The sequence below is a fragment of the Desulfuromonas sp. TF genome, assembly GCF_000472285.1.
Lineage (GTDB): Bacteria > Desulfobacterota > Desulfuromonadia > Desulfuromonadales > ATBO01 > ATBO01.
On the sequence record NZ_KI421417.1, the window covers coordinates 1 to 47029 of the forward strand.

General features: G+C 57.9%; 41 protein-coding genes. 13 read left to right on the plus strand and 28 right to left on the minus strand.

Annotation, left to right across the window (positions count from 1 at the left end; translation table 11 throughout):
- Positions 1-571: 50S ribosomal protein L11 methyltransferase (locus DTF_RS0107625; protein ID WP_027714842.1), on the minus strand; the 571-nt coding region annotated here is incomplete at its 3' end.
- Between the two features lie 230 nt (positions 572-801).
- Between DTF_RS0107625 and DTF_RS0107630 the strand changes: the two genes are divergently transcribed.
- From DTF_RS0107630 to DTF_RS0107645, 4 genes are all read left to right on the plus strand, one after another.
- Positions 802-1608, plus strand: coding sequence for a pyruvate, water dikinase regulatory protein (locus DTF_RS0107630; RefSeq protein ID WP_027714843.1), 807 nt, complete (start codon positions 802-804; stop codon positions 1606-1608).
- Between the two features lie 57 nt (positions 1609-1665).
- Complete coding sequence (locus DTF_RS0107635) at positions 1666-2337, plus strand: response regulator transcription factor (RefSeq protein ID WP_027714844.1); 672 nt, start codon at positions 1666-1668, stop codon at positions 2335-2337.
- Positions 2338-3798 carry a cell wall metabolism sensor histidine kinase WalK gene (locus DTF_RS22500; protein ID WP_051361116.1) on the plus strand — a complete coding sequence of 487 codons (1461 nt, stop codon included), beginning with the start codon at positions 2338-2340 and terminating at the stop codon, positions 3796-3798. It abuts the gene before it with no gap.
- 80 nt (positions 3799-3878) lie between these two features.
- Complete coding sequence (locus DTF_RS0107645) at positions 3879-4889, plus strand: hypothetical protein (protein WP_051361117.1); 1011 nt, start codon at positions 3879-3881, stop codon at positions 4887-4889.
- Positions 4890-4967: 78 nt separating this feature from the next.
- Here the strand turns inward: DTF_RS0107645 and DTF_RS22505 are convergent, their stop codons facing one another.
- Positions 4968-5627, minus strand: a complete 660-nt coding sequence (locus DTF_RS22505) for a superoxide dismutase family protein (protein ID WP_051361119.1) — start codon at positions 5625-5627, stop codon at positions 4968-4970.
- A 256-nt stretch (positions 5628-5883) separates the two neighbouring features.
- Between DTF_RS22505 and DTF_RS26025 the strand changes: the two genes are divergently transcribed.
- Positions 5884-6009 carry an entericidin A/B family lipoprotein gene (locus tag DTF_RS26025; protein ID WP_081702858.1) on the plus strand — a complete coding sequence of 42 codons (126 nt, stop codon included), beginning with the start codon at positions 5884-5886 and terminating at the stop codon, positions 6007-6009.
- A gap of 83 nt (positions 6010-6092) precedes the next feature.
- On the plus strand, positions 6093-6398 hold the full coding sequence (locus DTF_RS0107660) for a cupin domain-containing protein (RefSeq protein WP_027714846.1): 306 nt from the start codon (positions 6093-6095) through the stop codon (positions 6396-6398).
- A 15-nt stretch (positions 6399-6413) separates the two neighbouring features.
- Here the strand turns inward: DTF_RS0107660 and DTF_RS0107665 are convergent, their stop codons facing one another.
- Complete coding sequence (locus DTF_RS0107665) at positions 6414-6803, minus strand: response regulator (RefSeq protein WP_035056249.1); 390 nt, start codon at positions 6801-6803, stop codon at positions 6414-6416.
- A gap of 129 nt (positions 6804-6932) precedes the next feature.
- Here DTF_RS0107665 and DTF_RS0107670 point away from each other — a divergent pair, with 129 nt between their 5' ends.
- A complete protein-coding gene (locus DTF_RS0107670) occupies positions 6933-7985 on the plus strand; it encodes a 4Fe-4S binding protein (protein WP_081702859.1) in 1053 nt (350 codons plus the stop codon).
- Between the two features lie 329 nt (positions 7986-8314).
- On the opposite strand, the gene DTF_RS0107675 is transcribed toward DTF_RS0107670, so the two are convergent.
- Positions 8315-9238, minus strand: coding sequence for a sulfite exporter TauE/SafE family protein (locus DTF_RS0107675; RefSeq protein ID WP_226989218.1), 924 nt, complete (start codon positions 9236-9238; stop codon positions 8315-8317).
- A 210-nt stretch (positions 9239-9448) separates the two neighbouring features.
- Here DTF_RS0107675 and DTF_RS0107680 point away from each other — a divergent pair, with 210 nt between their 5' ends.
- The gene (locus DTF_RS0107680; RefSeq protein ID WP_027714850.1) at positions 9449-11011 is read left to right on the plus strand and encodes a sigma-54-dependent Fis family transcriptional regulator; all 1563 of its coding nucleotides are present in this window, start codon (positions 9449-9451) and stop codon (positions 11009-11011) included.
- A gap of 97 nt (positions 11012-11108) precedes the next feature.
- Here the strand turns inward: DTF_RS0107680 and DTF_RS0107685 are convergent, their stop codons facing one another.
- The 4 genes from DTF_RS0107685 to DTF_RS0107700 all read right to left on the minus strand — a co-directional run bounded on the left by DTF_RS0107685 (position 11109) and on the right by DTF_RS0107700 (position 16047).
- A complete protein-coding gene (locus DTF_RS0107685; RefSeq protein ID WP_027714851.1) occupies positions 11109-12026 on the minus strand; it encodes an electron transfer flavoprotein subunit alpha/FixB family protein in 918 nt (305 codons plus the stop codon).
- 9 nt (positions 12027-12035) lie between these two features.
- Positions 12036-12809: an electron transfer flavoprotein subunit beta/FixA family protein gene (locus DTF_RS0107690; protein ID WP_027714852.1), complete on the minus strand. Its 774-nt coding sequence runs from the start codon at positions 12807-12809 to the stop codon at positions 12036-12038.
- Between the two features lie 66 nt (positions 12810-12875).
- Entirely contained in the window at positions 12876-14855 is a 1980-nt protein-coding gene (locus DTF_RS0107695) for a heterodisulfide reductase-related iron-sulfur binding cluster (protein WP_027714853.1), read from the minus strand.
- Positions 14856-14898: 43 nt separating this feature from the next.
- The gene (locus tag DTF_RS0107700; RefSeq protein WP_027714854.1) at positions 14899-16047 is read right to left on the minus strand and encodes an acyl-CoA dehydrogenase; all 1149 of its coding nucleotides are present in this window, start codon (positions 16045-16047) and stop codon (positions 14899-14901) included.
- 201 nt (positions 16048-16248) lie between these two features.
- Here DTF_RS0107700 and DTF_RS0107705 point away from each other — a divergent pair, with 201 nt between their 5' ends.
- The gene (locus tag DTF_RS0107705; RefSeq protein ID WP_027714855.1) at positions 16249-16659 is read left to right on the plus strand and encodes a MerR family transcriptional regulator; all 411 of its coding nucleotides are present in this window, start codon (positions 16249-16251) and stop codon (positions 16657-16659) included.
- A gap of 30 nt (positions 16660-16689) precedes the next feature.
- Here the strand turns inward: DTF_RS0107705 and DTF_RS0107710 are convergent, their stop codons facing one another.
- From DTF_RS0107710 to DTF_RS0107755, 10 genes are all read right to left on the minus strand, one after another.
- Entirely contained in the window at positions 16690-17865 is a 1176-nt protein-coding gene (locus DTF_RS0107710) for a 4Fe-4S binding protein (RefSeq protein WP_027714856.1), read from the minus strand.
- Positions 17866-17902: 37 nt separating this feature from the next.
- Positions 17903-18688: an enoyl-CoA hydratase gene (locus tag DTF_RS0107715; protein WP_226989220.1), complete on the minus strand. Its 786-nt coding sequence runs from the start codon at positions 18686-18688 to the stop codon at positions 17903-17905.
- 62 nt (positions 18689-18750) lie between these two features.
- The gene (locus tag DTF_RS0107720; RefSeq protein ID WP_027714858.1) at positions 18751-19308 is read right to left on the minus strand and encodes a chalcone isomerase family protein; all 558 of its coding nucleotides are present in this window, start codon (positions 19306-19308) and stop codon (positions 18751-18753) included.
- A 126-nt stretch (positions 19309-19434) separates the two neighbouring features.
- Entirely contained in the window at positions 19435-21435 is a 2001-nt protein-coding gene (locus tag DTF_RS0107725; RefSeq protein WP_027714859.1) for an FAD-dependent oxidoreductase, read from the minus strand.
- Positions 21436-21497: 62 nt separating this feature from the next.
- A complete protein-coding gene (locus tag DTF_RS0107730) occupies positions 21498-22475 on the minus strand; it encodes an MBL fold metallo-hydrolase (protein ID WP_226989221.1) in 978 nt (325 codons plus the stop codon).
- A gap of 63 nt (positions 22476-22538) precedes the next feature.
- Entirely contained in the window at positions 22539-24317 is a 1779-nt protein-coding gene (locus DTF_RS0107735) for an acyl-CoA dehydrogenase family protein (RefSeq protein ID WP_027714861.1), read from the minus strand.
- Positions 24318-24509: 192 nt separating this feature from the next.
- Positions 24510-25682, minus strand: coding sequence for an acetyl-CoA C-acyltransferase (locus DTF_RS0107740; protein WP_027714862.1), 1173 nt, complete (start codon positions 25680-25682; stop codon positions 24510-24512).
- A gap of 80 nt (positions 25683-25762) precedes the next feature.
- Complete coding sequence (locus tag DTF_RS0107745; protein WP_027714863.1) at positions 25763-28150, minus strand: 3-hydroxyacyl-CoA dehydrogenase/enoyl-CoA hydratase family protein; 2388 nt, start codon at positions 28148-28150, stop codon at positions 25763-25765.
- 26 nt (positions 28151-28176) lie between these two features.
- Positions 28177-30003 carry a long-chain fatty acid--CoA ligase gene (locus DTF_RS0107750; RefSeq protein WP_027714864.1) on the minus strand — a complete coding sequence of 609 codons (1827 nt, stop codon included), beginning with the start codon at positions 30001-30003 and terminating at the stop codon, positions 28177-28179.
- Positions 30004-30260: 257 nt separating this feature from the next.
- Positions 30261-31622, minus strand: a complete 1362-nt coding sequence (locus DTF_RS0107755) for an OmpP1/FadL family transporter (protein ID WP_081702860.1) — start codon at positions 31620-31622, stop codon at positions 30261-30263.
- 572 nt (positions 31623-32194) lie between these two features.
- On the opposite strand from DTF_RS0107755, the gene DTF_RS22510 reads away from it, so the two are divergent.
- The 3 genes from DTF_RS22510 to ablB all read left to right on the plus strand — a co-directional run bounded on the left by DTF_RS22510 (position 32195) and on the right by ablB (position 35070).
- Entirely contained in the window at positions 32195-32812 is a 618-nt protein-coding gene (locus DTF_RS22510; RefSeq protein ID WP_226989222.1) for a MarR family winged helix-turn-helix transcriptional regulator, read from the plus strand.
- 85 nt (positions 32813-32897) lie between these two features.
- Positions 32898-34211 carry a lysine 2,3-aminomutase gene (gene ablA / locus DTF_RS0107765; RefSeq protein ID WP_027714866.1) on the plus strand — a complete coding sequence of 438 codons (1314 nt, stop codon included), beginning with the start codon at positions 32898-32900 and terminating at the stop codon, positions 34209-34211.
- Positions 34212-34236: 25 nt separating this feature from the next.
- Positions 34237-35070 carry a putative beta-lysine N-acetyltransferase gene (ablB, locus tag DTF_RS0107770; RefSeq protein WP_051361155.1) on the plus strand — a complete coding sequence of 278 codons (834 nt, stop codon included), beginning with the start codon at positions 34237-34239 and terminating at the stop codon, positions 35068-35070.
- Positions 35071-35078: 8 nt separating this feature from the next.
- Here ablB and DTF_RS0107775 read toward each other — a convergent pair whose 3' ends face one another.
- Both DTF_RS0107775 and DTF_RS0107780 read right to left on the minus strand, forming a co-directional pair.
- Complete coding sequence (locus DTF_RS0107775; protein WP_027714868.1) at positions 35079-36170, minus strand: dethiobiotin synthase; 1092 nt, start codon at positions 36168-36170, stop codon at positions 35079-35081.
- A 101-nt stretch (positions 36171-36271) separates the two neighbouring features.
- Positions 36272-36493, minus strand: a complete 222-nt coding sequence (locus DTF_RS0107780; protein WP_027714869.1) for a hypothetical protein — start codon at positions 36491-36493, stop codon at positions 36272-36274.
- A 161-nt stretch (positions 36494-36654) separates the two neighbouring features.
- Between DTF_RS0107780 and DTF_RS0107785 the strand changes: the two genes are divergently transcribed.
- Positions 36655-36867, plus strand: coding sequence for a hypothetical protein (locus DTF_RS0107785; protein WP_027714870.1), 213 nt, complete (start codon positions 36655-36657; stop codon positions 36865-36867).
- A gap of 658 nt (positions 36868-37525) precedes the next feature.
- Here DTF_RS0107785 and DTF_RS0107795 read toward each other — a convergent pair.
- From DTF_RS0107795 to DTF_RS0107830, 8 genes are all read right to left on the minus strand, one after another.
- Entirely contained in the window at positions 37526-39283 is a 1758-nt protein-coding gene (locus DTF_RS0107795) for a VCBS repeat-containing protein (RefSeq protein ID WP_027714871.1), read from the minus strand.
- Positions 39284-39559: 276 nt separating this feature from the next.
- Entirely contained in the window at positions 39560-40927 is a 1368-nt protein-coding gene (locus DTF_RS0107800) for an alginate export family protein (RefSeq protein ID WP_027714872.1), read from the minus strand.
- Between the two features lie 92 nt (positions 40928-41019).
- Positions 41020-41157, minus strand: coding sequence for a hypothetical protein (locus DTF_RS26450; RefSeq protein WP_155890750.1), 138 nt, complete (start codon positions 41155-41157; stop codon positions 41020-41022).
- Positions 41158-41625: 468 nt separating this feature from the next.
- Positions 41626-42132: a peroxiredoxin family protein gene (locus DTF_RS25355; RefSeq protein WP_027714873.1), complete on the minus strand. Its 507-nt coding sequence runs from the start codon at positions 42130-42132 to the stop codon at positions 41626-41628.
- A 265-nt stretch (positions 42133-42397) separates the two neighbouring features.
- Positions 42398-42802, minus strand: a complete 405-nt coding sequence (gene mce, locus DTF_RS0107815; RefSeq protein WP_369798558.1) for a methylmalonyl-CoA epimerase — start codon at positions 42800-42802, stop codon at positions 42398-42400.
- A gap of 58 nt (positions 42803-42860) precedes the next feature.
- Positions 42861-43835, minus strand: coding sequence for a methylmalonyl Co-A mutase-associated GTPase MeaB (meaB, locus tag DTF_RS0107820; RefSeq protein WP_027714875.1), 975 nt, complete (start codon positions 43833-43835; stop codon positions 42861-42863).
- Positions 43836-43868: 33 nt separating this feature from the next.
- The gene (gene scpA, locus DTF_RS0107825; protein ID WP_035056286.1) at positions 43869-46016 is read right to left on the minus strand and encodes a methylmalonyl-CoA mutase; all 2148 of its coding nucleotides are present in this window, start codon (positions 46014-46016) and stop codon (positions 43869-43871) included.
- 120 nt (positions 46017-46136) lie between these two features.
- Positions 46137-46697, minus strand: coding sequence for a helix-turn-helix domain-containing protein (locus tag DTF_RS0107830; RefSeq protein ID WP_027714877.1), 561 nt, complete (start codon positions 46695-46697; stop codon positions 46137-46139).
- Between the last annotated feature and the right edge of the window lie 332 nt (positions 46698-47029).

Below are 47029 nucleotides of genomic sequence, written 5' to 3' on the forward strand. Positions count from 1 at the left end.
GAGCGGCGGCGGCTATCGCCAGGATACCCGAGCCGGTCCCCACGTCCAGCACCCGTTTCGGTACGGGAGAATGTTCGAACAATCCGGCAAGCGCTTCCAGGCAGAGCCGGGTGGTCCCGTGGGTTCCCGTTCCGAAGGCCATGCCTGGATCCAGATTGACCACCACATCCCCCGATGCGGGGAGAAAATCCTCCCAGGACGGCTTGACCACCAGGCGCGGACCGAGGCGGACGGCCCGGAAATGCTGTTTCCATCCTTCCGCCCAGTCTTCCGTGCGTACTTCCCGGACTTCAGGCAGTGCCGGAATCAAGCCCGGTACGAAACCGGCCAACCATTCCAGCCGCTCTTTGATCAGGCGCCGAAGGGATTCCGATTCTCCCGAAACGGCATAATAAGCCTTGATGAAGTACTCCTCCGGAGGAGACTCGTCGGGGTCGGGCGGAATGAAGGTATCGAGTTGCCGTTCCTCGACCGTCACTCCGTCGCAGCCGAGTTCGGCAAGTTCGTGACATACCAGATCGACGGCCGTTGCAGGCACCCGTATGCGCATTTCAATCCAGATCTTTTCCATTTTTTCTGTTTAGCAGAGAAGGGGGACCAAAGGCAATAAAAAACCTTGACAAAAACAGATATCAATTCTAATCTATGGTATGCTTTAATGAGTTGGTACCCTAAATGGTATAATCTCATTCGTCAGCATGCCTCCCGTCTCTTCCGAAGCCAAAAAAAGAAAAAGAGCACGGAGCTTGCGTATGGAGGCAGCCCTGATAAACTCCTAATGGGTTTTTCATGAGGAGACATATGTCCGCCACCCAGCTCGTCTACCTCCTGTCCGATGCCACCGGGGAGACGGCCGAAGAAATTGTCATGGCGGCCCTCACCCAGTTCCGGGATAAAGCGGTGCGCCTCAAGCGAATCAGCAATGTCCGGACAAAAAACCAGGTTTATGAGGCGCTGGATGAGGCACTGCCGTTGGGTGCCCTCATTGTCTATACGATCGTGAACCGGGAGCTGGCTCAACTTGTCCATGACGAATGCGATTCGCTGGGGCTGTCCAGCATCGACCTGATCACTCCGCTCCTTCTGAAGTTAGCCGAATTTTTCGGTCATTCCCCTCAAGAGAAACCGGGGTTGCTTCACGGAGTGGATGAGGAGTATTTCCGCCGCATCGAAGCGGTCGAATTCACGGTCAAACACGACGACGGACAGGAAGTCCGCAATCTGCATAAAGCCGATATCGTCCTGGTCGGGGTTTCCCGGACCAGCAAAACCCCCCTGTCCATTTATCTTGCCCACAAAGGCTGGAAGGTGGCAAATGTCCCCCTGGTCGGCGGGATAGAGCCGCCGGCAGAACTTTTGCAAGTCGATCCCGGCCGGGTGGCGGGTCTGCTCATCGATCCCCAGCGGCTGGTGGAACTGCGGGCGGCGCGGCTCAGGAACCTGGGCCAGGACCCTCGCACCGCCTATGCCGACTATGACCGAATCGAGGAAGAACTGCAGTTTGCCAAGAGTCTTTTCCGTCGCCAGCCATGGGTCACGGTGAACGTCACCGGCAAAGCAGTGGAAGAGACCGCCAACGAGGTGCTCGTCAAACTCAAACTTAAGTAAGATGCCTATCCGTAAGCGGCGCACGTGACTGAAAAGAAGCAACAAAAGGAGAATATCATGCGAATTCTAGTGGTGGAAGACGAAAAAAAGGTGGCCAGCTTCATCAAGCGAGGTCTTGAGGAAGAAGGTTTTTCGGTAGACCTGGCTTATGATGGGGAAGAAGGTCTCTACATGGGGGAAACCAATCCTTACGACCTGATTCTGATGGACGTCATGCTGCCTAAAATGGACGGCCTGGCCGTCGTCAAGGAACTGCGCAAGAAGGAAATCACTTCTCCGGTTCTCTGCCTCACCGCCAAGGACAAGGTGGAGGATATCGTTGCCGGACTGGATTCCGGCAGTGACGATTACCTGACCAAGCCCTTTGCTTTTGCCGAGCTACTTGCCCGTGTCCGCGCCCTGTCGCGGCGTGGCGCCAAAGACCGGGGAGCCGAAATCCATTTCGCCGATCTGCGCCTCGATCCCGTGGCTCACAAGGTCTGGCGCGGCGACAAGGAGATCGACCTCACCGCAAAAGAATACGGCCTTTTGGAATACTTCATGCGCAATCCCAACCAGATCCTCACCCGGACGATGATCGCCGAGCATGTCTGGGATTATACCTTCGATTCCTTCACCAATATCATCGACGTATACGTCAATTATCTGCGGAAGAAGGTGGATCGGGACTACGACAAGAAACTCATTCATACGGTCCGGGGTGTGGGATACGTCTTGAAGGAGGAATAGTTGTTCTTCCGCTCTCTCCGCTTTCGCCTCACCCTGTGGTATACGCTTGCCCTGGCCGTCATTTTGGCGGCCAGCGGTTTATTCTGGCACATGTATCTCTCCCGCCAGTTGCACATTCTTGTTGACGAAAGAATTCAGCTCATTGCCGAAGAAGTAAGCTCCTTCCATTTTGCGGCCCATGACGGGTTTCCCGCGATGGAACCCCCCGGTGAGGAGCATTGTGAAAAGCTCGAAATCTTTATCAGGAGCCATAATTGGGGCTCCTTCGTACAGGTTGTCGACGGCCGCGGCAACATTGCCTGTTCTTCAAGCAATCTGAAGACTTTTCATCTCCCACTGGACAAGGCGGCCCTGCAAAAAGCCGCACAGGGAAGGCCCCACTTCGAGACCGTCAGGACCCTGACGCCGGCCCCCCTCCGATTATTGACTTTTCCGATCACCATGCAGGGCCGCGTCACCGATCTGGTCCAAGTCGGCGAAAGCCTCGAGCACGTGGAAGGTACGCTGGAGCATCTTCGCCTTATCCTTCTGACCTTCAGCCCCCTGGCGATTGCGGCCCTTTCTATCGGAGGCTGGTTCCTTGCCGGCCGCGCCCTTGCCCCCGTAGTTCGCATCAGCCGGGCCGCCCGGAAGATCAATGCTGAAAATCTTTATCAGCGCCTGCCGACTACCGGTACACAGGATGAGGTCGCCCAGTTGGCGGAGACGTTCAACTCCATGCTGGCCCGCCTTGAAAATTCATTTGACAAGGTCAGGCAATTCACAGGAGATGCCTCTCATGAGCTGCGGACACCGCTGGCGATTCTGAAGGGGGAAACCGAGGTGGCCCTGCGCTGGGCGAAAGAGCCCGAGGAGCTGCGCGGAACGCTGGAGTCCAACCTCGAAGAGATCAACCGCATGGATCGTATCCTGGAGGACCTCCTTGCCCTGGCTAGGAGCGAGGCGGGGGAGCTGCATCTGAACATCGTCGAATTCAGCCTCAGCGACATGCTTCAGGATCTTTATCTTCAAGGCGGAACCCTGGGAGCCCCGAAGAACATTTCCGTGTCTCTTAATCTGCAAGTGACCGAGGAGATCCGGCTCGAAGGGGATCAGCTGCAGTTGACCCGCATGTTTCTCAACCTTGTTACCAACGCGATCAAATATACGCCGGAGGGTGGGCAGGTCTCGATCTCCCTGGCAGTCCGGGGTCATGAAGCTGTTGTGGCCGTTGCCGATACCGGCATCGGCATTGCGCGGGAGCACCTGGCTCATATTTTCGACCGATTCTACCGCGTCGACGAAGCTCGCAACCGTCAGGTAGGCGGAACCGGCCTGGGTCTGGCCATCGTTAAATCGATTATCGATGCTCATGGCGGACGCATAGACGTGGAATCCGCGCCGGACCAAGGGAGCGAATTTACAGTCTATTTGCCGCTCGCGGGCCCGCACTCAGCTCTCGACGAGAAAGCTGGTCGATAGTTCAGGAAACTGGGAACATCTCATGGTGTCAATGAAGGTTCTCCGGAATTCTTCCGTGCCATGCCGCTTTTCGGGAGAAGATGAACATGAGATCCGTCTTCTATCCCAGACTCGTTAACGATGCCTTCGGCGACCCCGCTCTCTATGTCCGCCTGGCCCATCGCGGTGAAGCCCTGCTCTTCGACTGCGGCGACCTGCACCTCCTCACAACCAGGGAAACACTCAAGATCCGTGAGGTTTTCATCTCTCATGCCCATATCGACCATCTGATCGGTTTCGATGCCCTACTGCGCACGTTCCTCCACCAGGAAGGGCCACTCCGAATATACGGCCCCCCTGGGCTTGCGGATCGCATTGCCGGCCGGCTATCGGGATATACATGGAATCTCGTCGCCGGATATCCCCTCGTCCTGACAGTCAGTGAGTGGGGTCCGGACGGAGGCAGGCAGGTCGTATTTCGCGCCGCCCATTCCTTCAGGCCCGAGGAAGAAACACCCCTTGAAAAAGGGGAAGGCCTGCTGCGGCAAACCGACTATTACCGAGTGCGGGCCGTTCCTCTCGATCATGGCAATATCGTCTCACTGGCGTTTGTTCTGGAGGAACCCCTTCATGTAGCTATCCACAAGGATGCGCTGGTTCATCACGGCTACCGCCCCGGTCCGTGGCTCACCCGATTCAAGGATCGGATGCGCCAGGGGGTTGCGCCAGAGACCCCCGTACTTGTTCCGCTGGACCCAAAGGGCGAGATCGTCGTTCCCCTGGCCGAGTTGAGCCGGCAGATTGCTCATGTTGAAAGGGGAATGAAAATCAGCTATGTGACCGATGCGGCTCCGACCGAGAAGAATATGGAGAAGATTGCGGCTCTTGGTGCCGATTCCCATCTGATGGTGATTGAGGCCACGTTTGCGCACCGCGACCTCGAAAGGGCCATGCAGCGCAATCATCTCACCGCCCGGCTGGCCGGACAGATTGCCAGAAAAGCGCGGGCAGCCCGGCTGCTGGTTTTTCACCATTCCCCCCGATATCAGGAGAATCCCGAGCTGCTCGCCGATGAAGCCCGCGAAGCCTTTGCCGGAGAGAATTACGATTAGGGGAAATACGGCAAAGGGACGGGCGTCCGGCATCCAGCCATGGCGCCCGTTCCTTTATAGGTGCGGATCGATTTACAGCTATTCCCTGGCCTGAATGACCCCGCAGGCCAGACGAGGTCCTGCTCCGCCGGTCGGCTGGGTCTCCAGGTCGTCGGGCTGGGCATGCACGATGACGGCTTTGCCCACAATGGTATTCTCCCCCTCCATGGAGATGATCTGGTCTGTTCTCTCGTAATGGGCCTTTCCTTCTTCGTCCGCCTCCACATTTCCCAGATCGCCCACATGGCGCTGAGCTGCGGGATTGTCGGGGGTGCCGTGCGGTGAACCTTCCGGATTGAAATGGCCGCCCGCCGATTCGGCATCCGGAGCGCTGCAGTCGCCGTTTTCATGAATATGGAAGCCGTGCTTTCCCGGCTCCAGTCCCTCCAGATCCGCCACGATCTGCACGCCACCGTCCACGGAGGTGAACGTGACGGTTCCAGTCGCTTTGTTCCCCTCGGTCGGCTCCAGTTCGGCGGTCCCCTTCATGGTCTGAGCCGTTTTTTCCTGTTCGCCCGGGGCGGTCTGGGCCTGTTTTTCTTCAGTGATAGCAGGGACCTGTTGCTCCTGAGCAGTCGCGGGCGCCTGCTGCTCCTGGGTGGTCGCAGGAGTCTGGGGTTTTTCCCTCTCGCAGGCGGACAGAAGCGCCAGCGGCATTAGCAGCCAGGGGATAAGCCAGCGGTAGTTCACCTGAATCATCGAAGGTCTCCTTTCACACGGGTGACGGTAAGTCTCTGGAGTTTATTCTCCAAGATCAAACTATCTCCGATTCATCCGTTGTCAACAGGATTCAGCAGGAGTTATTTCATGGAACAACCGGTTTCCTTTTTGATGGAGAGAAGGATCAGGTGGCCCCGGGGGTCCCGGCACTCGCCGCCGTGACCTGGTCGGGTTGAAAACTTTTCCTTTTGCGATAAGTATTTAGTAGACAACAAATAGGAAAGGAGGAAATCTCATGAAACGGGCCATAGCCTGGTTTCTTCTCCTTCTCGCCCTTTTTTCCCTTCCGGCTTGTAACACCTTGAAAGGAGCCGGTCAGGATATAGAGCAGGCCGGAGAAGAACTGGATGAGGAAATCTAGAACGGACCACCTTGGTCCGCCAAGGAGCCCTTGCCATTTGCAAGGGCTCTTCTTCTTTGAAATTCCGATGGAAAGGTCAGAGAATGAAACATCTGCAGGTGCGTAGTGAGAAAGGATTCAAGGTGATTGCCGGCACGGATCGTTCGGAAGCGGCGACCATGGTGCTGCAGGCCGGCGAATCAACGGGTGGCCCGGACAACACCCATTCAGGAAGCGATCAGTGGCTGTTCGTTCTGGCCGGCAAGGGTCGGGGTACCGTGAACGGCCGGGAAGTCGCACTGCAGACGGGCACGCTTCTTCTCATCGAAGCCGGAGAGGCCCACCAGATCGACAATACGGGAGACGGGCCCCTGGAGACCTTAAACTTCTATGCCCCTCCGGAGTATTGAGGCGATGGTCGGAAGTCACTCCCTTGGTTTTTCCTTGCATTTTCTCTGTAGGGAATTGAAGATCATATCGAGCACCGCTTTCTGTCTGGCCTCGAATTTATTGAGCACCGCCAGACAGCTTCCCATGGGAAAGCGTTGGTGCAGGTAATCGGCATCCCGGCCTGAGAGGATAATGATTCTGTTTTTACTCAATCCCAAACCGGTGGCATAAGCGAGCACCTTGGCTCCGTCGATTCCGGGCATCTCCAGATCAATCAGCAGCAGATCAAGAGTATCGGTGATCGCCGCCAATCCCTTCACCGGATTGCTGCAGGTGGTCAGTTCCAGGTCAGGAAAGCTCTTCTGGGCATATTCCTTCAATAATGCTAGAAATGCGGTATCGTCATCAATAACAAGGACTTTCATTCCATGATCTCCGGTCGCAGACACAGGCGGCGGTGGGCATGATAACGTTTTTGCCGATCAATGAAAACCCCTCTTTTTCTTGCAATGACGACCTGCAAAATAGCGGCTGGGTAGTGGAAGAACAACAATATGAATGAAGTCGTACGGAACACCGGCGAGCCGGCGCCGATCACAACACCACCATCACAGCACCCGATGGCCTCAAAAAGGTTCCGCATCCCGCCTATGCTCCCCCGCTACCTGGTTCAAGGGGGTTTTCTTCTTTTCTACATCTGGGTCGCGGTCCGCTTCGTCCACTGGTCCGAGGCCCTGATGGCCGGTCGAATGCCTGAGGTGGCGAGACCGGCGGCCGTCGACGGGTTTCTCCCCATCAGCGGCCTGATGGGGCTGCGCCACTGGATGGAAAGAGGAGAAGTTTTTCCCGTCCATCCCGCCGCCGCTCTCATCCTTCTGGCGGCGCTGCTCACCGGTCTTCTCCTGAAACGAGGGTTCTGCTCCTGGGTCTGTCCCGTCTTTCCTCTCTCCGAGGGGTTGTGGCGGGTGGGGAAACGTCTCTTCGGTCGAAACTTCGCGCCCCCTTTCTGGTTGGATCTGCCCCTGCGCAGTCTGAAATACTTGATCCTCGTATTCTTTCTTTACCAGATTCTCTGGCTCATGCCCCTGCCCGGGCTCAGGGCCTTCATGGCTTCGCCTTATCACAAGATTGCCGATGTTCGGCTGCTGCAGTTTTTTCAGCACCCATCCGCCTTGGCCCTGACGGTGTTTGCGATCCTGACCCTGCTCTGTCTTTTCGTACAGATGGCCTGGTGCCGTTATCTCTGCCCCTACGGCGCCCTGCTGGGGCTGGTCTCCATCTTCTCCCTGAGCAAGATAAGGCGCAGTGAAAAACTCTGCATCCGCTGCGGACTGTGCTCGGCCCGCTGTCCCGCCTGGCTGCCGGTGATGCATAAAAAGACGGTTCGCTCCGCCGAGTGCTACGCCTGTTATCGCTGCGTTCACGGCTGTCCGTCCCCGGGGGCGGTGACCATGAAAGCAGCGGGGCGGATCCTGCTCCCCTCGGTCGTCTTCGCCCTCCTTCTGTTGACTCTCTTCATCGGCGCCGATCTCTACGGACGATCTGTCGACCGCTGGCAGAGCAGCCCGTCCGCCAGGGAAGTCTCCGGTATCCTCCGAAGTCGTTAGACGGTACACCTTCGGCGGTAAAACAACCGTTTCGCCTCGGCCCATCACGCCTTCATCTTCGAGAAAGTCCGTCTCGATGTCACGGATATAAAAAGTCCCCTCCCCATCCAGAAGATTATCAGCGCGCCATTACCTGGAAACGGGTATATCAAAAGAGTCCTTCAGGTTTCCCACAAAGGGGAAGATCCCGTCCAGGCCTGGAGAAGATTTCACCAAAAATGACATAGCCATTCTCGTGGAGATTTCCCGGGTCATCGCCGGGCAGCTCTGAAGCCCCCTTCGACGCAGACCTTTGCACCGTGCCGCAGAGACATTCCCCGACAGCCGATCTACAGCGTCCTGGCCAGAAGGAACATCCCCAGGAGGAGTGTTGCGCAGCCGACCCCCATTTTCATGGCCCGTTCCGAAACCCGCCGCACCGTCCAGGTCGACATCGGGACCGACAGCACCCCCCCCAAAGTCAGCGGCAGCGCCAGACTCGGATCCAGAGCGCCTTGGACCAGGAGATATCCGGTCAACCCCACCAGGCAGGTAAACGATTCGGCCAGCGAGGTAATGGCCACCGCCTGCTTCGGCGACAAACCCGAGACCACCTGCCCTGAAGTCGTCAAAGGTCCGTATCCTCCCCCGCTTACCCCCTTGTTGAAGGCGGCGACGGCTCCCAAAAGGAGGATAAAGCCCGGGCGATAGCGGAACCTCCGGCGGACAGAGGCGAGAATGGCCAGGCCGGCGGACAGGATAATGGCTGCGATAATCGAATTGAGCAAGGCTTTCGACACATTCACGGATAAGACGACCGCCCCGATGGCGCCAGCGAGGCTCAGCCCTGACAAAAGAATGGCCGTGTTCCGGGCATGGCGATCCTTGACGAAATCGACGTTCCCATCCCTCTGATGCATCACCCCTGCCGAGAGCCCGGTGACCAGCTCGCTCAACAATATGCAGGGGACCACCTGGAGCGGCTCGTAGCCGACCAGGAGAAGGATCGGTGTGAGAGTCGTCCCGTAGCCCATGCCGAGACTCGAGTCGACGTATTCGCAAAGATGCGCCGAAAGAAAGAGCAGCAGAAAGGACGCTGGGAGCTGGTCCCCAGGAAGGTCGGGAATAAACCGCCAGTCAGGGAAAACTGCCTTGAGGCCAACGAGAAGAAGCAGCCCCGAGATGGTCCAGCACCAGATCCGCATCCGGCGCTGACGAAAAATGCCTGGCGCCGCCAATTGAGAAGCCGATTTGAACTCTCCCATAGTCCCCATGCCGTCCTCCGCTTCTGAATAAATCCCTGACGTAAAAACCCCTGGAGATCTTTCCCTGAACATTTGTTTAGCAGGGGCCGTGCCGAAGCTCCTTCTCTCCGCCAGGCCCCATAAATCAGGCCCACCGATCGGTGTCTTGAACTCACCGCGGTATTTGATAGAGTTTCTATCGTATTTGACGGTTCCCCTATCTTCCGCCACGGTGATCTGATGCAGAGTTTTCAACTGACCGTCCTGGAGATCTGGCGCCTCGCCTGCAGCCATGCTGAATTCTCCGAAGCCGTCAGGCTGAGCGTTCCTGTGCTGGCCCGGCCGTTTCCGATCGATACGGTTCTGGTGCGCAGCATCGACCGGGCAGACTCCCGGATCGTGACGGCGGGTTCTGGAAGCCTCACCCTCAGCAGTCGAATCGCCCCTCTCAGATTCACCTGCAATCCTCAGCAGGTTGGGCATCTTCTGGACTGGGGCTCCAAAGCAATTCCCTGGGAAGCCGATGCCGGCGCGACCAGGAGCGGCCTGCCTGGAATCCTGCCCGATGATTTCAATGGAACGGTTCTAGCCGGCCCTCTCAACCACAATCGAGAGATGCTCGGCGCCCTGGTCCTTGCCTCCACTCTCTCCCAACCTTTCGAACCCCGGCACCACCGTATGCTGGAAGCCCTTCTCGAACCCTTTTCGATCGCACTTTTCAACAGCAGACACCTCCACGAACTGACAATGATCAGAGAGGCCGCCGAGGCCAGCAATCTCTCCCTGCTCTCGAAACTGGGACGCCAGGACATCAGCGATTCAATCATCGGCTCGGAAACGGGGCTTCGGAAGGTGGTCAAAGCCATCGAGCAGGTGAGCCGCTCGGATGCGCCGGTGCTCCTGCTCGGCGAAACAGGTTCCGGGAAAGAGGTGGCCGCCCGGGCCATCCATAATCACTCGCGGAGACGGGCGGGGCCATTTTTACGGGTGAACTGCGGGGCGATTCCATCCGAATTGGTCGACTCGCAGCTTTTTGGTCATGAGCGGGGCAGTTTTACCGGTGCGACGGGAAGTCACAAGGGATGGTTTGAACGAGCAGATGGGGGGACGCTTTTTCTGGATGAGATCGGAGAGCTGCCGCCGGCGGCCCAGGTGAGGCTGTTACGGATTCTTCAGGACGGGACCTTCGAACGGGTTGGTGGTCAGAAGCAGCTCAACGTCGACGTGCGGGTTGTGGCGGCCACTCACCTCGACCTGAGAGAGATGGTGAGACGAGGAGATTTCAGAGATGACCTCTGGTACCGCATCGCGGTCTTTCCGCTCGTGATTCCTCCCCTGCGCGAAAGAACTGAGGACATCCCCGCACTGGCAGCTCATTTTGCTCTGCGCGCGGCGAAACGCCTGGGAGCGCCCCCGCTGACACCCTCTGACAGCGACATCCGGCGCCTCGTGGCCTATCCCTGGCCGGGGAATATCCGAGAACTGGCCGCGGTCATCGAGCGGGCAGTCATCCTGGGGAATAAGAATGGCCTCGCGGTGGACCAGGCTCTGGGGATAGAAGGGTCCATGGGGCCACGGGACTTTCCTTCGTGTGCCGAGGCGGCGCCCTCCCGGCCGGGAACAAGACCATTTCCGAGCCTGGATGAGATCATGCGAAAACACATCGAAGCAGCCCTCATGCAATCAAGGGGTCGTGTTGAAGGCCCTGATGGCGCCGCTCGTCTCCTCGAGATCAATCCACACACCTTGCGGGCACGCATGCGCAAGCTCGGCATTCAATGGGCCGGCTTCCGGACGAAATGATCCTCTCTTCATCATGCCGACAGGCATCTCGATTGACATTCAAGCGAAAGGGGCCTGCCCTCATTCACTTGTTTTTTAGATTTCAGCCTTGTGGATCTCAAAGAGCCCTGATCCTATCCGTCAGCACAGGGACGAACTGGTTCAGGTCGGCCACCACCAGCACGTCGGCCACCTCGCCTATGGGAGCATCCCTGTCGGTGTTGATTGCCACCACGAACTCCGACTTCTTCATCCCGGCCAGGTGTTGAATCGCTCCGGAGATGCCGCAGGCCACGTACAGCTTCGGCGAGACGGCCTGGCCGGTGGAGCCGACCTGGCGGTTGTGTTCGGCCCATTCGGCATCGACAACGGGGCGGCTGGCGCCCATTTCCCCTCCCATCGCCTCGGCCAGGGCGGCGACGACGGTCAGATTGTCCTTCTTGCCGATCCCCCTTCCGGCGCTGACGATGATCTCCGATTTGGTCAGATCGACTCCGGTCTTCTCGGCCGCTTCGTAGCCGCCAAACTCCATGGGGGCCGCCCAGTCGGCATCGATCTTCACCACCGCCGGACTCCCCGAAGGCTCGGAGGAGGGGGAGAAGGCGCCGGACTGAAGGGTGAGCACGGAAACGGCCGTCCTCGACTTGACGCTGCGACGCAGCTTGGCGTTGCAGGCGGGAACGACGTAGGCGCCGTCGGCGACACCGACCACTTCGGAGACCTGCGCCGCCTGAAGAGCCAGGGCAAGCCGGGGGGCGAGGTCCCATCCGTAGGAGGAATGGACGAAAACCACGAGGTCGGGATTCTCCCTGGCCACCGCTTCGATCAACAGATGCTTGTGCGCGGTGGGGTTGAACTCCCCGTAGTTGCCGGCGTCGGCCAGATAGAGCGTGCCGCCGTACTTGGGCACCTCGCTTTCGCTGCCCACCAGGAACATGGCGCTTTCGGCGCCCGCCTTCTCAGCGAAGGCGATCAGTTCGTAGGTGGAGCCGAGCAGCCTGCCTTCCCTGTATTCGCCAACGAGTAATGCTTTCATGATCTCCTCCTATGCCAGTACGGCGGTTTTTTCTCTCAGAATACGGATGAGCTGGTCGGCCAGATCACCGACATCCCCTTCAAGCACCAGACCGCTCCCTTTACGCTCGGGAAAATACATCTTCTCGGTGTCGAGGCGTTCTTCGACCTTGAGCAGATCAGCGGCCTCGATACTCAGCAGTTCCTTCTTCTTGGCCTTCATGATGTTTGGCAGGGTCGGATATCGCGGTGTGTTGAGGCCGAGCTGACAGGTGACCAGCGCCGGCAGCGGCGCCTTCACCACCGCCTTGAGCCCCCCTTCGAGTTCGCGCCGTGCAGTAACAACTCCGGATGCGAAGGTGAAATCGACGATGGTGGTAATGGCGGGCACGCCAAGCATCTCAGCCACCAGCACCCCCACCTGTCCTGAGCCGCGGTCCTGGGACTGCATTCCGGTGAAGATCATGTCGAACCCCTTGTCTGCGGCGAATTCCGCTATGACCGAGGCGATCTCGAAGGAATCCTTCTTGAAACAGGCATCGTCCTTGACTTGCACACCCCGGTCGCACCCCATGGCCAGGGCTTTCTTCATCGCCTCTTTGACCCGGTCGGGGCCGATGGACAGGACGGTGAGATCGGCCTCACCGACCTGTTCCCTGAGCCGGACCGCCTGCTCCACCGCGTACTCGTCGTACTCGTTCATCCGCCAGGCGAGATCGGTCTCCTCATACCAGTTTCCCTCGCCGCTGATGCGGAACCGCGATTCCATGTCCGGAACCTGCTTGATGCAAACCAGGATTTTCATTTGGCTACCTCCTGTATTCGGGGTTTTTGTTGGTCCCATGGGTCTCATAGGTCCTATTGGACCTATCTAAAGCCTCTCCGCCAGGATCTCGGCGATGTCCCTTGGCGCCAAAGCCTCTTCCAGGTCCGCCCCCTTCACCCCGTCCTCGAACATGGTCAGGCAGAAAGGACAATTGGAGACAAGGGTTGGCGCATGGGTTTCGGCTGCCATACCGACTCTCTTGACGCTGATGCGGCTGCCGAGCTGCTCCTCGGCCAGGATCCGGCCCCCGCCGGCGCCGCAGCAGAAGTTCTCCTTTTCGCTCTTCGCCATTTCGGCTATGATGCCGCCCGCCGCTCGGATGAGGTTGCGCGGGGCCGCAAAGATGTTGTTGTAGCGGCCGATATAGCAGGAGTCATGGTAGGTGCATGCGAAGCTCTCCGAGTTGACGGCAAGCCTGCCTTTTTTGAGCAGCCGCTCGATAAATACCGTGTAGTGCTCCACCTCTGGCTCGAAGCCCAGGTCCCGATAGTCCTTGGCCAGGGTATTGAAACAGTGCGGGCAGGTCGTGACGACTTTCGTCACCCCATATCCCTTGATCAGCTCTATGTTTTCGGCGGCCAGTGTCTGGTAAAGATACTCGTTGCCGAGCTTGCGCAGCGGCTCGCCGCAGCATTTCTCTTCCTTTCCGAGGATGCCAACCTTTACCCCCGCGGCATCGCAGAGCTTGATGAAGCTTTTGGCCACGGCGATGTTGCGCTTGTCGAAGGAGGCGTAGCAGCCGACGAAATAGAGGACATCGAACTCGGTATCCTCGGCAAGGGACTTGACGCCGAGTTCCTGTGCCCAATCGCTGCGGGAAGCGTATCCCATCCCCAGTGGATTGCCGTTGACCTCGGTATGATCGACGGAGCTCATAACCTCCTGGCCAGGGAACTCCCCTCCCATGAGCACCAGGTTGCGGCGCATCTCGAGAATCTTGTTCACATGCTCGATGGATGCCGGACAGATCTCCTGGCAGGCGCGGCAGGTGGTGCAGGACCACAGGGCATCTTTCGAGACGGTCTCGATCAGGCTCCCTTCGGGATCGGAGAAAGCCGTCTCTCCGATCTGGTTCACCACCTTCATGGGGGAGAGGGGCTTGTCTGTGGCATGGGCGGGACAGCGGTCCTGGCAGCGTTTGCACTCGATGCAGGCGTCGGCGTCGAAAATATCCTTCCATGTGAGATCCGCCACCTGTGCGGCGCCGAAGCTCTCGGCCTCCTCGTCTTCGAGGTCGATGGTCGCCATCGCCCCCTTGGGACCCCGGTCGGCAAAGAAGTAATTGGCGCTGGTGGTGAAGATATGTCGGAACTTGGTGAAGGGGATGGCGACGATGAAGCCGATCACCAGGGCGAAGTGCCCCCACCAGGTCAGCGTATGGAGGGTCCGCAGGGACGGCTCGCCTATCCCGGAGAGGGCCTTGGCGAAGACGAGACCAACGGGCGACCAGGCGGCCAGCGGCGTGCCCAGTTCGGTGACGGCCATGCGTGCTCCTTCGAGGACGAAGCCGCTCATGAGGATGGCGAAGAGCAGGCCGTGCATGAGGGCATCGTCCTTCTTCGTCTCCAGCCCCGCCGGGCGCACCAGATAGCGGCGCACGAAAAGCCCGAGCATCATCACCAGGGCGAGCAGGCCGGCCAAGTCGAGGACGACGGAGAAGAGTTTGTAGAAGCTGCCTTTGAGGAATCTCACGCCGAAGATCGGATCGGCGAAGTCGGCCTGGACGACGATCAGGCAGGTGCCGATGAACAGGAGAAAGAAGCTCCAGAAGAAGAGGCTGTGCAAGCTTCCGGGTCCCTTGCCCCGAAGCACCTTTACCTGCCCCAGGGCATTCCTGACCAGCTCGACGGTGCGCGACCCGGGATCGTCGATGCGACTTAAGGGCTGGCCCTGCCTGTAGACCTTGATGCGCAGCCAGAAGCCCCGGACAAATACGGCGACCGCCATGATGGTCAGCAGGTACATGGGGACAAGTGTTCCCGCCCCGCCTCCGATGTTCCAGTAGATTTCCCGTGTGAATTCCATCCTGCACCTCTACTCCTGCGTAAGTCGGGGGCGTCCCCGGAGATCAGCCCCTGACCACGGCGGCGCCGATGACGATCCGCTGCACTTCGCTTGTTCCTTCGTAGATCTCGGTGATCTTGGCATCGCGCATCATCCGCTCCACCGGATAATCGCGGGTGTATCCGTAACCGCCGTGGATCTGCACCGCCTGGGTGGCGACCCTCATCGCCGTTTCCGAGGCGATCAGCTTGGCCATCGCCGATTCTGTGGAGTAGGAAAGCCCCGCACTGGCCCGAAAGGCGGCCTGATAAACCATCAGACGGGCCGCCTCGATTTGCGTCGTCATATCGGCAAGCATGAACTGGATTGCCTGGAAACCGGCGATCGGCTGGTCGAACTGCTTGCGCTCGCGGGCATAGGCGACGGCGGCATCCAGTGCCCCCTGGGCGATCCCCAGCGCCTGGGCGGCAATGCCGATGCGGCCTCCGTCCAGAGTTTTCATGGCGATCTTGAATCCCTTCCCTTCTTCTCCGAGGAGGTTCTCCCGGGGGATGCGGCAGTTCTCGAAAACCAGCTCCATGGTCGGTGATGAGCGGATACCCATCTTGGCCTCCTTCTTGCCGAAGGTGAAACCGGGAGCGTCCTTTTCAACGATGAAGGCGCTGATGCCGTAGTGCTTCTCGGCATTTTTGTCGGTTCGGGCGAAAACGATATAGGTTTCCGCTTCGCCGCCGTTGGTGATGAAAATCTTGGAGCCGTTCAGGACCCAGTGCTCCCCCTCCGGAACCGCCGTGGTTCGGGTGCCGCCGGCGTCGGAACCCGCGGACGGCTCGGTCAGTCCGAAGGCGCCCATCTTGCTCCCCTCAGCCAGAGGGATCAAATACTTTTGCTTCTGTTCCTCCGTGCCAAAGAGATAGATCGGGTTGGCGCCCAGAGAAAGATGCGCCGAGAGGGTCACCCCCGTGGAGGCGCAGACCCGGGAGAGTTCTTCGACGGCAATGGCGTAGCTGATGTAATCGCCCCCGGCGCCGCCGTACTCTTCGGGGAAGACGATGCCGGTCAGCCCCAGTTCGGCAAGCTTGTCGAACATCAGGGCACGGTCGAAGCGCTCCTGCTCATCGCGCTCCGCCGCCGAAGGGAGAACCTCCTTTTCGGCGAAGCCGCGCACCGTCTCACGAATCAGGTTCTGCTCTTCGGTCAATTGGAAATGCATCGCACCCTCCGCCATGTGTTGAATCTGTTTTCTTAACCCGTGCGAATCTTATATACACTTTACGTAAAAGTCAATCAGATTATAAGGATATTTAATCTTTTAACTGCATGTACGGATCAAGGGGCTTTATACATCTGGTCTCTTGACACGGAAGGGTCTTGATGGTAGGTTCGAATCAAAAAATAACGTAAAGGTAATCACATGAAAGTCAAACAGCACGAAGCCATCCAGATCGGCGAACTGGCCGAATCGCTCGGGATCACGACCCGAACCATCCGCTATTACGAGGAAATCGGCCTCATGTCCCCTCCCCAGAGGCTCGAAGGGGGTGTTCGCGTCTACAAAAAAGACGACATCACAAGACTGAAATTCATCCTCAAGCTAAAGGATCTCGGCATCACCCTCAAAGAAATGCATGAACTCGCCGACATTTACAAAGCCTACCAGGATCCTGACAAAATGATGCCGAAGCTCCTGAACATTCTTGACATGCACATCAACAACATCGATGAGAAAATCTCCAACCTCTCTTCATTGCGCAAGGAGATCGTCAATTACCGGATGAGGGTCCTGGACGTTCTTAACGAGCGAATGGCCGGACAGGAAGGATGAAATGCCCAAGGATGCCATTCAAAACTACCCTTATCCCTTTCTACCGAACACCCGGCGCACCTTCTTCTTCATCCCGCAGACAATATAGGGAGCAAGGCGTCCTTTTTCCTTGAGTATCCTCCTGAAGAGCTCTTTCCTGCTCTCCGGCGGAAGAGGCCTGGTTCTGCGTTCTGACAGGAACAGGGCTCCCCTCCTGCAGGCCGGAACGCAGGCGCCGCAGCCGAGACAGAGAGGTTCGGAGACGATGCATCCTTCGTCATTATCGGCTCCGACCGGGCCGATCGCACCGACATTACAGGCGGCAAAGCAGAGCCCGCAGCCATTGCAGAACTCCCTGTCAATCACGGCCAGGAAGGGGGTCCTGGCAACCCCCTCCGGATATCCCATCCGCATCCCCGCCAGAAGCTCGCAGCAGCACGAGCAGCAATTGCAGATGAAGGAAGGGTTTTGCCGGATATTGTCGGTGATGTGCGTCAAGTTCTTCTCTCGGGCCCGGGCGAGGACGGCCAGCAACTCCTCGGCATCCTTCTGCTCGGCGAATCCCCTGCGGACCATGAACTTCGCCGCCGTCCCCAGAGAGATGCAGATTCCATACAATGGCGCCCCTTTGCGGCAGCTGTCTCCAAGATGCTCCTTTTTGTGGCGGCAATAGCACATCCCCACCGCTCCGTAACCGGCCTGACGGATGATCTCCCTGGCACTCTCATAAGTGGTGATCTCCGAGGTCACCGGGATCTGCTCCTCATGGACCAGCGAGCGCGTCAATGGAGTCCGACTGCCGAAAAACTCCTTCGCCATCCCCTCCCGGGGATTCTCGTGCATGTACTCCTGCATCAGTTGAGCGACTTCTTTTATCGGAAGATCGGTGCGGCTCTTCATGAAGGTGAACTCGAAGAATCCGATCAGGCCTGGCATCAGAAGATAATAAGTCGCTCCCCCATAGGGGAGATCCATCACCAGTCCCTTGTCGGCCATTCGCTCGAGGATCGGCCGGAGCTGCGCATCCTCTATCTTCGTCCGGCGGGAAAGTTCGGGGAGGGTCGCCTCCTCCAGGGGAAAACGCGAGGCGACGAAAGCTTCCTCCTTGTCGAAGAGCAGGGTGAGAATCTCCCGCAGCTTCTCGCTGTCGACGAGACCGACGGGATACTTGTTCAGCCGATCGATGAGCGGAACGATGCTGCTTTTTGAGCCGATGTGATGTCCCATTTTGTCCTCCGTACTCTCTCCTCTGCCAGAAGACTTTTCAGCTGAAGCGGCTGAAATCAGGCCTTCTTCGCTCGAAAAAGGCGGCAAATGCCTCTTTCGCTTCCGGAGACGATAGCCTCTGCAGGAAGTGCCGCCCTTCCTCCGCCATAGTTTCGGCCACGGCGCGGCGGCACGCCTTCTTCAGCAGGTCCTTGGTCAGACGCACCGCAGCTGGCGGCCTCTGCGCGAGCTTCCGCGCCAGGGCGTAGGCCTGGTCGAACAGCTCTCCATCGGGAAATACCGCATTGACCAGACCGATCTCCTTCGCCCGTTCGGCCCCGAAGGGTTCGCCGAGAAGCAGCAGTTCGGCCGCTCGCTGGTACCCTGCAAGGTGCGGCAGCAGCAGACTGCAGGCCGCCTCGGGACAGAGCCCCAGGTTGACGAAGGGAAGTTCGAACCGAGCTCCTTCGCCGGCACAGACCAGGTCGCAGTGCAGCAGCATCGTGGTGCCGACTCCGACAGCAGGGCCAGAGACGGCGGCAATAATAGGTTTCTGCGCTCTGCTGATCGTCTGGAGAAAGTGAAAGACCGGGCTCTCCTCTCCGGCGGGCGGCGAATCCACGAAATCGTTGAGGTCGTTGCCGCTGGTGAAACAAGTGCCGTTCCCCTCGATCAGGATGACTCGGATATCGGGATCGCGGTCGGCGTGGAGGATGGCTTCGGCAAGGGCCTCATACATGGAGGGAGACAGGGCGTTCATCTTCGCCTGCCGGTCGATGGCGAGATGAAGAATGTACTCCCGGCATACGCAGGCAATCTCCGGCGACGAACTGACAAAATCCACGTGTTTTTTCCTCCTCAAAAGGTTGGCCGGGCTTCTTCTTTGAAAAGCTTGGGATTAATCCCTTAGAGGCCCAGCCCCAGCATTCCTTCCTTGAGATTCTGGTCCGCCGGCTCGTCGCCCAGGTATATCGCCAGTATCCCCCGGGACAGATCCGGCGATGTCAGAGAGCCAAGGAGCTGCCCGTTGTGCAGAACCGACACTTCTCCATGCGGGCCAAGCTCCAGGTCGACTTTATCGCCCTCGGCGAAGTCACGATTAAAAAGGGAGAGAAATTTTCGCGCTTCGTTCGACCCGGATAGTTCGGGAGTATTGTTGGCAAATCCTTCGGCAAAGGCATCGAGAATCTTCTCCCTCTCGACTTTTTTGTAAACGAAGGTCATTCGGATCAGCTTCGGACCGGGATCACGCACTGCCTCCGCCAGGCTGGCCACCCGACTTCCGGTATAGAGCGATCCGACATAGATGCTGATGAAGAACTTCTTGCGGACACCGCAGCCGTTCAGTTTCAGGGTCCGGCTTCCGATCACCGCCGTCTCCGAGATGTCAATCCCGGCCATCTCCCGGGCTTGAACATTAGTCGCCAGCAGAAGCAGGACGACGAGAGTGACGAGTTTTTTCATTGTTTGCCTCCTGGATCGTTATGGCAACCCTATGGAACTGCTCAAGCAAATGGAAGAAATCTGCACGCGGATAACATCTGATCCAATCTGATGCGCCTTTATCAGATTTGATCCGCGTATAATGATTTAAACTTCCCGCCCCGCGGCGAACCCCTGGTGGATGGCGTCGATGGCCATCCCTACCTGCAATGCGTCCCCTGCCACCACAAAGGGAATTCCCTTTTTAGCCAGCACCTCCTGCAGGGGATTGAAGGGCCGCGTTCCCACCGCCAGTACAACCGTGTCGGCGGGGATCTCTTCCAACCGGCCGCCTTTTTCGACCTTGAGACCGCCGGCGGTGATCTCAAGGACCCGGGATTCCGTCAGCGTCCGGATGCCGAAGCGCTCCAGATCCTGAAGCATCCCCCAGCGGGTGGTCCGGCCGAAATTGGTCCCCACCTTATCGAGCATCTCCACCAGGACGATTTCCCTGGTTCCGCGGACGGCCATCTGCAGGAGGTCCTCCGGTTTTTCGGCGCCATGCACCAGCAGGAACTTCAGCGCCTCGCCGGAGAGGGTCCCCTTTTCAGCCAGCGCCAGGGCTGTTTCCACCCCCACGGCGCCGCCGCCGACCACGACTACCCTTTCCCCTGCGCAGGCCCGGGCGGCCAGCACGTCCCAGGCCTGCACCACGAAGTCGCGGTCGCATCCCGGAATGGGCGGTTCGATGGAAGTTCCGCCGGTGGCCAGAATCACCGTGTCTGGCCGTTCGGCATCGATAAGCTGGGCATCGACTTCCCGGCCGAGTTCCACCCGGATGTCGCAGGTGTCGACCCGGCGGGCCAGGTCGCGGGCGAGCCGCGCGAACGCCTCCCGCCCGGGAGGAGCGCCAGCCAGATGCAGCTGCCCGCCGAGGCGGTCGCTCTTCTCGTAAAGGACCACCTCGTGCCCCCGCTCTGCCGCGGCCAGGGCGGCGCTCATCCCGGAGGCCCCGCCGCCGATCACCATCACCCGGCACCCCTGGGCGACCGGAGGCAATGACCTCTCCTCTTCATGTCCGGCCTGCGGGTTGCAGAGACACTCCACCGCCTTCATCCTGAACAGGTTGTCGAAACACCCCTGACCGCAGGCGACGCAGTGCAGAACTTCATCCTCTTTTCCGGCCAGTGCCTTCTCCGGCAGGCGCGGATCGGCGATCAGCGCACGCCCCATGGCGACCATGTCGCACATACCGTCCCCGATCATTTCCCGGGCCGTCTCCGGATCGTTGATGCGGTGGCTGGCGATCACCGGCACCGGCACTTTTTCCTTGATTCCCCGAGCCAGATAACCGAAGACCCCTCGGGGAACCTTGGTGACGATCTGCGGGACGACCGCCTCGTGCCAGCCGACGTTGACGCAGAGGGCGTCCGCCCCCGCTCCAACGGCCTGGACGGCAAATTCCTGAAGCCCCTCCCTGCCCACCCCGCCCGGCATGAAGTCGTTGCCGTTGAGGCGCACCATGAGGGGGAAATCGCTCCCGACCGCATTCCTGACAGCCCTGATGACCTCAAGCCCGAATCGCATGCGGTTCTCGAAGGAGGCGCCGTATTCGTCGGTGCGCCGGTTGGTCACCTCGGATAGGAACTCGCTGATCAGGTAACCGGTGCCCGCCAGGATCTCGACCGCGTCAAAACCGGCCTGCCTGACTCGCCGGGCGGCTTGAGCAAAGCGCGCGACAATTTCTCGGATCTGTCCTATCTCCAGGGCGTCCGGGGCCTCCCCTGTAAGGCGCGACGGGACCGCCGAGGGGGCGACCGGTCTTTTTCCGCCGAGGAAAAAGGAGTGGTTGTAGCGACCGGCATGATTGAGCTGCACCGAGGCTCGCGCTCCGCCCTGCCGGATGGCATCGGCAAGCCGGGACAGGCCGGGGATGAATTCATCGCGGTGGGCGCCGATATGCGCGGGATGGGCGGAGAATTCGTCCACAGAGGCATAGCCGACGGTGATCATCCCCGCGCCCCCCCGGGCCCTTTCGGCATAGAAACGAATGAGCCGATCGGACACCTCGAAGTTCCGGCACATGTTCAGATGCATCGCCGGCATGGAGATCCGGTTCTTCACTTCAAGTTTGTTGATGATGATCGGCTCGAAAAGCAGGTCTTTCATGTCCGTCTCCAGTAAATCCGTGAGACGTGAGGAGTGAGGATACGCCTCACTCCTCACGGATTTCAAGCCACCGCAGCATAGGCGAAGCGGATCTTATGAAACAGCCCCAGCTCTTCGAGAGATGCCTTCAACAGCAGGGGATCATCCAGAAAATCCTGCATGAAGGCGATTTCCGATACCTTCAGGAAGGTGACGAACGGATCATTCAGAGCATCGCCGAAGAGCTGATCGATCAGCCGGCGAACCGGCAGCGCGTGGGGAAACTCCTTCAAGCGCTGGGCCCGCTCGAAGATCTTGCCGACGTAGAAAAGAATGGTGCCCTCGAGGCTCTCAACAGTGTGCCGGTGACCGGGGAGGATTTCACAATCCCGCAGTTCCCCCAGCTTCAGAAGGCTAGCGCAGTAGGCCTCGTAATTGCGGAAGCGGCCGGCGAAGGTCTCGAGGTCGATGTCGAGGAGCGGCGCCTGAAAGATATTGTGCAGCAGAATGTCCCCGGTAACCGCCTGAGCACCGACCTTGTAGACCAGATCGCTCTGGGAGTGGCCGGGACAGGCGATTATCTGGATGCCGAGCCGGACCGGTTCCGGTGATTCCTCCACGATGGTGAACTTCTCCGGGACCCCCGGAAAAATACTGTTTTGGTCGACCACGTCACGAAACTGCTGAATGTAGTCGCGTCCGAATCCCATCCCTTCCAGTTCGTCCTCGATGTGCGTAAGGCGCATCCCATGGTGACGAAGCTTCAGTGCGTCCTTGCGGGGGATATAGATCCGCGCATCGGAGTTCTCCCCGATGAACCGCGCCAGTCCGTAATGATCAACATGGCAGTGAGTGATGAAGACATGCTTCAGACGCCCCAGGTCCACCGAACGCCGCAGAAAATCCCGCCCCTCTTCCGTCGCCGGTCCGGTATCGAACAGCACCGGTTCACCGTCGATCTCGGTGGTGTAGAAGTGAGTCTCCCCCACCAGGTAGGGGGTATGGATGGTGTGCTGTTGCATGATCATCCCGTCATAAAGGTCCCGGGGTCCCGGGTCCAAGGTCAAACCTCATTCAGACTTCGACTCAGACCGGGACTTTGGACTTTGGACTTTGGACTCGGACTAAAAAATATATTTTTCCATCTCGATCGCTGCGCCGGCCAGCGTCCGCTTGGCCTGGAGCAGACCGGTGGCGTCGTATTTGGCGAAACGGCGGATGCCGGAGAGGATCATGGTCAGGTTGTCACCTTCTTCGATGTAGAAGGCCCCCTTTTTCGCCGCAGTGGAAAGGAGTTCGGTGGCGTTAAAGGCGCAGACCTTGATCACGGCCGCCAGCAGCTCCTTCCGATGCTCGCTCGCTTCAGCGAAGCCCTTTTCGGCCCGTAGTACCGCGCTCTCCAGAGCGAATATCTGGATCGACATATCGGCGGCGGCAAGGAGGATCTCCTGCTCGTTCTGCAGTTTGACCATGTACTTTTGTACAGCAGTCCCGGAAAGAATGAGAAAGACGGTCTTGAGGTTCTGGAGAAGCGCCTTCTCCCGCGCGAAGGGGACGCTGTCATCGATCTCCTCGAAGGAGGGGGTCATCAGTGATTCGAAAGCCTTCATCGCCTCCTTCTGCAATGGAAGCTCCCCCTTCATCGCCTTCCGCAGGATCATGCCGGGGATGAGCAGACGATTAATCTCATTGGTTCCTTCAAAAATCCGGTTGATCCGCTCGTCGCGATAGAAGCGCTCGGCCGGGTATTCGCTGACGAAACCATAGCCGCCGTGAATCTGCAGCACCTCGTCGACCACCGAAGCGAGAACCTCGCTGCAGTAGACCTTGGAGATGGCGCACTCGGGGGCGTACTCCTCGATCCCCTTCTGGTATTCCTCATAGTAGTTGGCGGTCCCCTTGTCGATGGTCGCCAGCCTGGTGTCGAGCAGCCCTGCCAGTCGGTAGACGAGGGATTCGGACGCGAAGATGTCGGTTGTCATATCGGCGAGCTTCTCCTGGACCGCCCCGAAGGAGCCGATCGCCCTTCCGAACTGCTTGCGCTCGTTGGCATACTTCACCCCTTCCACAAAGGCCGCCTTGGCGGCCCCCGTGACTCCTGCGGCGAGCTTGAAGCGGCCGACGTTAAGGACGTTGAAGGCGATTTTGTGCCCTTTGCCTATCTCGCCGAGAAGGTTCTCCGCCGGCACCTTGCAGTTGTCGAGGATGATCTGGGTGGTCGAGGAACCCTTGATCCCCAGCTTCTTCTCCTCGGGGCCGATGACGAGCCCTTCACAGTCGCGGTCGACCAGAAAGGCGGTGAAATGCTTCTTGTCGATCTTGGCGAAGACGGTGTAGAGATTGGCGAAGGAGCCGTTGGTGATGAACTGCTTTGTGCCATTGAGGACGTAGTATTTGCCGTCCTCGGAGAGGGTGGCCGACGCATTGGCCCCCAAGGCGTCGCTGCCTGAACCCGGCTCGGTCAGGCAGTAGGCGGCCACCCATTCTCCGGTGATGATCTTTTCCAGGTATTTCTCCTTCTGCGCCCGGGTACCGTAATAGACCAGGGGCAGAGTCCCGATCCCCGAGTGGGCGGCGTAGGCGACGGAGAAGGAGCCCGATGGGGCGATCTTTTCCCCGACCAGCATGCTGGTCGCCTTATCAAGCTCCAGACCGCCATACTCCTCGGGGGCGTCGATCATCAGCAGCCCCAGTTCGCCGGCTTTGCGCATCCCCTCCACCACCAGGGCGAAGTTCTGCTGCTCGATCTCCTCGGCATGGGGGAGGATATCATTGAGAACGAACTGTTCGGTCGTCTCCCCGATCTGCCGCTGCTCGTCGGTAAAGTCCTCGGGGGTGAAGACCTCCGCACAGCTCACTTCAGTCACCAGATATTCCCCACCTTTTAAAATTCTCTGAGTCATGATGATTCACCTCACTATCTTGATTTAATGTGCATTCTGGGCTTTGATCCTAATCTGAAAAATCTTTTCTACCGCCCGTTCGCTACGCTCACTTGAGAGCGCAGAGAACGCCGAGGATAAATCTTCTCTTCCAGGTTTCGAATTTTCTCTGCGTTCTCCGCGGCCTCTGCGGTAGAAAAATGTTTTCGGAATTTACAGTCGTTCAAAAATTCCCGCCGCGCCCATGCCGCCGCCGACGCACATGGAAACCATGCCGTACCTTTCTTTGCGCCGGCCCATCTCGGCCAGGAGGGTTGCCGTCAGCTTGGCGCCGGTGCAGCCGAGGGGGTGACCCAGAGCGATGGCGCCGCCGTTCACGTTGATGATTTCGGGATTGAGCCCGAGTTCGCTGATCACCGCCAGCGACTGGGCGGCGAAGGCCTCGTTGAGCTCGATCAGTCCGAGGTCGGACTGCTTCAGGCCGGCCATCTTCAAGGCCGCCGGAATGGCCTCGATGGGACCGATCCCCATGATCTCGGGGGGGACGCCCTTCACAGCGAAGGACACGAAACGGGCGGCGGGATCTTTCCCGAGCTTCTTCAGGTAACTCTCGGAGACCACCAGTACCGCAGCGGCGCCGTCGGTCATCTGGGAGGAGTTTCCGGCGGTGACGGAGCCATCCACCTTGAAGGCGGGCTTCAGTTTGGACAACGACTCCACCGTCGTGTCTGCGCGCACCCCGTCATCGATTGAGACGGTCTCGGTGCTCCTTTTGAGCTTGCCGCCGATGACCGCGGCGTTCTCGATCTCCACCGGGATGATTTCACCGGAGAAGCGCCCGGCCTCGATCGCTGCCGCGGCTTTCCCATGGCTGGCGCAGGCAAATTCGTCCTGGTCGGCGCGGGAGACGCCGTACTTGTCGGCGACCAGTTCGGCGGTGATACCCATGGATGCGTATGATTCGGGCCATTCGGCGACCAGAAAGGGATTGGCGCTGTATTTGTTCCCCCCCATCGGAACAATGCTCATCGACTCGGCGCCTCCGGCGATGATGCAGTCGGCGAATCCCGCCATTATCCGCTCGGCGGCCATGGCGATGGTCTGCAGACCCGAGGAGCAGAATCGGTTGACGGTCTGCGCCGGAACCTGGTAGGGGAGCCCCGCCTTCATCACCGCCACCCGCGCGAAGTTCATCCCCTGCTCCCCTTCCGGAAAAGCGCAGCCGATGATGACGTCCTCCACCTCGGCCCCGTCGATGCCGGTGCGCTCGACCAGGCCCCGAATCGCGGCGGCGGCCAGATCGTCGGGGCGCATGTCCTTGAATTTCCCTTTTTTCGCCCGGCAGCCCGGTGTGCGGTACGCGGCCAGAATGTATGCTGATTTCATTGTGTCCTCCGATATATTTTGTAGGGGCAGGGTTGCCCTGCCCTGGGCGCGGCAAGCAGCGCCCCTACATGTCCAATCGCCTAATTCCGCAGCGGCTTCCCCTTCTTCAGCATGTGCTGGATCCGCTCCACCGTCTTTTTGTTGCCGCATAGCTTGAGGAAGCCTTCCCTCTCGAGTTCGAGCAGATACTGTTCGGTGATCAGAGTTCCCGCCGGGACGTCGCCGCCGGTGATGACTCCTGCGATGACGCCGCCCATCTCTGCCTCATAAGGGGTGACGAAACCTCCCATCTGCATGTTCCAGAGCTGGCTCCGGATGCTGGCGGCGACGCTCCGGCCGGGAGCCTTGAGGTTCTCTTCCGGCCGCCCTGGACGGTAATTGCAGGAGAGGGCGATGACCTTCTGCTTGGCGTCGGCGATAAGATTGTCGATGTTCATGGTGATGGAGTCCCCCTCGTCCATGTACCCCATTTGGGATAGCTCGGCGGCCCCCATCGACACCTTGGCCATTCCGATGTTCTGGAAGTTCTTGAAGATGAAGGGGGAGACGTCGGTGTCGTAGCGGTTGGCCAGGCGAATGGCGCGCAGTGCCATCTCCTTGGTCCCGCCGCCGCCCGGCAGCAGCCCGACCCCGATCTCGACCAGGCCCATATAGGTTTCGGCATGGGCGTTGATGGCGTCGGAATGGAGGCAGAACTCGCAGCCGCCGCCCAGGGTCATGCCGAAGGGGGCGGCCACTACCGGCACCCTGGAGTACTTCAGCGCCATGGTCGCCTTCTGGAAAGCCTTCACCGCCATGGCGACGTCGTCGTAAGCCCCTTCGGCGATGGCCACGGCAAGCATCATCAGGTTGGCCCCGACGGAGAAGTTGGCGCCCTGGTTGCCGACGACCAGTCCGACACCCTCTTCTTCGGCGCGCCGAACCGCCTTGTGGGTCATGGCCAGGATGTCGCCGCTGATGGCGTTCATCTTCGAATGGAATTCCAGGCCGAAGACACCGTCGCCCAAGTCGATGATGGAGCAGTTGGCGTTCTTCTCCACCACGGAGCCGCCGCGCTTGAGAATATCGAGATGAATCTGGTCGGGGCTGACGGGAACATCCCGGTATTCGCCGGAGAGCAGGTCGAAGAACTGCTTTCTGGCACCCTCGAAGCGGTAGAAGCGCTCCACCTTGCGAAGTGACTTGGGGACGGTTGCCCCGTCCTTTTCAGCCCGCTCGACAAAGGATGCCACGCCGATGGCATCCAGTATTTCAAAGGGTCCGAGTTCCCAGTTGAAGCCCCAGCGCATGGCATTGTCGACGTTGACGATGTCGTCGGCGATCTCGGGGATGCGGTTCACCGTGTAGATCAGGGTGTCGCGCAGGTTGCGCCAGGCGAATTCGCTCCCCCTGTCGCTCCCCTCGACCACCATCTTGAGGCGTTTAGCCGGATCGTCCACCTGCTTTCCCGCGTCGACGGAAGCGAACCGTGGCTTCTGCGCCGGCAGATACTCGCCTGTGTTGTAGTCGTAAAAGAAAACCTTGCTGCCGCCCTCCCCCTTCTCCTTGCGGTAGAAGCCTTTTTTGCTCTTGTTTCCGAGGAGCCCTCCCTCGACCATTTCCGCCATGAACTCCGGCACCTTGAAGACGTCGCGCTCCTCGTCGTCGGGGAGCAGTTCCCAGGAGTTGTTGCCGACGTGCATCAGGGTATCGATGCCCACCAGATCGGCGGTCCGGAACGCGGCGCTCTTGGGGCGGGCTGTGGCGGGACCGGCGATCGCGTCGACTTCCTCCACGGTCATCTCCATGTCGATCATGTGACGGATCGATTTGTAGATGGCATACACCCCGATGCGGTTGGCGATGAAGTTGGGGGTGTCCTTGGCGTAGACGATCCCTTTGCCGAGGCGGCGGGCGAGAAAATCACTCATTTGGGAGAGCAGTTCGGGATCGGTGTCCCTGCATCCGACTACCTCGAGCAGACGCATATAGCGCGGCGGATTGAAAAAGTGGGTGACCAGGAAGTTTTTGCGCACCGCCTCGGGGAGGACGGCCACCATCTCGTTCACCGACAGGCCGCTGGTATTGGTGGAGAGGATCGCCCCCGGCGCCAGGTTCGGCACCACTTTTTCCGTAAAGAGCCTTTTCTTGATCTCCATGTTCTCGATGACGACCTCGACTACCCAGTCGCACTCCCTGAGCCCTTCCATGTCGTCTTCGAAATTCCCCGTCTCCACGTGCCGGGCGTAGTCCTTGAGATAGAAGGCGGCCGGCTTCATCTTCACAACCGCCTCCAGGCCGTTGTTCACGATGCGGTTGCGAACCTCGGGGCTGTTCAGCGTGAGCCCCCTGGACTTCTCCCCTTCGGTCAACTCCCGGGGGATGATATCCAGCAGAAGAACATCCAGGCCGGCGTTGACCAGATGGGCTGCGATGGTGGCGCCCATAACCCCCGAGCCGAGTACGGCCACCCGATTGATTTGCCTCATCTTTTTCCTCCGTTCTCTGATTTGGATCATGTGGCGGAACCGGTTCCGTTTTCAAAATAGAGCCGGTCGATCTGGTTTTTGTACTTTTCGCAGATCACCTTGCGCTTGAGCTTCAGCGTGGGTGTGAGTTCCCCCCCCTCCACGGAGAAATCCCGGGGAAGAATGACGAACTTCTTGATCGTTTCATAGGAGGGGAGCCGGGCGTTGACCGCCCCGATGCGTTCTTCGAACAGCGCCCGCACCCTTTCGTTGGTCACCAGGTCCTCGACATCGAAAAAATGGACTTTTTCCTGATGTGCCAGTTCGATGAGGCGCTCCATGTTGGGCGTTATCAGGGCTACCAGATAGGGCTGACGGTCGCCGAAGACAAATGCCTGGGAAATGTACTTGTCGAGCTTCAGTTCGTTCTCGATCGGCTGCGGAGCAATGTTCTTCCCACCGGCAGTGACGATGATCTCCTTCTTGCGGTCGACGATATAGACGAACCCCTCCTCGTCGACCCGGGCGATGTCGCCGGTGCTGAGCCATCCGTCCACAACAGTCTGCGCCGTCGCCTCTTCGTTCCGATAATAGCCCCGCATTACCTGAGGCCCCCGAACCAGCAGTTCTCCATCTTCGGCCAGCCTGACTTCAGTCTTCTCCAGGACCCTGCCCACGGAACCGAAGCGCACCTCGTCGATATTGTTCAAGGTTATGGCCGGGCTCGTCTCGGTCAGCCCATACCCTTCGAATGTGGGGATTCCGATGATCCACATGAACTCGTTGATGGTCTTGTCCAGCGGCGCTCCGCCGGAAATGCAGAAACGCAGGCGGCTGCCGAACTTTTCCCTGATCTTACGAAAAACCAGGCGGTCGGCCATCCGGTACTGCACCCCGAGGAGCCCAGGTGCTTCCCGCCGGATGTACCGGCAGTGAACGTATTCGCGGCCGATCTCCACCGCCTTGTGGAACATCCGTCGCTTGAGCGGACTCATCAGATGGACATTCTCGTAGATGCGCGAATAGATTTTCTCGAAAAGACGCGGCACGCTGACCATGGTCGTGGGCCGCACTTCCACGATGTTTTCCACCACCTTCTCGACACTCTCGGCGAAGGCCACATGACAGCCGTGCATGAGTGCGGCATGGTAACCGGCCGTGCGCTCAAGAACATGGCTGAGGGGGAGAAAACTCAGAAATACCTCCGGCTTCGCCATCCCGCCCAGTTTCTTGACGCCGTAAAAAGCGTCGAAGAGCATGTTGGCCTGGGTCAGCATGACTCCCTTGGGCACGCCCGTCGTTCCGGAGGTATAAATGATGGTGATGAGATCTTCCGGAGTGATCCGGTCGATTTCCGCTTCGACCAGGCGCCTCTCCTCCGAAGTGAGGGGATGGGAGACTTCGGAGAGCTGATAGAGAGTATACACCGGCAGAGCCGGGCTGCCCATGAAACGATCATAGGAAATGGCCATTTCGACAAGGGGGATCTGCTCGCGAACGGCCAGAAGCTTTTCGTATTGAATCCTGTTGGAGACGAAGACGATTTTCGCCTCCGAATGGTTGAGAACGTACGCGATCTGGTCTGGGGTATTGGTGGCGTAGATGGGGACGGTGACGGCGCGGACCGACTGAATACCGAAATCGGAGATGGCCCATCCCGCCCGGTTCTCCGAAAGGATCGCCACCCGGTCCCCGGGCTTCACGCCCGCCTTGACAAGACCGCGGGCCGCCATCAGAACGCGCTCGTAGAGATGGTTATAGGCCAGGGAGATGAACTCTCCCCCCTTCTTGTAGCTGATGGCGGGCTGTCCGCCGAACCGGACGGCGTTTTCCCTCAGCATGGCGGGCACGGAGCTGTAAGGAACCTCGATCATAATAATTATTCCTCCCTGGACTTACGAATTTTATATATTACTTTTACGTATGCGTCAAGCACTTTTAAAACATTTTTCTATCGCTTTTCTTCTGCGCATTATTTAGCCAACCAACCGCCGCGGAAAGCTTGCTCGGGGCATAAGTTCAAACCGCTCAGGGGTTCCCGGCTTGAATCGCAACCGATCTTCCAATTTCAAATAAAAACCCCCGGCCTGATAAGCCGGGGGTTTCCTGTTGCCGCAAACGGCGGCGGGCACTAAAAGCTGTACGCGAGCTGAATACTGGCTATATCGACTTCGTTTTCGTACTCACCCTGCAGATTGCCCCGGGAGAGGTTCTCCGCATCGGCGGTGCTTTTGTCGATTTTGGAGTCCTTGACGAAGAGGTGAGCATAGGCGAAGTCGATCTTCATTCTTTCGCCGATTTGATAGCCGACGCCAATGGACGTCCAGATCCGGTCCTCGCAGGGAATCCTGGGCGTCCGGTATTTGGCGCTCGGGACAGGGGTCTCGTCGTATGCCAGACCGAGTCTCAGATCCAGCTTCTCATTCGGGCTGTACGTCGCCCCGACCGCATAGCGCCAGCTGTCGTCCCAGTTTTCAGCGGTCACGCTGTCGGCCAGCCCACCATCGAACTCGATGACTAGCCAGTCAAAGGTGCTCCATTCGGTCCACAGCACGTCGGCCATCACCGCCCACTGTGGGTTGATGCGGTGAAAGACACTCAGGGAGGCGCTTGCCGGCAGGGTGATGTCCCCTTTCACATCCTGGTCCGGGAAGGCTGCCTGCGCCGCGGCCTGCAGACCGACGGCCGATAGAAATGCCGGGTTCTGAAGGCTGAAATCCCCCTCGCCCTCGACCGTGTGGTCGATACGAGAGCGATAGGCCAAGCCGATGCGCGAATCGTCGTCGAATTCATAGAGCACCCCGAGGTTGAACCCGTACCCCCAGTCGTCGGCAGTCAGGTCGGCATAGACATCGGCATCGGGATTGGAAACGATGGGCAGCAGGGCCGGATTGCCTCCACTCGACTGGAAGGCGGCGAGGCCGAAATCGACCATACTGGTGAGGTTAACATCAACATACTGGGCGCTGACCCCGGCCCCGAGGCTCAACCGGTCATTGACCTTGTAGGCGACGGAAGGATTGATATTGATCGTCATGACATCGGACTTAACGCCATGGTAGCGCCCGACCCACGTCTTGTCGTATTCGGTCACCAGCCCGAAGGGCGCCGTCACCCCCAGACCGAGGGACCAGCCGTTGTCCAGGTTCGCCGAGTAAAAGAAATTCGGGACGATGCCGGTTTCGCCCGCATCTCCTCCATTTCCCCCGGAAATGGGCTGCCCGAGCGCATTGCTGGCATTTTCCTTTTCGAATTTGGCCGACGGAACAATCACATGTAGTCCGGCAATGGCCTGCTGGCCCTTGAGCCGTGTCAGGCCCGCCGGGTTGAAATAGACGGTCGTGGCGTCCTCCGCGGAAGCCGCCCCCCCGGCAAAGGCGTTGCCGAGGCCGCTTACGCTCTGCTCAATAATGGCAAACCCGGCGCTGAAGGCCGGCGAGGCCATCGCAAGAATACCCAACATGCCCACGAGCATTGCTGATTTTGCTTTCATAACCGCTCCTCTTCCCCATTGACGTTGACAACACCCTTCCAGGATCCTGCCCGACTATTCTCTAATCGTAGGAGGATGTATATCCCACCTTTACGTGCAAGTCAATCATTTTTATAACCCTATTTTATTATTATCATAGCATTTATTTAATACCATATCAGTCATTATCGCCAGAGCCTAACAAGTAGACGCGAAGGACATGGCGTTCGCTTCGCTGCGGTATGATTTATATTGTTATTTCGAATAGTTATTTTTTATATCGGCCGCTACTTTACCGGATATCGTCAGCTACCCCGTTGGCTACATAAAGATAACATCGTTTAAAACATGATCCATTTTGTCATATTTATATTTTTTTAGGGCGACCGTATTTCCTATCTACGTTATCGTTAACAGTTGGAGCATTTTGTCGAAAACGGTTGTGCGACATCCCCTCAGCTCATGAGCATGAAGTCCCCGCATCCCAGTCGCCGGCCGGCAACACGCCGGCCGGCGGACACTTGACAGGAGCGATGCTTTCTGTTAGAAATGTTCGTGTTAGAATCATTCTGACAGAAAGAGATCCGTTGAATATGAAAAACTCCATGAGCAACATGGCCGGAGAGATTTACACCGGCACTGACACCGACGCCGTTGCCGGAAGCGGCACTCCAGAATTTCTTTCGGAGCCCTCGATAACACCGTCGGTTCCTGAAGGCAGTTACGATTTGCGTATCCTGCAATCATTGCGGCGCATCATAAGGGCGGTGGAGATTCACTCCCGCAAGCTTGGGCAGAGCCACCGGATAACCGGCCCCCAGTTAGGATGTCTTCTGGCCATTCGTGAAGCCGGACCTGTCACTACCACCTGGCTGGCACATCATGTTTATCTCAGCCCAAGCACAGTGGTCGGCATCGTCGATCGATTGGAGGAGAAAGGTCTGGTCGTCCGGCAGCGAAGTCGCTCGGACCGCCGGCAGGTACAGATCGGCATTACGGAAAAAGGAGAGGAACTGGCGGCAAGCGCTCCTTCTCTCCTGCAGGACACTCTTGCCGATGCATTGAAAAAGCTGCCGGAACCGGAACAGGTTTCCATCACATTGTCCCTCGAGAAAGTTGTCGACCTGATGGAGGCGCGACAAATAGAGGCCTCGCCTGTCCTTGAAACCGGATCCATTGGCCATTCTAGCCGCCATTTCTCCCAGAAATAACAAAATACAGAAATGAAATGGTTCCAAGTCCGTCACCCAGCGGCGACTGGCGGCCTTGTGACCGAACTAAACAACAGGAGAAAACATGTCCATCTATTCGGCGACCCAGCGTGAAATTGCTGAACGCATTTCCATGGAAAACGCCTCCCTTACCAACTGGAAAGATTGGAAATGGCAGCTTAAAAACTCCGTTCAGGGTATCGAGAAATTTGAAGAACTCCTTGGTATCCGGCTCAATCCGGGGGAAAGGGCCAAAATCGAGCTGACCCTGAAAAAATTCCCTCTCTCCGTCACCCCCTATTATCTGTCCCTGATAGATCCCGACGACTTCGCCAACGATCCGGTTTTCAAGCAGGCTTTCCCCTCCCCGGAGGAACTGTGCATCGAGCGCCATGACATGAGCGACCCCCTTGCCGAGGACCAGGACAGTCCTACCGAAGGCATCACCCATCGATATCCGGACCGGGTCCTGTTCACCGTCAGCAACATCTGCTCCATGTATTGTCGACACTGCACCCGCAAGCGCAAGGTAGGAGACGTCGACTCCATCCCCGGCCGGGAGCAGATCGAAAAGGGCCTCGATTACATCCGCAACACCCCTGTGGTTCGGGACGTCCTCCTCTCCGGCGGCGATCCCCTGATGCTCTCCGACGACTACCTCGACTGGATTCTGACCGAACTGCGCAAAATCGACCACGTCCAAATCGTCCGCATCGGTACCCGCATGCCGGTGGTCCTCCCTTATCGGATCACCGACGAACTGGTCGCGATGCTGAAGAGGCATCATCCGATCTGGATCAACACCCACTTCAACCATCCGCGGGAGATCACTACCAGCTCAAAGACCGCACTTCGGATGCTGGCCGATGCCGGCATTCCCTTGGGCAACCAGTCTGTCCTGCTGGCTGGAATCAACGACTGCCCTAGGATCATGAAGGCCCTGGTTCACAAGCTGGTGGACAACCGTGTCCGCCCCTATTATCTCTATCAATGCGATCTCTCCGAAGGTCTCAGCCATTTCCGCACTCCGGTGGGGAAGGGAATTGAGATCATGGAGAGCCTGCGGGGTCATACCAGCGGTTTCGCCGTCCCGACCTATGTCGTCGATGCTCCCGGCGGCGGCGGCAAGATACCGCTCACCCCTAACTACCTTATATCCATCTCCACCAACAAGGTGGTCCTCCGCAACTACGAGGGGGTGATCACCACGTATCAGGAGCCCGACAGCTATGAGCCGATCTTCTGCGACCGCAAGTGCGACGAGTGCCGGCTCCACCTGAAGCTCGACGACGCCGAGGAGCAGCGAGCTACCGGTATAGAGATGCTCCTGTGCGATTACGACAGGACTATATCCCTCACCCCCGAGGAGAACAGCCGCATGGAGCGCCGAAGTGGGTGATGTAATCGAAATTTTCGGAGATTCGATGATTCAGCACGGCAAGCACAGCGACCGGGTCTACCTGATGAGCCTGTCGACCGGCGACCTGCCTGGAGTGCTGAACCATCTTGATGCGCTGGCTGAAACCAGGGATTACAGCAAGATATTCGCCAAGGTCCCCGCCTCGGTCTCTGCCGTCTTCATGGAAAACGGGTACGCGATCGAAGCGGCGGTCCCCGGCTTGCTGAGTGGTGAAGAAGGCCTCTTCATCGGGAAATATCTCTCAGCGAAACGGAAGGAGGAGGGACGGTCCGATCTGGTCCGGGAAGTCCTGGCGACGGCCCAGGCAAAAGCCTGTACTCAGCCGGACCTCGCCCTGGCCTCGACCTTCACCTGCCGCCGGACCAGACCTGAGGAAGCGGAGGAAATGGCCGAACTATATCGTCAGGTCTTCGCCACTTACCCTTTTCCCATACACGACCCCGGGTACCTGGTAGAGACCATGGAAAGCCATGTCCATTATTACGCCATCTGGGAGGAGAACGAACTTGTCGCCCTGGCCTCCGCTGAAATGGACCACAAGGGCCTGAATGCGGAAATGACAGATTTCGCGACTCTTCCTGAATCCCGGGGGAAGGGTCTGGCCAATTGCCTGCTGGCGAGGATGGAAGAGGATATCCTGGATCTGGGCATCCAGACCGCCTACACCATCGCCCGGGCTTACTCCCATGGGATGAACATCACCTTTGCCAAGAACGGCTATGAGTTCTGCGGAACCCTTACCAACAATACCGATATCTCTGGCGGACTGGAGAGTATGAACGTCTGGTTCAAACCGCTGGATTCAGAGGCGGGAGAAGTTTCAGTGGCCCAAGAGTGAGATAATACCTACAGGAGGGCGTCGATTGCTTCGAAATCGAGTTCCGTTTCCGCCAGGGACCGAATCATGGTGATTTTTTCCCGATCTTCAACAGTGATCTTGGAAACGTCATCCTTTATGCTCGAGAAAACCTGGGAATTGGCTGCTTCGATGCGAATGTAGGGGATATTGCTGTCATCGAGAATCTTCTTGGTTATTTTTGAAACCGGAGCCAATCCGGGGATGACCATGCCGGCAATGAGTCTTCTGTATTCGGGAAAATTGTAGAGGGAGGAGAGCATCACCAGAAGCTCGTCCCGCGTACTGTTGACCAGCAGCAGGCTTGATTCTTCCAGCAGGTCGGCAACTCTCTGCGCGGAAGCCGCCCCCAGTTGGACATGGTGAACGATCCGTGTGGCTTCTTTCAGATCGCCCTGAAGCGGCTGACCCAGGATCTTGGAAATTCGGCTGAGAGTTGGATTGGCAAGAATCGGCGAGTAATTGAAGCCGCCGTCGACCTTGAAGTCCGCTCCGGCGAAGGCCAGCCGAAGGTACCGGATGCTGGCTTCGCGCTTCTCAGGAATCAGCTTGTTGGCCAGCACCAGCTTTACCGGAACACCCTCCTGTCTGAAAAGGGCAAGATTAATACTGACGGAGTCGACGGCATTTCCGATGCCGCCCCCGCAGATGATCATCACCGGCGCCCCGAGCAGTCCGGCGAGGCGGGCATTACTCATCCCGATCACCGATCCGACCCCGCTGTGCCCCGACCCCTCGATAACCAGAAAATCACAGTTCTTTTCAAGTTTCGCGGTGGCCTGGAGGATTTTTTCCAGAAGCATTTCGCGCCTGATTTCGCCATCCAGGATCTTTTTCGTCGAGCCCGGATGCAGAACCACCGGCGACATGTATTGAATATCTCCTTCCAGCCCGAAAACCCCGGCCATCAGGGCGGCATCCTTATCCACCTGCAATCCGTTGAAGTCGACCGGCTTCGGACCGAGAGGCTTGATGAATCCGACCCGTCCGTATTTCTTCCCCGCCAGATGCATCAGGGAGAGGCTGGTGGTCGTCTTCCCGCTGTTCTGCCCGGTTGCGGCGATGAAAATCTTCCTGGTCATGGCATCCTTCTCCAAACCCTGTTTTTGTCCCGGTTTACCTGAATTTATACCTGGTACTATCAGTCAACGAAAAAAAGGCCGAAAATTCTTTGACCGCCCGTCTATTCATCAAGATGCAGGGTCGACTGCTGGGTCGTGCCACAGTCGGGGCACTTGAAGACCCGCACCTCATGCCACCAGGGTTCGGTTCCCCAGTAGGAGGGGTTTTCCACCGTCCGCAAATGCTCCACCTGATTGAAATTCTTTGGAGCGGCGCACTCGTCGCAGAATAACCAGACCTTTCCCTCGCTGCAGGCGCGGATGAAATCGGCGGGATTCGACATAACTACCTCTACTCACGAATTGGGGGGCCAAAGGGGCTAATCTGGATTGTGTCTGGACGAATGGAAGAAGTCAACCTGGAAAAGGCCTTGATTTGTCTGCCATTCCCGCTTGAGCGTATAATATAAACAGAGAATAGGTAGAGACGAGAAAGGAGTATGTCATGAGACGAGAAGAATTTCAAAAATGTTGCCAGGCGGTGGAAGAAGGCGAGGAAATCATTCTTGAAAACACCGCCAGCCATGAACGGGGAAAAATCCTTTACTGCACGGGCGACGAATTTCAGGTGAAAGTCGAGGACAAGAGGGAGGCTTGGGTGCCCGAGAATTGCGAAGAGTCAATCAGCAGCAGTGAAAGCCCCCACAAGAATCTCTAAAACCTGAATTCGTGAGGCGCAATGAGTGAGGAGAAAAGCACGCGGTTTGACTTTACCCCTCACGCCTCACTCCTCATCTGTAGACTTTACGGCGTTGGGAATTGGCGATATGCCACCAGATCTCCTGAAGCTTGTTGCGGCTATAGTGGAAAGAGAGGTGGACTTATGAAAAGCCTCTTGATCATTCTGTTGATTCCGGTTTTCTGGATGATTGCACTTCCACCGGCTTTGGCCGATGAGAGGATACAGAATGGCCGTTATGAGAAGTCGGTGGTCGTCAAGCCCGGCGACGGAGAGGCTGTGGTCATGGCGACCTCCTGGAAAGGGAACGGGGGGTATGGCTATTACGGGCGATGGGACCACAGGCACCGGAGTTATCCTTATTTCGACAGGCATCGACACGGATATCGATACCCGCATTTTTATGGCCACAGGCACTACCATTCACCCTACAGGCCTTACCCGTTCCATGGAGGAGGATTTTACCATCGGCCTTATCGCGGCGGGCATTTCGGTTTCTTGGCCTGTTACCGCAGCGGCTCTGTTCGGATCTGCATCAATGAATCGCATCCTTACCCCTATCGCTAGTGGCACGTGGCGCACGCATAAAAAAAGACCCGGCGCGAACCGGGTCTTTTTAGCTTGTGAAAACGAAAACCTAACGGCTCAGCGGGAAGGAAAGCAGGTGGCTTGCTCCCCCCTGACCCAGCATGGAGGGGGGCTCGGTCGCCACGAACAGAACCCGGTCGGCGGTGACGTAGAGACCCTGCAGGGGCGTATCGAGTTCCTCGCCGATGGTCCCCTTGACGAACATGCCGTCCCGGTACTTGAGGACCGACAGCCAGCTTTTCTTCACTCCCGGCCCCACTCCAGGGGCGCCGAAAGAGGAGCGGTCCGAGGCGACGGCCACCAGCTCCCGCTGCCCGTCTCCGTCGAGGTCGACGGCCACGGGGGGCACTTCGAAGCTGGCGAAACCCGTCTGCGGGTCCCTGCTGTCGGGATCTATCGGATAGGATAGCGACGACAGGCTGCCGCCCATCTGCTTGGGCGTCTTGTAAAGTTCCTGCTTCCCGTCGTAAACGTGGAGAAACCCATGGCGCACCGTTACGGTCTCCAATCGGCCGTCGCCGGTAAGATCGACAAAGAGGCTCCCCTGCACGGTGAAATCGCGGGGCAGATCGAAGGTCGGAGACGAAAATTCGAGTTCGCCTTTCACCAGGCGCATCTCGCTGATCCGATGTCCGAAGAAGGTCTCCGCATCGAAGGACTGGCTCAAAAGAAGCTCGGTAACTCCGTCGCCGTCCCGATCAAAGGCGCCGAAAATGGATGGGAGGTGTTCCGCCAGCAGAACAAGCCGCTCCCCCTGCAGAGCGAAGAGGGCGCTCTCCACTCGCCGGCCGCTCCAGGCGGTCACAGCCAGCATCGGGGCGCCGGCGGGCGTCGGACGCCACCAGTGCACGGCCAGAATATTGGCGGCGTAACTGGTGTCGGCCCTGCTGAGAGGAGCCAGCTTTTCATCGACTTCGTAGATCTGGCACTGTTTGCCGTCGGTGGCCGCCATCAACAGGCGGTCTCCATCCCGCAGAAAGTCGGCCATGTGGGTGACCCCGTCCAAGTTCCCCAGACTCCTGAACCCGGGGAAAGCCGCCTCGTAGGCAACTCCTGGTTTTGCCGCGACCTGCGGCTCTTCCAGACGATAAGGCGCCTCTTTTTGTGGAGCCGAAACCCGGGCTTGCTGTTGCTCCAGGGCCAGGAGACGCTCTTCGAGGGTCGCCCCAACGGCAGAGGCGGATGCTCCGGCGGTCAGCCTCTCCGGGACGGGATAGGCGTGCAAGGCCTGAAATCCGCTGTCGCGCACCTCGAGGCCGTCATGCCTCAAGATGAAAATAAGAGCAGCCCCCTGCTCCGGAAGGGCGGAGGGGGCCTGCGGGCGTTTTGCCTGGGAGACGGCGTAGTCCTGCCACTCGAGGGCGGGCAGGGTGCTCTTCAACTCGGCGAAAAACGCCTGTCCTTTTCCCGTGTAGTCCCAGAAACGAGCGGGGATCTTCTCATAACGGGTGACGACGTCTCCGCGCTCAACTTTCTGGTCCTTACCAACGGGACGAGCATAGGAGTAGCCCGATTTGACCCGGGTGACCTGCAGGACTCCCTTAACCTCGTCCAGGGTTCCCAGCACTTCCTTGGTCACCGGATGGATAATTTTCTCCCCCGGCTTGACCACGGTGAACAGATCGCCGACCGAGACCCTATGAGAGGCATCCTTATCGATCAGGTATTCGCCGTCAACCGGCATGATCACGTAGCCGGAGAGGGGCTTAAAATCACGGGCGATCTCGTCGAGCACCGCCGCTGAAGCTGTGGTGACGAGGACAAGGAAGAGCAGGGCTACAGCGAAAACAATACGAAGCACGTTCAAGGCTGAACCTCCTATCTGGATTAATTTAACGCAGAGGCGCAAAGATAAAAACAAGGCGCTGAGTTGATGCCGTGACCAGCTTTGAACCAGTCTTTTACCTTTGCGTCTTTGCGTTAGGGGAGACTTTTCGCCAAGGGGATCATCGACCGATAGTTGTTCAGGGAAGAACCCACTAACGAGTTACTTCGCGACCGGCGACCCGGGCAGCGAGTAAAAAAAGGCCGGGCGCAAGGGCCCGGCCATGAACATAACATAATTTGTCCAGGTTCTACAATCTTAGAACTTCAGGCGGAGACTGGCGTCGGTGACGAACACATCGTCGGAGTCGTCATTGGCGGCCAGAGCGTCCCAGGCGTCGCCGCCGATGAGGTAGCCGGCCTTGATCCCGGCTGTCAGGTTCTTGGTGATCTTGTGAGCGGCGGCCAGAACGATCTCGTGGCCGAGATCCTTGTCGGTCTCGAGGCCGTTCACAACAAGGTCTTCAGCGGTGTTGTGCCAAAAGTAGCCTGCGCCGACGGTAGTCTTATCGTTGAGGTCGAAGTCGGCCTTGACATAGACCATGTTATATCCCTTGTCCTGGATGTAGGGGGATGTGGCGGCGGTGTTGTCATCGGCGAAGCTGTCGAAGATGACCACAGAGCCAACAGGGACATAAACGTCGATGACGTCATAGTTTTCGATGTCGCCATCGGTTGGATCGTCGTCGCCGGAGGCATACATCCATCCGAGGGTGTAGCGGGCCTGGCCGGCCTTGAAAACGCCTTCTGCGTTGAAGAAATAGGCGCTGCGGTCAGCGTCGTTTCTGGTACTGTTGGGCAGGAGCCCGTTTTCGGCATCCACTTCGCCGGTCAGGTAGACGGCGGTTGCACCGTAGAAGAAAGCGCCAGCCTGACCGTCGATGGCGGCGCCGAGCCAGATCTCTTCATCATCAAAGGCAAGCTGTCCTGCATCGTTGTGGCTGTAGAGGGCAAAGAGGTTCAGCTTAGGCAGATCTTTGGCGGTGTACTTGACGTCCACGGCGTAGACGTCGCGGGTGTCTTCCTGTGTGCCGTAAGTATACTCGTTGCGGAACCAGTTGAGGGAGTAGCCCAGATCTCCGCGCTTGGAGGCGAGCTTGACGCCGGCGGCGTTGTCGGACCACACCCACTTGTTGAGGCCGACCGGCTGCAGACCGAGCGTCATGCGGGTGGCAGGGTCGAAAGGGAGCTCGAATTCGGTATAGGCATACTGCAGCTCAATGGTATCCCGACCGTCGCCGCCGAACACAAAACCCTTGTTGAAGGCTCCAGTACTGGCTGAACCATCGCGCTGGCCGTACTTGCTGGCGCCCAGCTCGAGGCCGATGACGCCCTTGACCTTCTTCTCATCGTCGGTGCCGATGAAGTGCAGGCGGTACTTGGCCTCGGCGAAGAACTCGTCGTCGTTATCGCCGTTTTCATCCGTCAGGGTGGCTGTAGGGAAGCCGCCTGAGTTCACGTAGATCGTGGCTTCGTTGGACAGGGAGTTGAGAGAGGTGACGTCCGACTGGGTGGTGTAGCCGAAACGGTTGTTGAAGTCCCCCTGGATCTGAACATCAAACGCCATGGCGGGGGCCGCCACGGCGAGGGCGAGCAGGGTCGCCACGATAATTCTTGCTTTGCTCACTTTTGCCTCCTGAATCGAAATAAAAAAGTTGTGCGATTAGCGGGCCCTAAGCCCGCATCCCGGACTCCACGATAGAGCGCCGGGAGAAGAGATTACTCTCTGGGGGCATCGAATTCGTACCCGCAGGCGGGGCACTTGATTCGGGTGGTCTCTTTTTTGCCCATTCCGGCACAGGCGGAGAGCGACAGAGCAAACATCACCACCAGCACAAAGGAAACCAGTCTTTTCATTCTTTCACCTCCTTCCATTGTAATTAACCATCGGGTCAACATCGAACAGGAATCGTAATATTACAGAAATCACTAAACATTGCACTTACAACAATGATGCCAATTCCTTCGAATTTGGAGATTGCGATATTTATGTGAAACGTATTGTATGGCAAAGGTTTTATTAATTTAATTTTCAACTGCCTTCCTTCACTTCAAATAAATACTGTGGGATCTCCGCCACACTGTTGCTTTTCAGCCACTATCAAATCAGGTGAACGATCGGAAAAATTTACAGGAAGGGACCTCTTTTGCCATGCACGAAATCATGAATTAAAATACCGCCCACGAATACACCCTCATGCGTCATGACGACGATATGAACAGGCGGCTTCGCACAGGCGGTAGATTGTTACCTCCGATTTCATAAATCACTATTTTCACAATGAATCCCCCAGGGACAGATCAGGTAAACATGTTTTCTTTGGGTCAGCTCTCTCCGGTGATTTTTTGGATCTGCTTGATCAGGTCCCGGGCGGACAGAAGGCTGCCGTCCCGGCGGACGTTGAAACTCCCGTCGATGAGGAGCACCCGGGGAATCAGGTAGACATTGTAGGCCTTATGGACGCTGCCGTCGTCCAGAAGGGCAACGAAAGGAACCTGGAGGTCTTCACCTTCAAGGTATTCGCGGACCATCTTTTCGGAATCCTGCAGAAAAACGTCGACTACAACCACGTTTCTGGCAGCCAGGAATTTGCCGGCTTCCTTTATTTCCTCCGTCTGCTGGCGGCAGGTCGGGCACCACGTGGTAGCCAGCTTCAGAAGGATAATCTGCCCCTTATAATCTGAAAGCCGGACCTTTTTTCCTTCAAGTGTTTTGAGCTCGAAATCCGGGGCGGGCGCTCCCGCCTCGATCGCGGCGACGGGGCTGAAGAAAAAAAGAACAATCAAGAAGGATAGGGAAACGGTCAGGAATGGTGCCAACAACCTTTTCATGTGGAACCCTCCAGAAAAAGGTGAAAGACCATGGTGCTTGTCTTTCAGTGTAGGCAATCTCACCCCATCCGTCAATCGATTAAGCGCCGCCCTGTTTTAAAATTCTAACCTAAAGTACAATTCTTCAAAACACCCTGTCAAGGCAAAAAAATGAATCTTTACCGATTCTTGTTCAGTCAGGGAGCTACCGAATTCACCCCATGATGAGCAGTGCTTGATTCATGGGTTTGTCCTGAGGCCTGCGGCCTGCAACGAGCTCTTCTCATTATTCTCCGGACTGGCACAATTCGGTCAGAACCCCCCCGGTGTCCTTCGGATGGAGAAAAGCGATGAGGGTGCCATGGGCTCCGCGGCGAGGGTTTTGATCGATCAATTTTACTCCGGCGGAACGTAGTTCCGAAAGAGCTCCTTTGAGATCGGCCACTTCATAAGCGACATGATGTGTTCCCTCCCCGTTTTTCTCCAGGAATTTGAACACCGGTGAATCAGGCGATGTCGGCTCAAGCAGCTCTATGCGGCTCTCGCCCACGGTCAGAAAAGCGACCCGCACCTTCTGCTCGGCCACTTCCTCGCTCCCTTCATAAGCCATGCCGAGAACGTCCCGGTAAAAAGGGACGGAAGCTTCGATGTTCTTTACGGCAACGCCGATATGGTTGATCTTTTTCGACAGCATGAAACCTCCTCATAAACCTGTTGGGCGTCAAAAGATTTGACAAATAACCTCTTTTTTAATGTCGCTTGAAGACCTCCAGCAGCCGCCTCGCCGCCGCGCTGGGAGTAGTGATGCCCTCGGCCACGGCTTGTTGCACCTGGTTGATCAGCGCCTCAACATTCTTGTCGCGCATGAAGAGGTCCTTTAGATCATCCAACAGCAGAGTCCACATCCAGTCGGTAGCCTGCAGGCGGCGCTTGCGCTCGAATTCGCCTTCCCTTCCCATTGCCTCCCGAAAAGAGAGTATCGTCTTCCAGGCTTCTTCAATACCGGTATGGTTCAAGGCGCTGCAGAGGAGGACAGGCACCTGCCAGTTGGGGCTTCTGGGCTTGAGCAGGTGCAGGGCGTTGAGGTACTGACGGCGCGCCAGCTCGGCTCGGGAGCGATTTTCTCCTTCGGATTTGTTGATGAGGATGGCGTCGGCGATCTCCATGACCCCCTTTTTGATCCCCTGCAGTTCATCGCCGGCTCCCGGCAACTGGAGAAGAAGAAAGAAATCGACCATGGAGGCGACGGTTATCTCCGACTGACCGACCCCCACGGTTTCGACGATGACAACGTCGTAGCCGGCCGCTTCGCAGACCAGCATGGTTTCCCGGGTCTTGCGGGCAACCCCGCCGAGGGTGGAGCCCGCGGGGGACGGTCGGATAAAGGCGCTGGGGTGGCGGGACAGGTGCTCCATGCGCGTTTTATCGCCAAGAATGCTCCCCCCGGAGAGCTGGGAGCTGGGATCGACGGCGAGGACGGCGACCTTGTGTCCCTGAGCTGTCAGGTGCAGGCCCAAGGCTTCGATGAAGGTGCTCTTGCCGGCGCCGGGAACACCGGAGATGCCGATGCGGATGGAATTGCCGGTGGCCGGCAGAAGCTCATCCAGGAGGGTTGTAGCCGCCACTGAATGGTCGAGGTTGCGGCTCTCGATCAGGGTGATGGCCTTGGCCAAGGCGCGGAGCCGGCCCTTTTTGACCCCTTCGGCGATTTCGTGGAGTTTGATCAAAAGCGGAAACCTGAATTAAAAGAGGAATGCCTATTTCCTCTTCTCCTCGATCGCATCGAGGGTCTCGGCGGCGGAGGCGGTAATCGGCGTTCCGGGACCGAAGATGCGGGCGGCGCCGGCGGTGGTGAGAGCCTCGTAATCCTGTCTGGGAATGACTCCGCCGCAAACGATGACAATGTCTTCGGCGCCGAGTTTATTGAGCTCGGCCGCCAGCTGCGGCACCAGGGTCTTGTGCCCGGCGGCGAGGCTGGAGACGCCGACCACGTGCACGTCGTTTTCCACCGCCATTTTTGCTGCCTCCTCAGGTGTCTGGAAGAGAGGACCCACATCGACGTCGAATCCGATGTCGGCATAGGCGGTGGCCACGACCTTGGCTCCGCGATCATGGCCGTCCTGGCCCATCTTGGCAATGAGAATGCGCGGCCGGCGGCCCTCGGCGGCGGCAAAGTCATCGATCCGCTTTTTCAGGGCGGCGAAGTTCTGATCATTTTCGACCACGGATCCGTAGGCTCCCGATACAAGTTTGATTTCGGCCCGGTGGCGCCCGAAGATTTTTTCCATGGCATCGGAAATCTCACCTACCGACGCCCGCCGACGAGCTGCTTCTACACAGAGTCCGAGGAGGTTTTCCTCTTTATTCTCGCACGCGTGGGTTATGGCGGCAAGCGCTTCCCTGCAGGTTGCTTCGTCGCGCTCGGCACGGATCTTTTTCAGACGGGCGATCTGACCTTCGCGTACGGCGGTGTTGTCGATGTCGAGGACCTCGATGGGATCCTCCTTGGCCAGACGGTATTTGTTGACGCCGACGATGACGTCGCGCCCAGAGTCGATGGCCGCCTGTTTTTTGGCAGCGGACTCTTCGATGCGCAGCTTCGGCATTCCTGATTCGATGGCTTTGGTCATGCCGCCGAGCTCTTCGATCTCATCCAGGATTTTTTGTGCCTCGTCGATAAGCTCCTTGGTCAGCGCTTCCACATAATACGAGCCTCCCAGAGGGTCGGCGACCTTGGTGACCCCGGATTCTTCCTGGATGATCAACTGAGTGTTGCGGGCGATGCGGGCCGAGTGGTCGGTAGGAAGGGCGATCGCCTCATCGAGGGCGTTGGTGTGAAGGGATTGGGTACCGCCGAGTACCGCCGCCAGAGCCTCGAGGGTGGTGCGGATGACGTTGTTGTAGGGGTCCTGCTCGGTAAGGCTCCAGCCCGAGGTCTGGCAGTGGGTGCGCAACATGAGCGATTTGGAATTTTTGGGATTGAACCGGCTCATCATCTCGGCCCACAGGAAGCGGGCGGCCCGCAGCTTGGCAGCCTCCATGAAGAAGTTCATGCCGATGGCGAAGAAAAAGGAAAGCCGAGGTGCGAAGGCATCGATATCGAGCCCCTTGGCCAGCGCGGCGCGCACGTATTCAAGGCCGTCCGCCAGGGTGAAGGCCAGCTCCAGGGCATTGTTGGCGCCAGCCTCCTGGATATGATAGCCGGAGATGGAAATCGAGTTGAAGCGAGGCATGTGCCTGCTGGTGTATTCGATGATGTCGGAGATAATCCGCATCGAAGGCTCGGGCGGATAGATGTAGGTGTTGCGGACCATGAATTCCTTGAGGATGTCGTTCTGGATCGTCCCGGCAAGCTGCTCCCGGGAGACGCCCTGTTCCTCGGCGGCGACGATGTACATGGCCAGGATAGGCAGCACCGCCCCGTTCATGGTCATGGAGACGGAAACCTTGTCCAATGGGATCTCGTCAAAGAGAATCTTCATGTCCTCGATGGAGTCAATAGCCACGCCCGCCTTTCCGACATCGCCCACAACGCGGGGATGATCCGAATCGTACCCCCGATGGGTGGCGAGATCGAAGGCGACGGAGAGTCCCTGCTGGCCTCCGGCCAGGTTGCGCTTGTAGAAGGCGTTGGACTCTTCGGCAGTGGAGAAACCGGCGTACTGGCGAACCGTCCATGGCCGACCGGCATACATGGAGGCCATCGGACCTCGGACGAACGGCGCGAAGCCGGGGAGTGTATCTGTGGTCTCCAGATTCTCGGTATCCTCCCGGGTATAAAGGGGCTTGACCCGGATCCCCTCGGGAGTGTCCCACATCAGCCGGGAAATGTCCTCGGCCTTGATCTCCTTGACGACCTTCGCCTCCCATTCAGACAGGGATTTTTTCTCGAAAAATTTTGTCATGATCATTGATCCTCGTTGCTGGTTGTTACCTTATGTCAGGAAAATAATAGAATTATTGGCCGAGATACCAGGCGAACTGGTGGCAACAGACTCATTGAGCCTGGAATCCGGGCGGCCGGCTTACCGGGTGACCACGGCAAGGACCTGGACCTCGCTTCCGTCGTAGGAAAGAAGCCGGTGCTTGAGAGAGGAGTCGAAGTAGACCGCATCCCCTTCCTCAAGAGTCAGGCGTTCGTCTTCGAGAATGACTTCGGCCTTTCCTTTGAGAATAAGCAGGAATTCCTCACCTTCGTGATTATAGAGGGTTTCCTCGCCAGCCCTTTCGGACACGGTGAGTAGAAAAGGTTCCATTTTCTTGTTGCGCTTGCGGAAGGAAAGAGCTTCGTAGGTGTACCCATGCCCGGTTCCCGCCTTGGAGATTACCCGGCTTACAACACGCCGTTCGCCCTTTTTGACGATCTCGTACCGGCGCTGCTCTTCCTCTTCCTCAAAGAAAAGCCCCATCTTGACATCGAAGAAGCGCGCGATTTTGGAGAGGGTGGCGATAGGAGGAGAAACGTTGTTGTTCTCTATCTGGGAGATCAGCGCGGGAGAGAATCCGGTTTCCCGGGCCACGTCCTGCAAAGTCAATTTTCTGGCCTTGCGAAGTTTTTTAATTTTGGAGCCGATATTGTAATCCATGCAGATTCCGTTTCGAAAATAAAAAATAGTTTTATTTCACCCCGATATACCGAAAATGGTCGAAAATGTCAACAAAACTTTTTACTGATGGTAAAACACCTTTATCCTGAGTAAACGATTTCCCCTGAACCTGATTCACAACTGTCCAATTTCCGCCGAAATGGGCCAATTTTGAACATAATAAAATTTTTTATGACAAGAGAAAAGAAAAACCGTTGTTTTGTTATGTTTCTTCACCGACATTGGGTCTCAAAACTGGTGGCGCCGGCTGTCTCAGCCCTCCCGGAGTGATGCCTTCGCAAAAGCTCAGATGGCTGAGCAAAAATCCCGCC

Bases quoted from the DNA above. Each gene is read 5' to 3' on its own strand.
- DTF_RS0107630 (WP_027714843.1), top strand. From the start codon at position 802: ATGTCCGCCACCCAGCTCGTCTACCTCCTGTCCGATGCCACCGGGGAG.
- DTF_RS0107635 (WP_027714844.1), top strand. From the start codon at position 1,666: ATGCGAATTCTAGTGGTGGAAGACGAAAAAAAGGTGGCCAGCTTCATC.
- DTF_RS0107645 (WP_051361117.1), top strand. From the start codon at position 3,879: ATGAACATGAGATCCGTCTTCTATCCCAGACTCGTTAACGATGCCTTC.
- DTF_RS22505 (WP_051361119.1), bottom strand. From the start codon at position 5,627: ATGATTCAGGTGAACTACCGCTGGCTTATCCCCTGGCTGCTAATGCCG.
- DTF_RS26025 (WP_081702858.1), top strand. From the start codon at position 5,884: ATGAAACGGGCCATAGCCTGGTTTCTTCTCCTTCTCGCCCTTTTTTCC.
- DTF_RS0107660 (WP_027714846.1), top strand. From the start codon at position 6,093: ATGAAACATCTGCAGGTGCGTAGTGAGAAAGGATTCAAGGTGATTGCC.
- DTF_RS0107665 (WP_035056249.1), bottom strand. From the start codon at position 6,803: ATGAAAGTCCTTGTTATTGATGACGATACCGCATTTCTAGCATTATTG.
- DTF_RS0107670 (WP_081702859.1), top strand. From the start codon at position 6,933: ATGAATGAAGTCGTACGGAACACCGGCGAGCCGGCGCCGATCACAACA.
- DTF_RS0107675 (WP_226989218.1), bottom strand. From the start codon at position 9,238: ATGGGGACTATGGGAGAGTTCAAATCGGCTTCTCAATTGGCGGCGCCA.
- DTF_RS0107680 (WP_027714850.1), top strand. From the start codon at position 9,449: ATGCAGAGTTTTCAACTGACCGTCCTGGAGATCTGGCGCCTCGCCTGC.
- DTF_RS0107685 (WP_027714851.1), bottom strand. From the start codon at position 12,026: ATGAAAGCATTACTCGTTGGCGAATACAGGGAAGGCAGGCTGCTCGGC.
- DTF_RS0107690 (WP_027714852.1), bottom strand. From the start codon at position 12,809: ATGAAAATCCTGGTTTGCATCAAGCAGGTTCCGGACATGGAATCGCGG.
- DTF_RS0107695 (WP_027714853.1), bottom strand. From the start codon at position 14,855: ATGGAATTCACACGGGAAATCTACTGGAACATCGGAGGCGGGGCGGGA.
- DTF_RS0107700 (WP_027714854.1), bottom strand. From the start codon at position 16,047: ATGCATTTCCAATTGACCGAAGAGCAGAACCTGATTCGTGAGACGGTG.
- DTF_RS0107705 (WP_027714855.1), top strand. From the start codon at position 16,249: ATGAAAGTCAAACAGCACGAAGCCATCCAGATCGGCGAACTGGCCGAA.
- DTF_RS0107710 (WP_027714856.1), bottom strand. From the start codon at position 17,865: ATGGGACATCACATCGGCTCAAAAAGCAGCATCGTTCCGCTCATCGAT.
- DTF_RS0107720 (WP_027714858.1), bottom strand. From the start codon at position 19,308: ATGAAAAAACTCGTCACTCTCGTCGTCCTGCTTCTGCTGGCGACTAAT.
- DTF_RS0107725 (WP_027714859.1), bottom strand. From the start codon at position 21,435: ATGAAAGACCTGCTTTTCGAGCCGATCATCATCAACAAACTTGAAGTG.
- DTF_RS0107735 (WP_027714861.1), bottom strand. From the start codon at position 24,317: ATGACTCAGAGAATTTTAAAAGGTGGGGAATATCTGGTGACTGAAGTG.
- DTF_RS0107740 (WP_027714862.1), bottom strand. From the start codon at position 25,682: ATGAAATCAGCATACATTCTGGCCGCGTACCGCACACCGGGCTGCCGG.
- DTF_RS0107745 (WP_027714863.1), bottom strand. From the start codon at position 28,150: ATGAGGCAAATCAATCGGGTGGCCGTACTCGGCTCGGGGGTTATGGGC.
- DTF_RS0107750 (WP_027714864.1), bottom strand. From the start codon at position 30,003: ATGATCGAGGTTCCTTACAGCTCCGTGCCCGCCATGCTGAGGGAAAAC.
- DTF_RS0107755 (WP_081702860.1), bottom strand. From the start codon at position 31,622: ATGAAAGCAAAATCAGCAATGCTCGTGGGCATGTTGGGTATTCTTGCG.
- DTF_RS22510 (WP_226989222.1), top strand. From the start codon at position 32,195: ATGAAAAACTCCATGAGCAACATGGCCGGAGAGATTTACACCGGCACT.
- ablA (WP_027714866.1), top strand. From the start codon at position 32,898: ATGTCCATCTATTCGGCGACCCAGCGTGAAATTGCTGAACGCATTTCC.
- ablB (WP_051361155.1), top strand. From the start codon at position 34,237: ATGATTCAGCACGGCAAGCACAGCGACCGGGTCTACCTGATGAGCCTG.
- DTF_RS0107775 (WP_027714868.1), bottom strand. From the start codon at position 36,170: ATGACCAGGAAGATTTTCATCGCCGCAACCGGGCAGAACAGCGGGAAG.
- DTF_RS0107780 (WP_027714869.1), bottom strand. From the start codon at position 36,493: ATGTCGAATCCCGCCGATTTCATCCGCGCCTGCAGCGAGGGAAAGGTC.
- DTF_RS0107785 (WP_027714870.1), top strand. From the start codon at position 36,655: ATGAGACGAGAAGAATTTCAAAAATGTTGCCAGGCGGTGGAAGAAGGC.
- DTF_RS26450 (WP_155890750.1), bottom strand. From the start codon at position 41,157: ATGAAAAGACTGGTTTCCTTTGTGCTGGTGGTGATGTTTGCTCTGTCG.
- DTF_RS25355 (WP_027714873.1), bottom strand. From the start codon at position 42,132: ATGAAAAGGTTGTTGGCACCATTCCTGACCGTTTCCCTATCCTTCTTG.
- scpA (WP_035056286.1), bottom strand. From the start codon at position 46,016: ATGACAAAATTTTTCGAGAAAAAATCCCTGTCTGAATGGGAGGCGAAG.
- DTF_RS0107830 (WP_027714877.1), bottom strand. From the start codon at position 46,697: ATGGATTACAATATCGGCTCCAAAATTAAAAAACTTCGCAAGGCCAGA.